This is a genomic window from Lysobacter sp. 05T417 (genome assembly GCF_056396405.1).
Window position 1 is genome coordinate 114627 of sequence record NZ_JBFTLK010000006.1, and the last position, 55931, is coordinate 170557.

At 67.6% G+C, this 55931-nt stretch carries 55 protein-coding genes, 1 tRNA gene and 1 riboswitch (2 of these 57 cut by a window edge); of the genes, 28 read left to right on the forward strand and 28 right to left on the reverse strand.

Annotated features, from left to right (window positions below):
* The 3 genes from trmB to thiS form a co-directional block, all read right to left on the reverse strand.
* A protein-coding gene (trmB, locus tag AC1DER_RS12505) for a tRNA (guanosine(46)-N7)-methyltransferase TrmB (protein WP_477245848.1) crosses the window boundary here: on the reverse strand, positions 1-520 show its 5' portion. Its footprint begins 209 nt before the window's first position; 520 of the gene's 729 nt are visible here — the first part of the coding sequence; its start codon is at positions 518-520; the stop codon falls past the left edge of the window.
* Between the two features lie 135 nt (positions 521-655).
* On the reverse strand, positions 656-1450 hold the full coding sequence (locus AC1DER_RS12510) for a thiazole synthase (RefSeq protein ID WP_477245846.1): 795 nt from the start codon (positions 1448-1450) through the stop codon (positions 656-658).
* A 92-nt stretch (positions 1451-1542) separates the two neighbouring features.
* Positions 1543-1743: a sulfur carrier protein ThiS gene (gene thiS / locus AC1DER_RS12515; protein WP_441817114.1), complete on the reverse strand. Its 201-nt coding sequence runs from the start codon at positions 1741-1743 to the stop codon at positions 1543-1545.
* Between the two features lie 198 nt (positions 1744-1941).
* On the opposite strand from thiS, the gene AC1DER_RS12520 reads away from it, so the two are divergent.
* From AC1DER_RS12520 to AC1DER_RS12545, 6 genes are all read left to right on the forward strand, one after another.
* Positions 1942-3753, forward strand: a complete 1812-nt coding sequence (locus AC1DER_RS12520; protein WP_441817324.1) for an autotransporter outer membrane beta-barrel domain-containing protein — start codon at positions 1942-1944, stop codon at positions 3751-3753.
* Between the two features lie 28 nt (positions 3754-3781).
* Positions 3782-3855 (forward strand) — tRNA-Gly (locus tag AC1DER_RS12525).
* Between the two features lie 100 nt (positions 3856-3955).
* On the forward strand, positions 3956-4672 hold the full coding sequence (locus AC1DER_RS12530; protein ID WP_477245843.1) for an ATP-dependent zinc protease family protein: 717 nt from the start codon (positions 3956-3958) through the stop codon (positions 4670-4672).
* Entirely contained in the window at positions 4669-5574 is a 906-nt protein-coding gene (gene rimK / locus AC1DER_RS12535) for a 30S ribosomal protein S6--L-glutamate ligase (RefSeq protein WP_477245841.1), read from the forward strand. Before AC1DER_RS12530 ends, rimK begins: the two co-directional genes overlap by 4 nt.
* 477 nt (positions 5575-6051) lie before the next feature.
* Complete coding sequence (locus tag AC1DER_RS12540; protein ID WP_158733826.1) at positions 6052-6732, forward strand: response regulator transcription factor; 681 nt, start codon at positions 6052-6054, stop codon at positions 6730-6732.
* A 4-nt stretch (positions 6733-6736) separates the two neighbouring features.
* Positions 6737-8080 carry a sensor histidine kinase gene (locus tag AC1DER_RS12545; protein WP_477245838.1) on the forward strand — a complete coding sequence of 448 codons (1344 nt, stop codon included), beginning with the start codon at positions 6737-6739 and terminating at the stop codon, positions 8078-8080.
* 55 nt (positions 8081-8135) lie between these two features.
* Here AC1DER_RS12545 and AC1DER_RS12550 read toward each other — a convergent pair whose 3' ends face one another.
* The 6 genes from AC1DER_RS12550 to metK all read right to left on the reverse strand — a co-directional run bounded on the left by AC1DER_RS12550 (position 8136) and on the right by metK (position 14970).
* Entirely contained in the window at positions 8136-9047 is a 912-nt protein-coding gene (locus AC1DER_RS12550; protein WP_441817118.1) for a branched-chain amino acid transaminase, read from the reverse strand.
* 85 nt (positions 9048-9132) lie between these two features.
* Complete coding sequence (locus tag AC1DER_RS12555) at positions 9133-9702, reverse strand: hypothetical protein (protein WP_477245836.1); 570 nt, start codon at positions 9700-9702, stop codon at positions 9133-9135.
* Between the two features lie 94 nt (positions 9703-9796).
* A complete protein-coding gene (locus tag AC1DER_RS12560) occupies positions 9797-10375 on the reverse strand; it encodes a hypothetical protein (protein ID WP_477245834.1) in 579 nt (192 codons plus the stop codon).
* Between the two features lie 82 nt (positions 10376-10457).
* Entirely contained in the window at positions 10458-11279 is an 822-nt protein-coding gene (gene metF / locus AC1DER_RS12565; RefSeq protein ID WP_477245832.1) for a methylenetetrahydrofolate reductase [NAD(P)H], read from the reverse strand.
* A 127-nt stretch (positions 11280-11406) separates the two neighbouring features.
* Entirely contained in the window at positions 11407-12867 is a 1461-nt protein-coding gene (gene ahcY, locus AC1DER_RS12570) for an adenosylhomocysteinase (RefSeq protein WP_477245830.1), read from the reverse strand.
* A 43-nt stretch (positions 12868-12910) separates the two neighbouring features.
* Positions 12911-12991, reverse strand: a riboswitch (S-adenosyl-L-homocysteine riboswitch).
* Between the two features lie 755 nt (positions 12992-13746).
* Positions 13747-14970, reverse strand: a complete 1224-nt coding sequence (gene metK / locus AC1DER_RS12575; RefSeq protein WP_441817123.1) for a methionine adenosyltransferase — start codon at positions 14968-14970, stop codon at positions 13747-13749.
* A gap of 215 nt (positions 14971-15185) precedes the next feature.
* On the opposite strand from metK, the gene olsF reads away from it, so the two are divergent.
* The 3 genes from olsF to AC1DER_RS12590 are packed head-to-tail and all read left to right on the forward strand — an operon-like array spanning position 15186 to position 18921.
* On the forward strand, positions 15186-16970 hold the full coding sequence (olsF, locus tag AC1DER_RS12580) for a bifunctional ornithine lipid synthase OlsF (protein WP_477245827.1): 1785 nt from the start codon (positions 15186-15188) through the stop codon (positions 16968-16970).
* Positions 16967-17791: a UDP-2,3-diacylglucosamine diphosphatase gene (locus AC1DER_RS12585; RefSeq protein WP_477245825.1), complete on the forward strand. Its 825-nt coding sequence runs from the start codon at positions 16967-16969 to the stop codon at positions 17789-17791. The genes olsF and AC1DER_RS12585 overlap by 4 nt, the downstream gene beginning before the upstream one ends.
* Before the next feature lie 47 nt (positions 17792-17838).
* Positions 17839-18921 carry a metal-dependent hydrolase gene (locus AC1DER_RS12590; RefSeq protein WP_477245823.1) on the forward strand — a complete coding sequence of 361 codons (1083 nt, stop codon included), beginning with the start codon at positions 17839-17841 and terminating at the stop codon, positions 18919-18921.
* A gap of 134 nt (positions 18922-19055) precedes the next feature.
* On the opposite strand, the gene AC1DER_RS12595 is transcribed toward AC1DER_RS12590, so the two are convergent.
* The 9 genes from AC1DER_RS12595 to AC1DER_RS12635 form a co-directional block, all read right to left on the reverse strand.
* Entirely contained in the window at positions 19056-19373 is a 318-nt protein-coding gene (locus AC1DER_RS12595) for a hypothetical protein (protein ID WP_441817127.1), read from the reverse strand.
* Positions 19374-19627: 254 nt separating this feature from the next.
* On the reverse strand, positions 19628-20461 hold the full coding sequence (locus AC1DER_RS12600; RefSeq protein ID WP_477245821.1) for a class I SAM-dependent methyltransferase: 834 nt from the start codon (positions 20459-20461) through the stop codon (positions 19628-19630).
* Positions 20462-20488: 27 nt separating this feature from the next.
* Positions 20489-21502 carry a tRNA dihydrouridine synthase DusB gene (gene dusB / locus AC1DER_RS12605; RefSeq protein WP_477245819.1) on the reverse strand — a complete coding sequence of 338 codons (1014 nt, stop codon included), beginning with the start codon at positions 21500-21502 and terminating at the stop codon, positions 20489-20491.
* 25 nt (positions 21503-21527) lie between these two features.
* Positions 21528-22613 carry a PepSY-associated TM helix domain-containing protein gene (locus AC1DER_RS12610; RefSeq protein ID WP_477245817.1) on the reverse strand — a complete coding sequence of 362 codons (1086 nt, stop codon included), beginning with the start codon at positions 22611-22613 and terminating at the stop codon, positions 21528-21530.
* Positions 22613-24745, reverse strand: coding sequence for a TonB-dependent receptor (locus AC1DER_RS12615; protein WP_477245815.1), 2133 nt, complete (start codon positions 24743-24745; stop codon positions 22613-22615). Before AC1DER_RS12615 ends, AC1DER_RS12610 begins: the two co-directional genes overlap by 1 nt.
* Before the next feature lie 98 nt (positions 24746-24843).
* Positions 24844-25818, reverse strand: a complete 975-nt coding sequence (locus AC1DER_RS12620) for a ribokinase (RefSeq protein WP_477245813.1) — start codon at positions 25816-25818, stop codon at positions 24844-24846.
* Between the two features lie 4 nt (positions 25819-25822).
* A complete protein-coding gene (locus AC1DER_RS12625) occupies positions 25823-27118 on the reverse strand; it encodes a NupC/NupG family nucleoside CNT transporter (protein WP_441817133.1) in 1296 nt (431 codons plus the stop codon).
* A 180-nt stretch (positions 27119-27298) separates the two neighbouring features.
* On the reverse strand, positions 27299-28435 hold the full coding sequence (locus AC1DER_RS12630) for a GGDEF domain-containing protein (RefSeq protein WP_477245810.1): 1137 nt from the start codon (positions 28433-28435) through the stop codon (positions 27299-27301).
* Between the two features lie 78 nt (positions 28436-28513).
* On the reverse strand, positions 28514-29137 hold the full coding sequence (locus tag AC1DER_RS12635; RefSeq protein WP_477245808.1) for a TMEM165/GDT1 family protein: 624 nt from the start codon (positions 29135-29137) through the stop codon (positions 28514-28516).
* A gap of 310 nt (positions 29138-29447) precedes the next feature.
* On the opposite strand from AC1DER_RS12635, the gene AC1DER_RS12640 reads away from it, so the two are divergent.
* From AC1DER_RS12640 to AC1DER_RS12655, 4 genes are all read left to right on the forward strand, one after another.
* A complete protein-coding gene (locus tag AC1DER_RS12640; RefSeq protein WP_477245806.1) occupies positions 29448-30419 on the forward strand; it encodes a potassium channel beta subunit family protein in 972 nt (323 codons plus the stop codon).
* A 121-nt stretch (positions 30420-30540) separates the two neighbouring features.
* The gene (locus AC1DER_RS12645; RefSeq protein WP_477245804.1) at positions 30541-30768 is read left to right on the forward strand and encodes a hemin uptake protein HemP; all 228 of its coding nucleotides are present in this window, start codon (positions 30541-30543) and stop codon (positions 30766-30768) included.
* A gap of 270 nt (positions 30769-31038) precedes the next feature.
* The gene (locus AC1DER_RS12650) at positions 31039-33348 is read left to right on the forward strand and encodes a TonB-dependent hemoglobin/transferrin/lactoferrin family receptor (RefSeq protein WP_477245802.1); all 2310 of its coding nucleotides are present in this window, start codon (positions 31039-31041) and stop codon (positions 33346-33348) included.
* A gap of 100 nt (positions 33349-33448) precedes the next feature.
* Positions 33449-34351, forward strand: a complete 903-nt coding sequence (locus AC1DER_RS12655; protein WP_477245900.1) for a DUF6607 family protein — start codon at positions 33449-33451, stop codon at positions 34349-34351.
* Positions 34352-34395: 44 nt separating this feature from the next.
* On the opposite strand, the gene AC1DER_RS12660 is transcribed toward AC1DER_RS12655, so the two are convergent.
* The 3 genes from AC1DER_RS12660 to AC1DER_RS12670 are packed head-to-tail and all read right to left on the reverse strand — an operon-like array spanning position 34396 to position 37318.
* On the reverse strand, positions 34396-35679 hold the full coding sequence (locus AC1DER_RS12660) for a PDZ domain-containing protein (protein ID WP_477245800.1): 1284 nt from the start codon (positions 35677-35679) through the stop codon (positions 34396-34398).
* A 30-nt stretch (positions 35680-35709) separates the two neighbouring features.
* Positions 35710-36663, reverse strand: coding sequence for a hypothetical protein (locus tag AC1DER_RS12665; RefSeq protein ID WP_477358018.1), 954 nt, complete (start codon positions 36661-36663; stop codon positions 35710-35712).
* A complete protein-coding gene (locus tag AC1DER_RS12670) occupies positions 36656-37318 on the reverse strand; it encodes an RNA polymerase sigma factor (RefSeq protein ID WP_441817141.1) in 663 nt (220 codons plus the stop codon). The genes AC1DER_RS12665 and AC1DER_RS12670 overlap by 8 nt, the downstream gene beginning before the upstream one ends.
* A gap of 111 nt (positions 37319-37429) precedes the next feature.
* Between AC1DER_RS12670 and AC1DER_RS12675 the strand changes: the two genes are divergently transcribed.
* The 7 genes from AC1DER_RS12675 (at position 37430) to AC1DER_RS12705 (ending at position 43396) form a co-directional block, all read left to right on the forward strand.
* Entirely contained in the window at positions 37430-38407 is a 978-nt protein-coding gene (locus AC1DER_RS12675) for an SPFH domain-containing protein (protein ID WP_477243541.1), read from the forward strand.
* Between the two features lie 22 nt (positions 38408-38429).
* A complete protein-coding gene (locus tag AC1DER_RS12680; protein ID WP_441817143.1) occupies positions 38430-38864 on the forward strand; it encodes an NfeD family protein in 435 nt (144 codons plus the stop codon).
* An 8-nt stretch (positions 38865-38872) separates the two neighbouring features.
* Entirely contained in the window at positions 38873-39403 is a 531-nt protein-coding gene (locus tag AC1DER_RS12685) for a hypothetical protein (protein WP_477243538.1), read from the forward strand.
* Positions 39404-39527: 124 nt separating this feature from the next.
* Complete coding sequence (gcvT, locus tag AC1DER_RS12690) at positions 39528-40649, forward strand: glycine cleavage system aminomethyltransferase GcvT (protein ID WP_477243536.1); 1122 nt, start codon at positions 39528-39530, stop codon at positions 40647-40649.
* Positions 40650-40669: 20 nt separating this feature from the next.
* Positions 40670-41296, forward strand: a complete 627-nt coding sequence (locus tag AC1DER_RS12695) for a DsbA family protein (RefSeq protein WP_477243534.1) — start codon at positions 40670-40672, stop codon at positions 41294-41296.
* 105 nt (positions 41297-41401) lie between these two features.
* Positions 41402-41797 carry a glycine cleavage system protein GcvH gene (gene gcvH, locus AC1DER_RS12700; protein WP_441817147.1) on the forward strand — a complete coding sequence of 132 codons (396 nt, stop codon included), beginning with the start codon at positions 41402-41404 and terminating at the stop codon, positions 41795-41797.
* 1149 nt (positions 41798-42946) lie between these two features.
* Positions 42947-43396, forward strand: a complete 450-nt coding sequence (locus tag AC1DER_RS12705) for a hypothetical protein (protein ID WP_441817148.1) — start codon at positions 42947-42949, stop codon at positions 43394-43396.
* Positions 43397-43546: 150 nt separating this feature from the next.
* On the opposite strand, the gene AC1DER_RS12710 is transcribed toward AC1DER_RS12705, so the two are convergent.
* Both AC1DER_RS12710 and AC1DER_RS12715 read right to left on the reverse strand, forming a co-directional pair.
* Positions 43547-44920 (reverse strand): serine hydrolase domain-containing protein, encoded by a 1374-nt coding sequence (locus AC1DER_RS12710; RefSeq protein ID WP_441817149.1) that lies wholly within the window; start codon positions 44918-44920, stop codon positions 43547-43549.
* Positions 44921-45105: 185 nt separating this feature from the next.
* Complete coding sequence (locus AC1DER_RS12715) at positions 45106-46695, reverse strand: GMC family oxidoreductase (RefSeq protein WP_477243531.1); 1590 nt, start codon at positions 46693-46695, stop codon at positions 45106-45108.
* A gap of 189 nt (positions 46696-46884) precedes the next feature.
* On the opposite strand from AC1DER_RS12715, the gene AC1DER_RS12720 reads away from it, so the two are divergent.
* The 6 genes from AC1DER_RS12720 (at position 46885) to AC1DER_RS12745 (ending at position 51272) form a co-directional block, all read left to right on the forward strand.
* Positions 46885-48282, forward strand: a complete 1398-nt coding sequence (locus tag AC1DER_RS12720) for an NTP/NDP exchange transporter (RefSeq protein ID WP_477243529.1) — start codon at positions 46885-46887, stop codon at positions 48280-48282.
* Between the two features lie 49 nt (positions 48283-48331).
* Positions 48332-48682 (forward strand): DUF1304 domain-containing protein, encoded by a 351-nt coding sequence (locus AC1DER_RS12725; RefSeq protein WP_441817152.1) that lies wholly within the window; start codon positions 48332-48334, stop codon positions 48680-48682.
* Between the two features lie 233 nt (positions 48683-48915).
* The gene (locus AC1DER_RS12730; RefSeq protein ID WP_441817153.1) at positions 48916-49269 is read left to right on the forward strand and encodes a YciI family protein; all 354 of its coding nucleotides are present in this window, start codon (positions 48916-48918) and stop codon (positions 49267-49269) included.
* Positions 49270-49275: 6 nt separating this feature from the next.
* Complete coding sequence (locus AC1DER_RS12735; protein WP_477243526.1) at positions 49276-50526, forward strand: RNA polymerase sigma factor; 1251 nt, start codon at positions 49276-49278, stop codon at positions 50524-50526.
* Positions 50527-50606: 80 nt separating this feature from the next.
* Positions 50607-51035: a hypothetical protein gene (locus AC1DER_RS12740; protein ID WP_441817155.1), complete on the forward strand. Its 429-nt coding sequence runs from the start codon at positions 50607-50609 to the stop codon at positions 51033-51035.
* A 21-nt stretch (positions 51036-51056) separates the two neighbouring features.
* The gene (locus tag AC1DER_RS12745; protein WP_477243523.1) at positions 51057-51272 is read left to right on the forward strand and encodes a DUF4287 domain-containing protein; all 216 of its coding nucleotides are present in this window, start codon (positions 51057-51059) and stop codon (positions 51270-51272) included.
* A gap of 12 nt (positions 51273-51284) precedes the next feature.
* Here the strand turns inward: AC1DER_RS12745 and AC1DER_RS12750 are convergent, their stop codons facing one another.
* From AC1DER_RS12750 to AC1DER_RS12770, 5 genes are read right to left on the reverse strand one after another with little or no spacing between them, the layout of a single operon-like run.
* Positions 51285-51953, reverse strand: coding sequence for an aquaporin (locus AC1DER_RS12750; RefSeq protein ID WP_477243521.1), 669 nt, complete (start codon positions 51951-51953; stop codon positions 51285-51287).
* Positions 51954-51958: 5 nt separating this feature from the next.
* Positions 51959-52342 carry an arsenate reductase ArsC gene (locus AC1DER_RS12755; RefSeq protein WP_477358021.1) on the reverse strand — a complete coding sequence of 128 codons (384 nt, stop codon included), beginning with the start codon at positions 52340-52342 and terminating at the stop codon, positions 51959-51961.
* A gap of 8 nt (positions 52343-52350) precedes the next feature.
* Positions 52351-52782: an arsenic resistance N-acetyltransferase ArsN2 gene (gene arsN2, locus AC1DER_RS12760; protein WP_477243517.1), complete on the reverse strand. Its 432-nt coding sequence runs from the start codon at positions 52780-52782 to the stop codon at positions 52351-52353.
* A 7-nt stretch (positions 52783-52789) separates the two neighbouring features.
* The gene (locus AC1DER_RS12765; protein ID WP_477243515.1) at positions 52790-53272 is read right to left on the reverse strand and encodes an ArsI/CadI family heavy metal resistance metalloenzyme; all 483 of its coding nucleotides are present in this window, start codon (positions 53270-53272) and stop codon (positions 52790-52792) included.
* On the reverse strand, positions 53269-53610 hold the full coding sequence (locus AC1DER_RS12770) for an ArsR/SmtB family transcription factor (protein WP_477243513.1): 342 nt from the start codon (positions 53608-53610) through the stop codon (positions 53269-53271). The genes AC1DER_RS12765 and AC1DER_RS12770 overlap by 4 nt, the downstream gene beginning before the upstream one ends.
* Before the next feature lie 238 nt (positions 53611-53848).
* Here AC1DER_RS12770 and AC1DER_RS12775 point away from each other — a divergent pair, with 238 nt between their 5' ends.
* Positions 53849-55126, forward strand: coding sequence for an amidohydrolase family protein (locus tag AC1DER_RS12775; protein ID WP_477243511.1), 1278 nt, complete (start codon positions 53849-53851; stop codon positions 55124-55126).
* Between the two features lie 139 nt (positions 55127-55265).
* A protein-coding gene (locus AC1DER_RS12780; protein ID WP_477243509.1) for an NADPH:quinone reductase crosses the window boundary here: on the forward strand, positions 55266-55931 show its 5' portion. Its footprint extends 330 nt past the window's final position; only the first 666 of its 996 coding nucleotides appear in the window; it begins with the start codon at positions 55266-55268; its stop codon lies off the right edge, out of view.

Consider the following 55931-nt stretch of genomic DNA (forward strand, 5'->3'; position numbering starts at 1 on the left):
CGGCGAGCTTGGCGACCAGCAGCCGGGCGAACTCGGGCTGGACCAGGCGGCGCTTGTTGTGGCGCTTCTTGTGCCAGGGGTCGGGGAAGTAGATGCGGATCTCGTCGAGCGATCCGTCGACGATCTCGTTGTGCAGCACTTCGACGGCATCGTGGTGGTAGACGCGGACGTGGTCGCTGCCGTCCTCGGCCAGGGCATTGAGCAGGCGGCCGACGCCGGGCGCGTGCACTTCGATGCCGATCAGGTCGCGCTCGTGGTCGTTCTGCGCGGCGAAGCGCAGGGCCTCGCCGTTGCCGAATCCGATCTCGAGCACGCGCCTGGCCTGGCGGCCGAAGGCGGCATCGAAATCGCGCGGCACGCCTGCGTAATCCAGGCCAAAGCGGGGCCATAGCTGGTCGAACGCGCGCTGCTGGGCCTCGGTGAACCGCCCCTGCCGCAGCACGAAGCTGCGCACCTTGCGGTGGCCTTCTTCGATGGTGAACGGCTTGGGTGGGGCCTTGCGGGAGCCTTGATCAGTCATGCCACGCAGCTCCGTTCGTCCTGAGCGTAGCGCCACAGGCGCGAAGTCGAAGGACAGCCCACAGCGCCTGCATGTCCTTCGACTTCGGCCCTCCGGGCCTACGCTCAGGGCGAACGGTGACTGAACTATCCGACATCAGCCAATCAATCCATCGACCGGGCTGGAGGCACTGGCGAAGCGCTTGCGCGGGATGCGGCCGGCCTTGAACGCGGCGCGGCCGGCCTCGACGGCGAGCTTCATCGCATGGGCCATCAGCACCGGGTCCCTGGCACCGGCGATGGCGGTGTTCATCAGCACGCCGTCGCAGCCCAGCTCCATCGCGATGGCCGCGTCCGAAGCGGTGCCGACGCCGGCGTCGACGATGATCGGCACCTTGGCGTTCTCGACGATCTCGATCAGGTTGTACTTGTTCTGCACGCCCAGGCCGGAACCAATGGGCGCGGCCAGCGGCATCACCGCGACGCAACCGATCTCTTCCAGGCGCTTGGCCAGGATCGGGTCGTCGGAGGTGTAGACCATGACGTCGAAACCGTCCTTGACCAGGATCTCGGCCGCGGCAAGCGTCTGCACGACATCCGGGTAGAGGGTCTTCTGGTCGCCCAGCACTTCCAGCTTCACCAGGTTGTGGCCATCGAGCAGCTCGCGGGCGAGGCGACAGGTGCGCACGGCGTCGTCGACGGTGTAGCAGCCGGCGGTGTTGGGCAGGATCGTGTAGCGGTCCGGCGGCAGCACGTCGAGCAGGTTCGGCTCGCCCGGGTTCTGGCCAATGTTGCTGCGGCGGATCGCGACGGTGACGATCTGGGCACCGGCGGCCCGGGTCGCCAGGCGGGTCTGTTCCAGGTCGGTGAACTTGCCGGTACCGGTGAGCAGGCGCGAGGCGTACGGCTTGCCGGCGATGACGAGGGGGTCGTTTATGAGCGGGGCGGTCATCGCATTAGTTTAGCAGCCGAGCCTGCGTCGCCCCGCATGCATGGCTGCAGGCGACCGGCCCTGCAAAGGGCCCGCGCAGGCGCGAAGCGGGGTCAGCCGCCGCCCAGGGCGTGGACAATCTCGACCCGGTCGCCATTGGCCAGGGCGCGCTCGCCGTGGCGGCTGCGCGGCACGATTTCGCTGTTGATTTCGACCGCGACCCGGCGCTCGCCCAGGCCTTCAAGCTGCAGCAGCTGCAGCACCGTCGTGTCGGCCGCGATCGCGCGCGGCTCGCCGTTCAAGAGAATGTCCATGGTGCTATTGTCGCCGCGGCCACGGGCCCAGGCCAGTCCGGCACGCTTTTTGACGCACTGCGGCGTGAGTGTGACTACGGCGCATGTTTCGATGCTCCATCCGCGGGCGTATGTCGGCCTCACGGACCCGATTCCAAAAACGACACCAACCACACAGCCACCCCAGGGGATTCAATGATGACACCCGTTCGCACCGTGCTGGCCGCCGCTCTGGCGCTGGCGGCCGCTCCGGCTTTCGCCCAGGCCAATCCGTACTCGCAGACCGTCTTCTTTGGCGACAGCCTGACCGACTCTGGCCATTTCCGGCCGGCGCTGGTGCAAGTGGTGGGTCCTTCGGGCGCGCTGCTGGGTCGCTTCACCACCAACCCGGGCCTGGTCTGGTCCGAGTACGTGGCGGATTTCTACGGTTCCAACGCCGTGAGTGACAACCAGGGTGGCAGCAACTACGCCGTCGGCGGCGCCCGCAACGGCACCAACATCGTCAGCGGGCTCGGCGCGGTGCCGTCGCTGACCACGCAGATCGGCAGCTACCTCAGCCGCAACGGCGGCCATGCCGACGCCAATGCGCTCTACACCGTCTGGGGCGGCGCCAACGACCTGTTCGCAGCAGCGACGGCACCGGCACAGGCGCAGGCAATCATCGGTGGCGCCGTCGCCGCGCAGGTCGGCAACGTCGCCGCGCTGGAAAGCGCCGGCGCCCGCTACGTGCTGGTGCCGACCGTGCCCGACCTCGGCCTGACGCCGCAGTCGCGCGCCGGCGGCGCCGTCGCGCAGGCGCAGGGCACAGCGCTGTCGACCGCATACAACAACGCCTTGTTCGCCGGCCTGGCCTCGGCCAACCTGCGGGTGATTCCGCTCGATACCTTCCACCTGCTGCAGGAAATCGTCGCCAACCCGACGCCCTACGGCATCCGCAACGTCACCAATCCGGCGTGCCGCACGCAGCCGGTGCCGGCCGGCGATTCGTCGCTGTTCTGCAACCCGTCCTCCTACGCCGCACCCGATGCCCCGGACGCCTATGCCTTCGCCGACGGCGTGCACCCGTCGTCCAAGGCGCACGCCATCCTCGGCGACTACGCGATCTCGATCCTCGAAGGCCCGCGCCAGCTGGCGGTGCTGCCGCATTCCGAAGCGGTCGTCGGCCGTGCCCGCGCCGATCGCGTCGCCGCACAGATCGGCTCGCGTCCGCAAGGCGAGGGCATGCGCTGGTGGGGCGACGTGCGTGGCGACTTCCAGCGCTACGGTGACGGCGACAACTACGACGGCATGGGCCCGACCCTGAGCTTCGGCCTCGACTGGGCCAGCGGCGAGCTGGTGTACGGCGGTTTCGCCGGCTACGGCCAGCAGAAGATGGACTGGGGCAACAACCGTGGCCAGTTCGACCAGGACGACGCCACCCTCGGCGGCTACCTGGGCTGGACGAGCGGCTCGGCCTGGATCAACGGCCAGCTGAGCTACAGCTGGGTCGCCTATGACGTCGAGCGCCGCGTCAAGCTTGGCCCGACCTCGCGCACCCACACCGGTTCGCCAGACGGCACCAACCTCAGCGCCGGTTTTGCTGCTGGCTGGAACTTCGGCGAAGGCTCGCTCAAGCACGGCCCGGTAATCCAGGTGCTGTCGCAGACGATCGAAGTCGACGGCTATGACGAGAACAGCACGGAAGCCACCGCGCTGACCTTCATGGACCGCGACTACGACTCGCTGATCGGCAGCGTCGGCTGGCAGGTCGATTACACGGTCAACGAGCACCTGAGCCCGTACGCCAAGCTGACCTACGACCACGAGTTCGAGGAGAACGACGACGAAGTCTTCGCCAGCCTGCGTTCGATGCCGGGCGCCGGCACGTTCGCCGTCCCGGGTTCGCAGTTCGACCAGAACTACGGCACGCTGGTTCTGGGTGCGCGCACGCAGCTGTTCGGCATGGCGACCAACATCGGCACCAGCTTGACGGTCGGCGAGAAGGGCGGCAACGACGCGACCGTGTTCGTCAGCCTCGGCGGTGGTTTCTGATCGCCTGAACGCATAGACTTCCCGGCACGCGGGTGTAGTTCAATGGTAGAACTGCAGCTTCCCAAGCTGCTAGCGTGGGTTCGATTCCCATCACCCGCTCCAGTTCCGAGAGTCAGGAAAAGGCCCGCCAATGTGCGGGCCTTTTTCGTGGCGTTGGACCCGGGCCGCGGGGCGGCCCGGTGGGGAGGGCGGAGTGGCAACCATGCCCGAATGGATGGCCTGCCACGGCCGCAACCTTGCCCGCCGTGCGTATACCCGTTTGCATGGCATGCGGAGCCGACGGCGGGCGTACCAAGTCCGATTGCGATGGAGTAAATTGGCGGCCTCGGTGGTGCCCGCGGTCGTGACTGCTGTTTGCACCATCCCGTCACCCGCTCCAAACATCTGCAGCGGCGGCCTGCCTTACAGTGGCCGCCGTTTTTGCCTTTCAGCGGTCCGCCCTGGAGGCTCGATGGCAACGAAGATCATCCTGGGTTGGCGTGAGTGGGCTTCCTTGCCGGAGCTTGGCATCGCGCGCCTGCGCGCCAAGGTCGACAGCGGTGCGCGCAGTTCGGCCCTGCACGTGGATTCGCAATGGCGTTTTTCCGATGGCGGTGCGCCGTGGGTCGGCTTCAGGATCAGTCCCGGCCAGCGCGGCGGGATCATCGAGGCGACGGCGCCGGTGTACGACGAGCGCGAGGTGACCGATTCCGGCGGCCATTGCACGCGCCGGGTGTTCGTCCGCAGCGTGCTGTCGCTGGCCGGGGTGGAGCGGGTGGTTGAAATCAATCTGTCGGATCGGCGCGGCATGCTGTTTCCGATGCTGCTGGGCCGCACCGCGCTGGCGAGGGTGTTCACCGTCGATCCCGCGCGCTCCTTCCTGCACGGCCGGCTGCCCATCTCGGGCGCGATCGTGCCAATCGTGAAATCAATGCAATGAAACTGGCGATCCTGTCGCGCAACAGCAAGCTCTACTCGACTCGTCGCCTGGTCGAGGCCGCACGCGAGCAGCACCACAGCGTGCGGGTGCTCGACCCGCTGCGCTGCTACATGCGCATCGCCAGCGATGGCTTCAGCATGCACTACAAGGGCCGGCCGATCTCCGGCTACCAGGCGGTGATCCCCCGGATCGGCCTGTCGGTGACCCGTTACGGCTCGGCCGTGCTGCGCCAGTTCGAGCTGATGAACTCGGTCACCCCCAACTCCTCCGACGCCATCCTGCGCGCCCGCGACAAGCTGCGCTGCCACCAGTTGCTGGCCGCCGAGCACATTGGCCTGCCGACCACGGTGTTCGGCGACAACCCCGACGACACCGGCGACCTGCTGTCGATGCTCGGCGCTCCGCCGCACGTGATCAAGCTCAACGAGGGCACCCAGGGCGCCGGCGTGATGCTGACCGAGAAGCTGTCGGCCTCGCGCGGTGTCATCGAGGCCCTGCGTGGCCTCTACGCCAACTTCCTGGTGCAGGAGTTCATCGAGGAGGCGCGCGGCGCCGATGTGCGCTGCTTCGTGGTCGGCGGTCGCGTCGTGGCGGCGATGAAGCGGCAGGCGCCCAAGGGCGACTTCCGCTCCAACCTGCATCGCGGCGGTTCGGCCAAGGGCGTTCGCGCCAGCGCGGCCGAACAGGACGTCGCCATTCGTGCCGCGCGCGTGCTCGGACTTGGTGTAGCCGGTGTCGACCTGATTCGCAGCGCGCGCGGCCCGCTCGTGCTCGAAGTGAACTCGTCGCCAGGCCTGGAAGGCATCGAGGATGCGTCCGGGGTCGACGTCGCCGCCGAGATCATCAGTTACGTCGCCGATCGGCTGAAGCGGCGGATCGCAAAAAAGACCGCCGCGCGCTGAATTTCGACGTTGGACGAAAATGGGCGCACGATGCCGGCTATAGACCGACGTAAGCGACGCCAATCAGAACCGGCGTGATTTCGTAACGAAAAATTAACGAGCCTTTTTAACAGCCGTTTAATCGATTTCGGCGTAGCCTGTCCTTACCGCAGCACTGCCGCTCTACCAAGTCAGTCCCTGGTCGATGCAGGTTACGGTAATCGGGGCAATACCCTTTTGGCCCAGGCGCGGTGGCCCCGCGCTTGGGCCTTTGTTTGTCTGCGCGATGGCCCAGCGCGCCGACGACGGCGCGTGTGCAACAGGTGACTGGCGCACACGACGGCTCTGGCAGAATCGTTAAGATCGTTAAGAACGTTAAGATCGTTAAGCGGCTGCACCGCGACAGCGCGACCGTCTTCAGCGCGATGTCCGCCGGGCCACTGCAACTTGGACGACGTTCGACGGTCGAATGCCCCACTACCCAGGAAGGTTCCAGTCATGCGCATCCTCGTCATCGAAGACAACCAGGACATCGCCGCCAATCTCGGCGACTTTCTCGAGGACCGCGGTCATACCGTGGATTTCGCCGCCGATGGCGTCACCGGCCTGCACCTGGCGGTGGTCCACGATTTCGACGCGATCGTGCTCGACCTGAACCTGCCCGGCCTCGACGGCCTGGAGGTCTGCCGCAAGCTGCGCAACGAAGCGCGCAAGCAGACCCCGGTGCTGATGCTGACCGCGCGCGACAGCCTCGAGAACAAGCTCGCCGGCTTCGACTCGGGCGCCGACGATTACCTCATCAAGCCGTTCGCCCTGCAGGAAGTCGAGGTGCGCCTGAACGCGCTGTCGCGCCGCGGCCGCGGCGTGCAGACGCGCGTGCTCAACACCGCCGACCTCGAATACAACCTCGACACGCTCGAAGTCCGCCGCCAGGGCAAGCTGCTGCAGCTCAACCCCACCGCCCTGAAGATCCTGCAGGCGCTGATGGAGGCCTCGCCGGCCGTGGTCACGCGGCAGGAGCTGGAGACGCGCGTGTGGGGCGAGGAGCTGCCCGACTCCGACAGCCTGCGCGTGCACATCCACGGCCTGCGCGCGGTGGTCGACAAGCCCTTCGAGGTACCGCTGATCCAGACCCGCCACGGCATCGGTTACCGAATCGCCGCACCTGACAACGGCTGAGCCCATGGCGGTCGCCGAAGAACCCCAGCGTCCGCCACGCAGGACTCGCTTCCGGCGGCAGCTGCGCAGCCGCATCATCCTGGCTTTCGTACTGCTCGGCTTCGGCCTGACGGCGCTGTTCGCTTGGGCCACGAACTGGACCCGCAACCGCGTCGAGAACCAGATCATCGAAGACGTGATGAACCGCAACATCGACGTTGCGGCGCGCCAGTTCGAGCAGAACCCGGACAACCCGCAGTTCGCCGTCGACCAGATCCGCGCCTACGTCTATACCTCCGACAAGTTCGACTCGGTGCGGGTCAACTGGCCGGAGTGGTACGAGCTGAGCGACGGCATCTACGGCATGACCGGCGTCGACCCGGACGGCAACTCGTTCTCGTACAAGCTGGCGGTGCGCAAGACACCCAAGGCGTGGTTCTTCCTGGCCTACGACATGTCGCAGGCGACGCGCGGCGAGACGCAGTTCCAGCGGGCGATCTGGGCGTCGGTGTTCCTGTTCACCGTGTTGTCGCTGCTGGTGGGCTGGTGGTCGGCATCGCGCGTGATGAGCCCGGTGTCGGAGCTGGCCAATCGCCTCAAGCTGTCGGGGCGCAGCTCGGAGCCGGAAAACCTGGCATCGCATTTCCCCGACGACGAAGTCGGCCAGCTCGCCGAGGCGCTCGACGACTATGCCGAGCGCCTGACCGAAGTGGTCCAGCGCGACCGCGAGTTCAACGCCGACGTCAGCCACGAGCTGCGCACGCCGCTGGCCGTGGTGAAGGGCGCGGTCGAGCTGCTGCTGTCGCGTCCGGACGTGGACGACAAGACGCGCAACCGCCTGCTGCGCATCCAGCGCGCCGAGCAGCAATGCACCGACCTGATCAGCGCCCTGCTCTTGCTTTCACGCAACGAGCGCGGGCACGGCGCCACCGATGTCGCCAAGGTCGCCGAACAATTGCTCGATGCGCACCGCGCCCAGCTCGGCGGCAAACCGCTGGAGCTTCGCGTCGAGGGCGAGCAGGGGCTGGTCGTGGATGCGCCCGAGGCGGCGGTGTCGGTGGCGCTGGGCAACCTGATCGGCAATGCCGTCAAGTACAGCAATGAAGGCGACGTCGTGGTGCGCCTGGGTACGAAGGCGGTCGCGGTGATCGATTCCGGCCCCGGCCTGAGCGCCGAGGACGCCGCCAAGCTGTTCGAGCGCGGTTATCGCGGCACCCACGCCGCGCATTCGCAGGGCGGCGGTATCGGCCTGTCGATCGTGCGCCGGCTGTGCGCCCTGTACGGCTGGGAAGTGCAGGTGCGTCCGGGTGAGCAGCGTGGCGTGGTCGCGACGCTGGCATTCGCCGACGGCGTCTTCCCGCGGGCCTGATTGCCGGTTTGCCCCGCGGGAGCCAGCATGCCGGCTCCCGCCAGGATGGCTTCGCTCAGACCGGCTCGAGCCAGCCGTACTTGTCCGGGGTCTTGCCGTCGAACAGGCCGAAAAACAGCTCCTGGATGCGGCGGGTCACCGCGCCCGGCTTGCCACTGCCGACCTGGCGGCCGTCGACCGAACGGATCGGCGTGATCTCGGCGGCGGTGCCGCACATGAACAGCTCATCGCACAGGTACAGATACTCGCGCGGCAGGTCGCGTTCGACCACTTCGATGCCGGCGTCGCGGGCGAGGGTGATGATGGTGTTGCGAGTGATGCCGTTGAGCAGCGCGGCACTGATCGGCGTGGTGTGCAGGGCGCCGTCGAAGACCAGGAACAGGTTCTCGCCCGCGCCTTCCGACAGCAGGCCGGTGGACGCAAGCGCGATGCCTTCGCCGAAGCCCAGGCGGCGAGCCTCGCGCGCGACCAGCTGGCCGGACAGGTAATTGCCGCCCGCCTTGGCGCCTGCCGGAAGCGTGTTCGGCGCGAAGCGCTGCCAGCTCGACACGCAGGCGTCGATGCCCTGGTCGACCACGCTGGCGCCCAGGTACTGGCCCATTTTCCAGGTCGCCACGGCGACATCGGTCGGCGTGTCAGCCGAGAGGCCGAAACCGCCCAGACCGCGGTACGCAACCGGGCGCAGGTAGTCGGTGGTGTTGTCGTTGGCCTTGAGCACATCACGGCAGGCCGCGTTGATCTGCTCCAGCGAATACGGCATCGCCATGTCGTAGATCTTGGCCGAGGCGAACAGGCGCGTGTTGTGGTCGGTGAGGCGGAAGATCACCGGGCCGGAAGGCGTCTGGTAGCAACGGATGCCCTCGAAGACCGACGAACCGTAATGCACCACGTGCGCCATGACATGGGTGGTGGCTTCGGCCCAGCGCTTGATCGCGCCGTTTTGCCAGATCCATTCGGGGTATTGCATTGCCGGGCATCCGTCAGGGGGAAGCGCCTATTGTGCCCTGCGACGAGGCCCCGGCCCAAGTCGCGGCCTTGCCCTGCGAGGGGTCTCAGCCCTTGATCCACCAGCAACCGAAGTACTTCTGCAGGCCGAATACCGTCCGCGACGGCGTGCTGCCATTGGCGAGCGTCTGCTCCACGCGCAGTGCCACGGGCGCCTGCCGCGGGCGCGGTGGCGGTTCGCTACCGCCGGCAACGGCCAGTGACTCCGGCGGCGCCTCCTCGCTGCGCTCGACCGGCATCACCGGATAGATGCCGATCAACGGCTGCTGCACCAGGGCATCAAGTCGCTCGAGCGCGGCGTAGGCGGCGCTGCCCGACATGCCGGCCCAGTTGTAGACACCGGCCAGGCGGTTGGCGTCGCGGGCGTCGAAGGCGCCATTGATCTCCTGGACCAGGTCGCGCAGGTTGCGCGCGCAGCCACCGCCGCGCTCTTTCGCGCCGGCCCTTGGCGCGACGGGCTCGGGCGGGCGCTCGACCGCGCCGACATCCGGGCAGGCGCGGTCGGTGTAGATGTCCATGCCTTCGGATGTCGTGCAGCGCCGCACCTGCGCGGCGACCGGCTGCCACGCCGCCGCGGCGAGCAGCACGGTCACGAGCAGGCATTTCGACATCGACATCGGCGCAGACTAGCTTCGGCAAGGGGTCCGCGACGATACGCCCATCGCAGTCCGATCAACACCGGCCGCGGACGTGCGCCTGGCGGGCCGTCGTTCAGAAGCGGACGAAATAGCAGCCCGAATACCGCTGCACGCCAAGTTCCAGCACCTGCTGCGGCTCGGAGAAGATCAACTGCATGGCGCCGCCGCTATCGCCCGCACTGGCCAGCGAAGGCCAGTAGCTGGCGTCGACCAGCGGTTGCCGCGCCAGGCGCTGCAGGCGGTTCATGACCAACTGCGCCTGCTGGTGCTGCAGGCCCGGCCAGTGAAAGCTTTCGGCGATGCGGTTGACATCGCCCATGGCGAACGCGCCCATCAGGTCCAGCGAGAGTTGTCCGACGTTGCGTGCGCAGCCGCTCGCCGGCGGACGGCGCAGGGGAACTGCGCCGTGCCTCGTCGTCCCGAGCAGGCCGAGGCTGGCCGACGAGGAAGAATCGAAGGTCAGGCGGTTCACCAGTTCGGCCGACATGGGCGCAGGCGCAGCGCCGAGCGCCGCGCAGGCAGTGTCGGTATAGACGGCCTGGCCGTCGTGGGCCTGGCAGCGGTTGAGGCTGCCGACGGCGTGGGTCGGGGCGGCCAGCAGCAGCACCCAGAGGCATACCCAGGCCGCCACCCGTCGTGGCTGCGTGTTCATGTTCGGCCCGCGGGGGAACGGGAGGTTTCATCCTCTACCCGCGGGCGTCAATGGCGTGTGCTTGCCTGGTTTGCGGGCCGCCTTACAGGCGCGAGATCACCGACAGCGTCGGCTTGGACAGATTGAGCGTGTAGAAGTGCAGGCCCGGCGCGCCGCCTTCGACCAGGCGTTTGCACATGGCCGCGACCAGGTCGGCAGCGAATTCGCGGATCGAGTCGGCGTCGTCGCCGAAGGCATGCATGCGCTTGCCGATCCAGCGTGGGATCTCGGCGCCGCAGGTGTCGGAGAAGCGGCGCAGCTGGCTGAAATTGGAGATCGGCATGATGCCCGGCACGATCGGCACGGTGACGCCGAGCCGGCGGGCATCGTCGACAAACCGGAAGTAGGCATCGGCGTTGTAGAAGTACTGGGTGATCGCACCATCGGCGCCGGCATCGATCTTGGCCTTGAAGTGGCGCAGGTCGGCGAGCGCGTCCTCGGCTTGCGGGTGGCACTCGGGGTAGCAGCCGACTTCGATGTGGAAATAGCCATCATGCTCGCGGCGGATGAACTCGACCAGCTCGGTGGCGTAGCGGAAGTCGCCGGTGTGGCCCATGCCCGAAGGCAGGTCGCCGCGCAGGGCGACGATGCGATGGCAGCCCATCGCCTTGTAGCGCTCCAGCAGTTCGCCCAGTTCGGCGCGGGTGCCGCCGACGCAGGACAGATGCGGGGCGGCGTCGAGGCCATGCGCCTGGTGCAGCCGCTCGACGGTTTCCGGCGTGTAGCTCAGCGTCGAGCCGCCAGCGCCGAACGTGCACGAGACGTACTCGGGGTTCTGCGATTTCAACCGCGCCGCGGTCTTGTCGAGCTGCGCGCGCTGCTCGTCGGTCTTGGGCGGATAGAACTCGAAGCTGATCGGGGTCATGCGAGGCCGCCGGTGCAGGGGGTGGGGCGTAGTCTATCTCTCTATCGCGATGGAGTGGAACCGTGATGTCGCAAAAAAAACGGGCGCCGAAGCGCCCGTCTTTCACACCATCGCAATGTCGCCGCGATCAGTAGCGGTAGTGCTCCGGCTTGTACGGACCGTCGGCCGACACGCCCAGGTAGGCGGCCTGGTCGTCGGTGAGTCGGGTCAGCTTCACGCCGATCTTCTCCAGGTGCAGGCGCGCGACTTCCTCGTCGAGCTTCTTGGGCAGGATGTAGACCTTCGGCTCGTAGCTGTCCTTGTTGGCCCACAGGTCGATCTGCGCGAGCGTCTGGTTCGAGAACGAATTGGACATCACGAAGCTCGGGTGGCCGGTGGCGCAGCCCAGGTTGACCAGGCGGCCTTCGGCCAGCAGGAAGATCGAGTTGCCCGGCTTTCCATCAGCGTGCTTGAAGGTGTACTTGTCGACCTGGGGCTTGATGTTCAGGCGGACCGCACCGGAGGTGTTGAGCTTGTCGACCTGGATTTCGTTGTCGAAGTGGCCGATGTTGCAGACGATGGCCTGGTCCTTCATCTGCGACATGTGCTCGAGCGTCAGCACGTCCTTGTTGCCGGTGGTGGTGACGTAGATGTCGCCACGGCCCAGCGTGCTCTCGACGGTGTTGACCTCGAAGCCTTCCATCGCCGCCTGCAGGGCATTGATCGGATCGATCTCGGTGACGACCACGCGCGCGCCGTAGGCACGCAGCGAGTGCGCCGAACCCTTGCCGACGTCGCCGTAACCGCAGACCACGGCAACCTTGCCGGCCAGCATCACGTCCATCGCGCGCTTGAGGCCGTCGGCCAGCGACTCGCGGCAGCCGTAGAGGTTGTCGAACTTGGACTTGGTGACCGAGTCGTTGACGTTGATCGCCGGCACCAGCAGCGAGCCGGCTTCGGCCAGCTGGTAGAGGCGGTGCACGCCGGTGGTGGTCTCTTCCGAGACGCCCTTCCAGTCGCGCACGACGGTGTGCCAGAAGCCCGGGCGCTCGGCGTGGACGCGCTTGAGCAGATCCTTGATCACCTGTTCCTCGTGGTTGCCCGAGGCGGTGTTGACCCAGTCGCTGCCGTTCTCGAGCTCGTAGCCCTTGTGGATCAGCAGGGTGACGTCGCCGCCGTCGTCGACGACGAGCTGCGGGCCGAGGTACTTGTCGGTTCCGTTGCCCGGGAAGCTGAGCGCTTCGAGGGTGCAGTCCCAATACTCTTCCAGCGACTCGCCCTTCCAGGCGAACACCGGCGTACCGCTGGCGGCGATCGCGGCGGCGGCATGGTCCTGGGTCGAGAAGATGTTGCACGAGGCCCAGCGCACGTCGGCGCCGAGGTCGCGCAGGGTCTCGATCAGCACGGCAGTCTGGATGGTCATGTGCAGCGAGCCGGTCACGCGCACGCCCTTGAGCGTCGCGGTGGCGGCGTACTTCTTGCGGATGGACATCAGGCCCGGCATTTCGTGCTCGGCGATGTCGATCTCCTTGCGGCCCCAGTCGGCCAGGGAGATGTCGGCAACTTTGTAATCGCCTTCGGTGGAGAAGGTCTTGGCTACGGCATTCATTTTGAAGCTCCGGTTTTTGGGTGAGGGCAGGGCATGAGTCCTGCCAAACCGGGCGCCGTTGTACGTGTTGCGTCCCGCCGAGCCTGATTCCGGATTGCCCGGACTTGCAGCGCCCCTCGGCGAGGCGGGCCATTTTAGCCGGTTGGGGTTGCGAATGGATGAACCCGTCGCTGTCCACGTCCGGGGCGTGAAGCGCGGGCGTGATGCCTTCGAAGAGGCGCGGTCCGGCGGGCAGGGGATTGCTCCGCCCCTTAGTCAGACATCCTGTCTGATGCGGGGCGCGGGACATCCATGTCCCGCTGCGGAGCAATCCCCTGCCCGCCGGACCACGCTCCAGCCCTTCATTGCCCGGTCTTCGTCCGAAAGCCGTCATGCGTTTACCCGTCATTCCCGCGAAGGCGGGAACCCATGGACGTTGCCTCTTCCCGTCATTCCCGCGAAGGCGGGAACCCAGTGTCTTTGTCTTTGCCCGTCATTCCCGCGAAGGCGGGAATCCATGGACGCAGCTAGGCCCGGCGCTCCGCCGGTGTTGAAACCACCTGGCCCTCGAGCGGGCGTCCGGGCCCGAGCTCACCGAGCAGCCGTGCGAATGAGTCGAGGGCACGGACACCGCCCTGTACCGCGCCAGCCCGAGTCCTAACGTTGCCGCCATGTCACGCGCACGTCGCAAGATCGCCGACACGCGAAGGCAATGAAGCGACAGAGGTATTGGGAAGGAGGGGGTGGGGTGTATTTCGCGAACAGTAAACGGAGCGAAGCGGAGGTTCGCGGAATGCACCCCACCTCCTCCCCCACTGACCACGCACGCAAAAAAAACGGGCCCAAAAGGCCCGTTCTCCTTCGAACCGCCCCCCTCCCGAAAGAGAGGGGCCAATCGACTTACTTCTTCAGGCCGGCATCCTTGCGCAGGTCGTCGGCCCGGTCCGTCTTCTCCCAGGAGAAAGCGGTCGCGGTGTGCTTCTTGCCGGCGCCGTCGACGTAGGTCACCTCGTGCGGCTTGCGGCCGAAGTGGCCGTAGGCAGCGGTTTCCTGGTAGACAGGGTGGATCAGGTCGAGCATCTTCACGATGCCGTACGGGCGCAGATCGAAGTGCTTGCGGATCAGCTTCTCGATCTTCTCGTCCGGAATCTTGCCGGTGCCGAAGGTGGTGACCGAGATCGAAGTCGGCTCGGCCACGCCGATGGCGTAGGAAACCTGCACTTCGCAACGATCGGCCAGGCCGGCGGCAACGATGTTCTTGGCGACGTAGCGAGCCGCGTAGGCAGCCGAACGATCGACCTTCGACGGATCCTTGCCCGAGAAGGCACCACCACCGTGACGGGCCATGCCGCCGTAGCTGTCGACGATGATCTTGCGACCGGTCAGGCCGCAATCGCCGACCGGGCCGCCGATCACGAAGATGCCGGTCGGATTGATGTGGATCTTGTTCTTCGGCAGCGACTCGAGCCACTTCTTCGGCAGCACCGGCTTGAGCACGTGCTCGTACACGCCCTCGACCAGGTCCTTCTGCTTGATGCCCGGGTCATGCTGCGTCGACAGGACGACCGCGTCGAGGCCAGCCACGTTGTGGTTGGCGTCGTAACGCAGGGTCACCTGCGACTTCGCATCCGGACGCAGCCACGGCAGCGGCGAATTCTTCTTCTTGCGGATCTTGGCCTGCTGCTCGACCAGGCGGTGCGAGTAGTAGATCGGCGCCGGCATGAACTCCGGGGCTTCATTGCAGGCGTAGCCGAACATCAGGCCCTGGTCGCCAGCGCCCTGTTCTTCCGGCTTCTTGCGGTCAACGCCGGCAGCGATGTCGGGCGACTGCTTGCCGAGCATGTTGATGATCGCGCAGGTGTGGCCGTCGAAGCCGACATCGGAATTGTTGTAGCCGATGTCGTTGATGACCTTGCGCGCGAGGGACTCGATGTCGACCCACGCGTTGGTGGTGACCTCGCCGGCGACGATCGCCGCGCCGGTCTTCACCATCGTCTCGCAGGCAACGCGGGCGCGCTTGTCCTGGGCCAGGATGGCGTCGAGGACGGCATCGGAGATCTGGTCGGCAATCTTGTCCGGGTGGCCTTCGGAGACGGATTCGGAGGTAAACAGGTAGCTGGACATCGAGGCTTTATCCCCGTATTCGGATGAAAGGATGGCCGCGCATGATACAGGCTTGGCCGGGTCGGCGCATTGTGCGTCATTCAGGTGTTGACTGAGGGTTAATTTCGCGGCCGCGGGCGCTGTCACCGGATTGACCCGAATCCGCCACGTTGTTGTCGCCGCGTCGCCGCAGGCTGCGCGGCGAGACGCCCCGTTGGGGTGGGACGTGACGCCCGATGCCGCTTGAGCGCCGCCTGCAAGAACGTTTCCCGCACTGGTTCGATGGCCGCCGGGCGTCGATCGCCCGCCCGCTGTTGCGCACGCTCGGGCGCTGGTCGCGGTTCGACCAGATCGAGGCTTTCCTCCAGGCCAACGGCCACCTGCGCGACTTCGATTTCGTCAGCGCCGGCCTCGATCACCTCCAGGTCCGCTACATGGCCGATCCGACCGAAGTGGCGCGCATTCCCGCCAGCGGCCGCCTGCTGGTGGTCGCCAACCATCCTTCCGGCGCGATCGATGCGCTGGCGCTGCTCGACCTGGTCGGGCGCGCGCGCCGTGATGTGAAGATCGTCGCCAATGACCTGCTGTCGGCGCTGGAGCCGCTGTCGGGCCTGCTGCTGCCGGTGCGCATCCTCGGCGGCCGGCCGAGCCCGCAGAGCCTGCAGGCGATCGACGACGCACTGCGGGCCGGGCAGTGCGTGATCGTGTTCCCCGCCGGCGAGGTCGCACGGCTGGGCCTGAAGGGTGTCACCGACGGACGCTGGCGGCGCGGCTTCCTGCGCTTCGCCCGCGCCAGCGGCGCGCCGGTGCTGCCGGTGCGGATCGAGGCCCGCAACTCGGCGCTGTTCTATGGTGCCTCGGCCCTGTTCAAGCCGGTCGGCACGGCATTGCTGGCGCGGGAAATGTTCGCCCGTCGCGCCCACCGCATCTCGATGCGGATCGGTACCTTGCTGAACCTGCCGGCCGACGGCGATCCGGAACGGCTGCTGCGCCAGGTCCGCCGCGAACTGTTCTCGCTCGGGGCCGGTCGCCGCCGCAGCGACATCGAGATGGCCACCGACATGGCCGTTTCCGGCCGCCCGGAACCGGTCATCGATGCCATCGCGCCGGACCTTGTGCAAGCCGGCGTCGAGACGCTCGCGCTGCTGGGCCGCACCCTCGACGGCAAGCAGATCCGCGCCGGGCGCCTGGCCGCGGGCTCGGCGCTGCTGCAGGAAATCGGGCGCCTGCGCGAGGTCACCTTCCGCGCGGTCGGCGAGGGCACCGGCCAGCGCCTCGATGTCGACCTCTACGACAGCTGGTACGAACACATCGTGCTGTGGGACGACCGGGCCACGCGCATCGCCGGCGCCTACCGCGTCGCCCGCGGCGCCAGCGTGCTTGCCGAGCGCGGGCTGGCCGGCCTCTACACCGCGTCGCTGTTCCGCTACGGCGACGATGCCATCCCGCGGATCGCCCAGGGCATGGAGCTGGGCCGCAGCTTCGTTGCCCCCCATTACTGGGGCGGCCGCAGCATCGACTACCTGTGGCAGGGTATAGGCGCGTACCTGGCCCGCCATCGCAACGTGCGCTATCTGTTCGGGCCGGTGTCGATCAGCGCCGCGCTGCCGGAACAGGCGCGCGAGCAGATCGTCGCCTACTACGCGCGCTATTTCGGCGCCGGCCAGGTCGATGCCGTGTCGAAGCAGCCGTTCGCCTACCGCGCCGCGCCGCCGCAGTTCGACGCGGTCGATGCCGCCACCGCTTTCCGCGTGCTCAAGGCCAACCTCGATGCACTCGGGGCCAGCCTGCCGATGCTCTACAAGCAGTACACCGACCTGTGCGAGCCGGGCGGTGCGCGATTCCTCGCGTTCGGCGTGGATCCGGCTTTCAGCGACGCGGTCGACGGCCTGATTGAGGTCGACCTGCAGCTGATGCGGCCGAAGAAGCGCGAGCGCTACCTCGACGGCCATGACCTGACACACCCCGCCCTCACGGGACGCGCCCTCACGGAACGCGCCCTCACGGAGCAGGGTGGATGACACAGCAACCGGCCGTGTTGCCTTTGCGCCGCCGCGCGGTCTTCGTGTCCGATGTCCATCTGGGTTCCAAACACTGCCATGCCGCCGAGTTCGCCGACTTCCTCGGCGGGTTGCGATGCGACAGGCTCTATCTGGTCGGCGACATTGTCGACCTGTGGTGGATGGCCCAGCGCCGGCCGAGCTGGGGCAGCGCCCACAACCGCGTCATCGAGGCCCTGCACGCGCTGCGCCGCGCGGGCACCGAGATCGTCTACGTGCCCGGCAACCACGATCGCCCGATCCGTCGCTTCTGCGGCCTGACCCTGCCGCGCATGACCGTGCGCCGGCGCGCGATCCATGTCACCGCCGATGGCCGCCGGCTGCTGGTCACGCACGGCGACGACTACGACGGCGTCACCCACTTCGGCGGACTGCAGGAGCAGTTCGGCGACTGGCTGTACTACCGCATCCTCACCGGCAACCAGTGGCTCAACCGGGTGCGCCGCCACTTCGGTCGGCGCTACTGGTCGCTGTCGGAGTTCCTCAAGCGCCAGAGCGGCGCGGCCGAGCGCTACATCGAGCGTTTCGTCCAGGCCGGGCTCGACGATGCGCGGCGCCGCGGCCTCGACGGGGTGATCTGCGGCCACATCCATCGCGCATCGCTGCTGGAACGCGATGGCCTGCTCTATGCCAACGACGGCGACTGGGTCGAGAGCCTGACCGCGCTGGCAGAGGATCCGGACGGCAGCTTCCGGCTGCTGTCGCACACCGGCGAGGCGCTGGCGCTGTGCGCACCCGTGCAGCCGATGCTGGCCGCGCCGGAGCAATCGCACGCCGCGTAGCGCAGGCGGACGCGCCAGGGTGAACGGCCCGCTGCTAGCATCGCGGCATGGACTCACTGACCCATGTCTTTCTCGGCGCCGCGATCGCGGCCGCCATCGTGCCGCCGCAACATCGTCGCGCCGCCATGCTGGCGGGCGCGGCGATGGGCTCATTGCCCGACCTGGATGTACTGCCGGTCAACCTGCTGACCAGCGACCCGATCGCGCGGATGACCTGGCATCGCAGTCTCAGCCACTCGCTGCTGGTGCTGCCCTTTGTCGCCTGGGCGATCTGGGCCGGGTTCCGCAGCCGCGGCGGTCGCGTCGCGCAGTCGCCGCGGCGCTGGTTCTGGGCGATCTTGCTGGCGGTGATCACACATCCACTGCTGGACGCATTCACCATCTACGGCACGCAGCTGCTGTGGCCGTTGCCGTTCAGGCCGGTGATGTGGTCGAGCGTGTTCATCATCGACCCGATGTACACGGTCTGGTTGCTGATCGCCTGCGTGATCGCATGGTGCTGGCGCGAAAGACGCTTCGTGCAGCCGGCGCTGCTCGCCGGTTTGACGCTCAGCACCCTGTATCTGGGGGCATCGCTGTGGGCCAAGCAGCAGGTCGAGCGCGAAGCCGAAAGCGCGCTGGCCGCCCACCACCTCGAAGACGCGCCGCGCTTCTCGGTGCCGATGCCGTTCAACGTCCTGCTCTGGCGCGTGGTGGCCATGACGCCGGAGGGGTTCGTCGAAGGCGAGCGTTCGCTGGTCGCCGATCGTGGGCCCATGCGCCTGCGCGAGTATCCATCCGACGTGCAGTCGCTCACCCAGGTCTTCGACTATCCCGGCGTGCAGCGCCTGAACTGGTTCAATCGCGGATTCATGAAGGCAGAGGAACGCGATGGCCGCCTGGTGCTGTCGGACCTGCGCATGGGCGCCGAGCCCGATTACAGCTTCCGTTTTGCGGTGGCGCGGCGCGAGGGCGATGCCTGGCGGGAAATGCCGCCCGAACAGCTGAAGTGGCCATGGCAGGCCAGCCGCAGGCTCGGCGCGATGTGGAAGCGGATCTGGAACACGCCCGCCGGCGAGACCGACGTTGTCGGCGCGGCGATGGCGCGGCCCTCAGTGAGGGCGCAGGCGGGCGCTACCGCAGGACACTGAACAAACCACCAGGGCCGCATGTTGCACACACGGCCCTTGAGTGGAAGTTGATGTCATGGGAGTCCACCTCGGGACTTGCCAGCCTCGACTTCCCGTTCGACCAGGGGATCGACCACGGGCTGCCTTGATTGGGACTAGAGAGCGTCCTTGTTCTCGCGCTTGACCTGAACAAGGTATTGGTGGCCCTGCTTGTCGGTGATGGCAACCGATTCGCCATTCATCAGCTGCTGGTACTTCACTTCACCAACGGCGTCGACGAACTTGTCGAGCGCGCGATCGTAGGTGTAGGGGTACTCGGCGAAAGCGGTACGGTTGCCGAGGACCATCTGGACCTTGCGTTCGCTCAGCCCGGTGATCTGCGACAGGTCACCGATGGGATCCTTGCTCTGCTCGGCCCAAGCAGGCATCGATGCCGCGAGTGCCAACGCGATGAACGCAATCTTGGCTTTCATGTGGTGCCTCCTGATCGGATCGATCCACCGGGGCGTTGCGGCGGGGTCCGCAGAAGGGGACACCCCGGCATGGCATAGAGTCGAGCAATGCGCTCGAGTTCGCATCGGCCATAGGGGCCTGTGACTTTCGACCTGCACCACTTGTCGCAATCACAACAGCAGCACAATCGTCACGCAACGTGTGTATGCATGCACAAATGCAGGCGGCAATGGTTTCATCCGTAATCGATGAATGCCGCATCAATGGACTCGCACTAGTAGACGATCGCGCGCGCCTGCACGAAGGCATAGAAGAACACCGCGTTGGGATCGTTCTGCACCTGGTGCAGCTCGCGACGCATGCCTTCGACCACGTCAGGCGTGACGCATCCGGCGGCGAGCAGCTGGTCGGCCGCCGACAGCAGCAGTTCCTCCCAGAACCCGATCATCGTCTTGCGCCGTGCCGGCTCGCGATTGTCGAAGTAGAACGTCTTGACCTCGGTGGCGACGTCGCGGAAGCCGCCGGCAAGCAGCAGGTTGCCGAGCTTGGCGCCGACGAAGGGATCGCCGCCGCTTTCGTACTGGAAATCGTTGAACGCCATCCAGTACCGCCAGACATTGGGCGAGTACGGATCAAGCAGGAAGGACGAGTTCATCACCTCGGTGATGTAGACCGGCGATCCGGGCGCGAGCACGCGTCGAACTTCATTGAGCACGCGCGCCGGCGAGGGCACGTGTTCGAGCACCCAGCACAGGAAGGCGGCATCGAAACTGCGCGGCTCGAACGGCAGGTTGGTGGCATCGGCCAGATTGAGGTCGTAGCGACCCTGCAGCCATGACATCGCACCAAGGTTGGTGCGGGCGGCGCCGAGCTGGGCGTCGTTGAGATCGACGCAGGTGACGTGCAGGTCGGGGAAGCGCCGCAACAGGATCTCGGTCTGCGCACCCACGCCACTGCCGACCTCGAGCAGCCGGCGCGCGCTGCTGTAGCCGATGTCGTGGAAGATCGTCGATTCGGCCAGCCGCGCCTGTTTCATCAGGCGCGCCTGCTCGGTCAGGGAAAACCCGTGCAGGTAAGGGAACTCGGTGGCGCTGGAAGACTCGCTCATGTGGCCTCCTTGGCGGGGCCCTCGCCGTCACGCGGCGGCCGGGAGCTCCGGGGCGACGCCCGCGATCAGGGCGTCGAAATAGTCGGCAGTCAGTTGCAACTGTGCCTGCGCCGATTCCGCGCGGTTGACCACCGCCCGGAACGCCACGTTCTCTGGCCGGTCCTTGGCATACCAGCCCAGGTGCTTGCGGGCGATGCGCACGCCTGAAACCTCACCGTAGAACGCGTGCAGGTGGTGCAGGTGGCCGACCAGCACGTCGCGCACTTCCTGCAGGTCCGGCTCGGGCAGCTGCTCGCCCGTGGCCAGATAGTGCGCGATCTCGCGGAATATCCACGGCCGGCCTTGCGCCGCGCGGCCCACGAGCACGGCATCGCAGCCGGTACGGGCGAGTACTTCGGCGGCCTTGTGCGGCGAATCGACGTCGCCGTTGGCGAACACCGGGATCGACAATGCCGCCTTCACTTCCGCGATCGTGTCGTACTCGGCGGTGCCGGTGTACTGCTGGTCGCGCGTGCGGCCGTGCACGGCCAGTGCGGCGATGCCGGCGCTCTGCGCGACCTTTGCGATCGCCAGCGCGTTGCGCTGGTCGGCGGCCCAGCCGGTGCGGATCTTCAGCGTCACCGGCACATCGACCGCCCTGACCACGGCGTCGAGGATGCGTGCGACCAGCGCCTCGTCGCGCATCAGTGCCGAGCCGGCCCAGGCATTGCAGACCTTCTTCGCCGGGCAGCCCATGTTGATGTCGATGATCTGCGCGCCATGGTCGACGTTGTAGCGCGCCGCATCGGCCATCACCTCCGGCACGGTGCCGGCGATCTGCACGCTGATCGGCGCCGGCTCGCCGTCGTGGTCCATGCGATGGCGCGACTTGGCGGTGTTCCAGAAGCGGGGATCGGAAGTGGTCATCTCCGACACGCACAGACCTGCGCCCAGGCGCTTGCTCAGCACCCGGAACGGTTTGTCGGTGACGCCGGCCATGGGCGCCAGGATGACCCTGGGCGCAATCTGGTAGGGGCCGATATGGAAGGACGTGTCCGCCATGGCGGGCATTGTACCGGTGGGGGTCTCAGCGATGCCCGCGCCGGCGCCGCCAGAAGAGAAAGCCGGTGACCAGCAGGAACATCGGCAACACGCCTGTCGCGGCCATTGCCCACTTCAGCACCGGTCCGCCGACCGCGCCCACATGCACGGGAAAGATCGCCTGGCTCATGCGCATGCCCAGCTGGTTGGCCGTGGCGTCCTGGACCTGCAGCACCCGCGTGCCGTCTGCGGCGACGGCAATGGTGCTGCGACCGACCGGATGCCATTCGCCATCGGCGCGCGCGCGGAACGACACCACTGCGTCGCCGTGCCTGGGCACCGAGACCCGGCTGAGGCGCGCACCCGGCAAGGCGGCGCGGGCCTCGCCGATGACCCGCGGCCAGTCGACAGGGCCGTCGCCCTTGAGCTTTGGCGGCTTGATCGACTGGCCGCCGAACACGCCCACCAGCACCGACTGGAATCCCTTGGAGTACACCATGCCGACGCCCGTGAGCGTCGCCAGAAGCAACAGCGGAAACAGCATCGCACCACCGCTGCGGTGCCAGCTCAGCCAGCGCCGCACCGGTGGGCCGGAACGCATCTTCAGGTGCGCCAGCCACTGCCCACGTCGCGGCCACCACAGATACAGCCCGGTCAGCACCAGGGCCAACGCGATCGATCCGACCACGCCCAGCACTTCCTCGCCGGTCTCGCCGCCGAGCAGCTTGGTGTGCCACGCGTGCAGCCACATCAGTACGTCGTCGTCTTCGCTGCGATAGAGCAGCAGGGCGCCATCTTCGGGAGCGAAATAGGCGCGATGACCGTCCTCGAAGAATCCCTGCCAGACCGGCAGGTCGTCCTGGGGAAGGTCGAGCGAGCGCAGGCCCTCGGGTTGCCAGCGTTCGATCAGGGCGGCCAGCACGCGCCCATCGGCGACCGCGGAATGCTGCGCCAGCTGCGGGTGCTGCAGGCGCAACAGATCGGTGTGGAAGACCAGCACGGTGCCGGTCAGCGCCACCAGCGCGAACACGGCACCGACGCTGAGGCCGACCCACAGGTGCAGCCACGACAGCACTGCCCGCAGGCGGCGCGAAGCCGGCCGGGGAGCGTGTCGTGGCGCGACGGCATTCATCAGAAGCGATTGGCCCAGCTCAGCGTGAGCACGCGGCCACGACCGGCGACGTAGGTGTCGTTGCGTGGCGTGCTCTGCGAATAGTAGGTGACGTACTGTTCGCCGAGGAGGTTCTCGATGCCGACGTTGATCTGGCCCAGCGGCAGCTGGAAGCGTGTCTGCAGGTCGACGGTGGTGTAGCCGTCGAACTGCGCCACCTGCACACCGCGCAGGTCGAATTGGCGATCGAGCGACTGGCTGGCCTGCAGGCGCGTGGCGATGCCCGGCGTCCAGTCCTGGTCCCAGAACGCGGTGACGCGGTCGGGGCTGACGTTGATGCCCGGCAGGTCGCTGTCGACGCGGTCGTCGCCATTGCTGTCGTAGCGGCCGTCGGCCTGCGCATAGCCCAGGCCGATGCGGGTCGACTCGCTGAACTGCCAGGCCACGTTGGCTTCGATGCCTTCAATCTCCGTCCGCTCGCGCACGACGTTGTAGCTCTGGCTGCCGGGATCAAAGGCAAGGCGCGAACCCAGGTCGGAATCGGACTGATAGATGGCCAGGTGGGCAAGCCAGCGACCGTCGTCGTAATCGACGCCGATCTCCTGGTTGTCGGCGATCACCGGCGACAGATCGACCAGGGTGTCGACGCGCTGGCCCGGTGCGCTGATGCCGCGCAGGACACGGCCGATGTCGGCGACGCTGTATCCCTCCGAATACGAGGCGTAGAGCTTCAGCGCGTCGGTCACTTCCCACACCGCGCCGAAGTTGGGCAGCACTTCGCTCGTCGTCGGCGAACCGCCTTCGACGAACTGGCCACCGTTGTTGGACGGAATGGTGGTGAAGTCGTCGACCTTGAGCTTGCCGCGCTCGTAGCGCAGGCCACCGCTGAGCATGACCCGGTCGGCCACCCACCACTCGGCCTGGACGAACGGCGACACCGATTCGTAGCTGGTCTTGGGCACCCAGTCGAGGCCGCTGACGACCAGTTCCTGGTGGGTGGTGTCACGCGCCAGGTCGAGGCCGGTGGTCACGCGCAGGCGCAGGCCGAACAGGTCGCCGCGCGACCAGCTGAACTTGCCGCCGAGCTTCTCCGAGACGTTCTGCGACTGGTCGAACCAGTGCAGGTCGCGGCCGTCGCCCCAGAAGTCGCCCCAGTCGGTGCCCCCGTAGAGCGCTTCGAAGTCGACCCAGTACAGCTGCGCCTGGAAGTAGCCGCCGGCCATCGCCTTGTCGGTGTAGTCGAGGTTGAGCGAGGTCGAGCGGTTGCGCGTGCCTTCGCCTTCCTTCTCGCCGCGGATCGAAGTCGCCAGCTGGCCGGTGGCGATATTGCCGTTGACCGTGGCGTAGTCGTTGTTGCCTTGCAGCTCGTAGTGATTGACGGTCAGCTGCAGGCGCTGTTCGTCGTTGAGGTTCCAGCCACCCTTGGCGAACAGGTTCCAGGACTGCGAGTCCATCAGGTCGCCCTGGACGTCGTTGACCGCGATGGCATCGCCGTCGCCGTCGTAGTACAGGCCTTCGCTCGCGTACGACGCGCCAGCAACGAGATCAAACGCACCGCTACGCGTGCCGAACACGTAGGAGGCGCGGTATCCGCTGCTGTCGCTCTCGTGCGGCAGCGCGCTGCTGGCGGCGACGTCGACGTCCTGGAAGCTTTCGCCGTCCTGGCGCGGCGCGCGTTTGGTGATGATGTTGATGATGCCGCCGGAAGCGCCAAGCCCCTGCAGCGCGTTGGCGCCGTGGATGACCTCGATGCGCTCGATCATCGCCGGGTCGATGGTGTGGCCGTCACGGCCGCCTTCGCGCAGCGGCGTCGATTGCGGCACGCCATCGACCAGGTACAGCGGCTTGCGCCCGCGCAACGTCTCGCCGCCGTTGGTGAGCTTCTGCCGCGAGGGCGAGAACGACGGAATCAGGTTGGCCAGCACCTGCGAGATGTCCTGGGTCAGCGCCAGCTGCTGTTGCAGCTGCTTCTGGTCGATCACGGTGATGGTGTTGGGCAGCGCGGCATCGGAATCGGGGATGCGGCTGGTGCTGGCAGAAACGGTGACGCGGTCGATGTCGACGGCGCTGTCGGCAGGGGCGTCGGCGGCGTGGGCGACAGGCGCAACAAGCGCAGCCAGCACGGCGCTGGCAAGGAGGTGGCGACGGAGCATGGGGGGAGGGGGGTCCGGACGGCGAATCAGCCCCGTATGGTAATGCGAACCATTCGCGTTTTACAGGGCTCCGGCGAATCGTGCCCGCAGCCGCCCCTTCAGGCGCCGAATCGTGCCTGCAGTTCTGCCTCGTGCGGCATCGCCGCCGCAGCCCCTTCGCGTTCGGTCGACAGACCGGCATAGCGATTGGCGAAGTGGACATGGTCGGCGAACGCGGCCTCGCCGCGGCGGGCCAGCGAGGCGGCGAGGGCGCCGTTCAAGGCGTCGCCCGCGCCGGTGGTGTCGACCGGCCGCACGCTGGCGGCGGCAACCCGGTAATGCATGCGTGCGTCGTTGCGCAGGTTCCGGCTTGCGTGCGAGACGAAGCAGCCGGCAGCACCGAGCGTGATCACCACGGTTCCATGCGGCAGCAGGCGCCGGCACAGTGCGTGCAGCGACTCGTCTTCCATTGCGGCGAGCTTGCCGGGATCGACCTGTTCGCCGAGGTGGCGACCGAGCTGCGCGCAGAATTCGGTTTCGTTCGGGGTGACCACGTCCGCCAGCGCCCACAACGACGCCGGTGCCTGCGCATCGGCCGGTGCGGGATTGAGCAGCGTCGGCACGCCCGCCGCGCGCGCCGCGACGAATGCCGCCTCGATCGCCGTCAGCGGCGATTCCAGCTGCGCCAGCACCACCTGCGCAGCGCCGATCGCGGCCGCCTGCTGCTCTACGAACTGCGCCGAAAGCTCGGCATTCGCGCCGGGCCCGATCACGATCGAATTGCGCCCCGAGGCATCGACGTAGATGCCGGCGGTGCCGGTCGGGGCATGGCTGGGCAGGTCGTGCAGGTCGATGTCGTCGGCCACGGCCAGCGCATGCGCCAGCTGGCCGCCGAGATCGTCGCCGAGCGCGCAGATGAAACTGGTCGCCGCGCCGGCGCGCGCGGCGGCAGTGGCCTGGTTGAAGCCCTTGCCGCCGGGACCGGTGCGGTAGTGCCCGCTGAGGGTCTCGCCCGGCCGCGGCAGCGTCGCCACCGTCCACACGTGATCGACGTTGAACGAGCCGACCACCACCACGCGCGCGCTGCCAGCCATGGGATCAGCTGAAATAGGTGAGCACGCCGGCGATGGTCGCGGTCATGAACGTCGCGATCGAGCCGCCGAGCACCGCGCGCAGGCCGAAGCGGGCCAGGTCCTGGCGCCGTTCCGGAGCGAGACCGCCGATGCCGCCGATCTGGATCGCGATCGAGCTGAAGTTGGCGAAGCCGCACAGCGCGTAGGTCGCGACCAGGCGGCCCTGTTCGCTGAGGGCAACGCCGGCGACCTTGCCGTTGACGATGTCGGCCAGCTGCAGGTAGGCGACGAATTCGTTGATCACCACTTTCTGCCCGATCAGGCTGCCGACGATCGGCGCATCCGACCACGGCACGCCGATGACCCAGGCCAGCGGTGCCAGCAGGTAGCCGAAGATCGCTGCCAGGTCGGTCGGCTTGCCGATCGCCGCGGCAATGCCGGTGACGTCGCCAAACCAGGTCAGCGGCCAGTTGATCAGCGCGATCAGGGCGATGAAGGCGAGCAGCATCGCGCCGATGTTCAGCGCCAGGCGCAGGCCGTCGCCGGCACCGGCGGCGGCCGCGTCGATGATGTTGGCGGTGGTCTTCTCGACTTCCATCTTGACCGTGCCGCGGGTCAGCGGCTCACCGGTCTCGGGCACCAGGATCTTGGCGATCACCAGCGTCGCCGGCGCGGCCATGATCGAAGCGGCGAGCAGGTGCTTGGCGTAGAACGCCTGCTGTTCCGGATCGCCACCGCCGAGCATGCCGACGTAGGCGGCGAGCACGCCGCCGGCGATGTGGGCCATGCCGCCGATCATCATCGTGATCAGCTCCGACTCGGTCATCTTCGGAATGTACGGGCGCACGGTCAGCGGCGCCTCGGTCTGGCCGATGAAGACGCTGGCGCAGACGCTGGTGGTCTCCGCGCCCGACACGCGCATCACCTTGGTGATCGCCCAGGCCATCGCCCGCACCACCGCCTGCATCACGCCCAGGTGGTAGAGCACGCCCATGAGGGCGGCGAAGAAGATGATCGTCGGCAGCACCTGGAAGGCGAAGATGAAGCCATACGTAGAAACGTCCATCAGGCTGCCGAAAATGAACTTCGAGCCTTCGCCGACGAAACTGAGCACTTTGACGAAGCCGTGGCCGATGGCGTCGAACGCCTCGCGCCCGCCCGGCATCAACAGCACCACCGCGGCAAAGGCGATCTGCAGCGACACGCCAGTGGCGACCAGCTTCCAGTCGACCCGGCGTCGGTTGGTGGAGAACAGCCAGGCGATGCCTACCAGTACCGACAGGCCAAACAGGCCAAATGCCACCCGCGCAATTGCTTCCACTCAGTTCTCCCCAGGCGACCGGCAGTCGGCAGCGCGTCGTTGTTGTTGTTGTAGGTCGGCCGCGACGGCGGCGGCGCGTAGTTTACCCCGCCGGCCGTCACACTCCGCTCTCTCCCCTTGTGAGAGGGGGACGGCCGCCGCGGGCGGCCAGGGAGAGGCGGCCAGGGAGCGGAGGGGCGGTCAGCCGTCCCTCGCCACCACCTTGTTCCGCCCCTGCAGCTTGGCCTGCTGCAGCCGGCTGTCGGCCCGGCGCAGCAGGCGCGACAGGTCCGAGCCCTCGTGCGGGAAGCCCGCCAGGCCGGCACTGAAGCTCAGCGGCATCGCGTCGGCGCCGCGCTCGGGCTCGAACGGGCGCTCGCCCAGGGCCCGGCGGATCGCATCCACCCGCTCCCAGGCCGTGCCGATCGGTTTGCGCAGCAGCAGCACGAATTCCTCGCCGCCGATCCGCACCAGCCATTCGCCCGGCTCGGCCAGCTCGCGCAGGACGGCGACGACGTGGCGCAGGGCGCGATCGCCGGCGTGGTGGCCGTGGGCGTCGTTGATGCGCTTGAAGTGGTCCAGGTCGATCAACGCCAGGGTCAGGCTGTCGCCGTCGTGGCGGACGCTGTCGAACAGGCGCGGCACCCGGTGCAGCAGCCAGGTGCGGTTGGGCAGCCGGGTCAGGCCGTCGGTGCCCGACAGCTCGACCAGGCGCTGCATGCGGTAGACCACCATCGCGGTGATCAGGGTGAACATCATCAGCAGCACCACGCGCTGGGCCTGGCTGCCCAGGGTCACCGAGCCGTAGTCGCTCGACAGCAGGTCCTCGGGCGAGGTCGCCATGGCGAACACCACCAGCACCAGCAGGCTGTACTCGGCAATGGCCAGCGCACCGGCAAACAGGGCGATGCGGCCATCGCTGCGCAGGGCGGTCAGCAGGATCGACAGGACATAGCCGCACCACACGATCAGGCTGTTCAGGCCGGCCGGCAGGTGGTTGGCCGCCAGGGCGGCCAGCACGAGCGTGGTGGCGGTGACATCGAACGCCGACGAGGCGAACGGCAGCCAGCGGAACAGGCGGCGGCGTCGCGCCAGCGTCAGCCACAGCTGGGCGAAGATGTTGACGACCAGCGCGCCGCCCAGGCCGATCATCGTTTCCTTGATGCCACCACCGCCCAGCGCATTGGCCAGCGGCAGCAACAGCAGCATGGCGGCGAGTGCGGCGCGCAGTCGCGCCACCAGCAGTTCGCCGCCGGCGCCGATCTCGAGCATGATTTCGTCGGGCCGCGCCAACAGCTTGGCGACGACCTCGCGGATCCTCCCGCCCGTCACGTGCACCGCCGCCCCCCTTGATGCCCGCGCCGAGCATAGCGCGGCGCGGGCGGGTTTACAGGGGGACGGACAAGGAGCCGGAAATTACCCCAGCCCGCGCACCGCGACCCACGCTGCCAGTGCCAGGAACACCACCGCCGCGACGATCCGCGCCGTCTTCAGCGGCAAGCGGTCGGCCAGTCGGCTGCCGAGCAGCACCACGGGCATGTTCGCCAGCAGCATGCCGGCCGTGGTGCCGGCGACGACTTCCCAGAACGGGTGGTACTTCGCCGCCAGCAGCACGGTCGCGACCTGGGTCTTGTCGCCGATCTCGGCCAGGAAGAAGGCGATGGTGGTGGCGACGAAGGCGCTGCGTGCCGGAAGCGCGCTGTCTTCCTCGTCGAGCTTGTCGGGCTTGAGCGTCCAGATCGCGACCGCGAGGAAGCTGATGGCCACCACCCAGCGCAGGACTTCAGGGCTCAGCCACTGCGCGACCAGGGTGCCGAACCAGGCCGCCAGCGCATGGTTGAGCAGCGTGGCGACCAGGATGCCGGCGACGATTGGCCAGGGCTTGCGGAAGCGCGCTGCCAGCAGCAGCGCCAGCAGTTGCGTCTTGTCGCCGATTTCGGCGAGCGCGACGGTGCCGGTCGAGACGGCAGCGGTCATCAGCGGGAAGTGATCCGGCGTGAGGTTATCCAGCGTGAGGTTATCCAGCGCGAAGAAGTTCATGGAGACTCCGGGGGTCGGGCTTCCGCGTGGACGCGAAAGGCAAACGCCACACGGCCCGACCCGGCATATGCCAGTTGCTCGCGCGACGCCTGCCTTCGGTCTTGCCCGTGGTCGCTCGCCGGCATGTCTGCCGGCTGGCTGCCGCTCCTGCGCCATGGCCGGTGGGCCAAGTGTGTTGACGCAGGTCCCCGCGGTTCGTGGTTGCACGACGCAGCGGGTGGGCTACTCCCCGGAGGAGGGAATGGCGCGCATTGTACAGGCCCGTGACGGCAGCTGGCTAAACTGAACGCCGAACTCCAGGAGTCTTCCCATGCAATACCGCCGCCTTGGTTCCTCCGGCCTGCAACTGTCGGCCCTGTCCTTCGGTGCCTGGCTCACCTTCGGCTCGCAGATCGGCCGCTCGACCGCGCGCGACCTGATCGCCGCCGCCTGGGACAACGGCATCAATTTCTTCGACAACGCCGAGACCTATGCCAACGGCGAGGCCGAGAAGGTCATGGGCGACGTGATTGCCGACCTGCGCCTGCCGCGCGACGGTTTCTGCGTGTCGAGCAAGGTCTTCTTCGGGTCCGCCGCCGAGCCGCGGCCGACCCAGAAGGGCCTGTCGCGCAAGCACGTGACCGACGCCTGCCACGCCGCGCTCAAGCGCCTTCGCGTGGACTACCTGGATCTTTTCTACTGCCACCGTCCCGATCCCGAGACGCCGATCGAGGAGACCGTGCGCGCGATGGACGCGCTGGTCGGGCAGGGCAAGGTCCTGTACTGGGGCACTTCGGAATGGACCGCGGCGCAGATCCGCGAGGCGCACAAGATCGCGCGCGCCCAGCACCTGACCGCGCCGACGATGGAGCAGCCGCAATACAACCTGCTGCACCGCGAGCGCGTCGAACTCGAATACGCGCCGCTGTTCGCGGAGTTCGGCCTGGGCACCACGATCTGGTCGCCGTTGGCCTCGGGCCTGCTCACCGGCAAGTACAACGCCGGCGTGCCGAACGAAGCCCGTCTCGGCCGGGAGGGTCTTGGCTGGCTGCAGCGCAGCGTGCTGGGCAACGAGGGCGATGGCCGGGTCGACCGTGCCCGCCGCTTCGTGGAGTTGGCCAGGGACCTGGGCGTCGCCCCGGCGCCGCTGGCGATTGCCTGGTGCCTGCGCAACCCGCACGTGTCGAGCGTGATCCTCGGCGCCAGCCGACCGGAGCAGCTGCTGCAGAACCTCGAGGCGCTGGAGCTGGTGGAGCGCCTGCAGGAAGGCGACTGGCAGCGGGTCGAGGCGGCCGTGGGTTGAGGCGGCAGTGGGTTGAGGCGGCAGTGGGTTGAGCAGGCGGGCCGAAGGGTGGCGACGGGGGTGTTGACGAAGTAATGAGAATCATTATCATTCAAGTCGCCAACCCGAACGAGCCACGAACATGTCTCTGCGCCAACCGCTGCTGCAGCTCAAGCCACGTTCCGACCGTCCCGCTCCGCCCATCGCCGCGGCGTTCGATGCGCTCAGCGCTTCGGGGCTGACCCTTGCCGCTTCGCTGGTCGAGAGCGACGACCTCCTTCGCGGCGGACGCGAAGTGCTGATCCGCCACGGCGACGAGGTCTATCGCCTGCGCCATACGCGCAACGACAAGCTGATCCTGACGAAGTGATCCTGACCAAGTGATCCTGACCAAGTGATCCTGACCAAGTGATCCTGACCAAGTGATCCTGACCAAGTAATTCCAGAAACCCACCGATCGGCGCGCCCGGGAACCCGGACGCGCCGATCGGCCGCGTTGCCGCCCTGGGGAGGGTGGCTGCGCGAAGGCGGACTGCCAGGGAGGCGGCCGCTCTCCATTCAACGTCTCTCTCCAAGGCCCGCAAGCTCGCCGGTTCGAACGGCTGCCAGCAACGCCTCGACATTCACTTCGAGCCTGCTCATGCATCCCGTTCCCAGCACCCTCGCCGTTGCCCTGATGCTGGCGCTGCCAGCCCATGCCCGTGCCGCCGACAGCGCCGCCGCCGATTCGGAAGCCCTGACGGGCGCCGCTGCCGCCGCAGGCGCCACCAACGAGTTCGACCGCATCGTCGTCACCGCGACCCGAACCGAGCGCGCGCTCGACGACGTTCCGTCGGTGGTCACCGCCATCGACCGCGAGCAGATGGACCGCGAACTGGTCCGCAACATCAAGGACCTGTTCCGCTACGAGCCGGGCATCACCGTCACCACCGGCACCGGCCGCTTCGGCCTGGGCGACATCCGCATCCGCGGACTGGGCGGCAATCGCGTGCGCATCGAGACCGACGGCATCGCCGTGCCGGATGCGTTCTCGATCGGCTCGTTCTCCACCGCCAACCGCAACTTCGTCGACCTCGACACGCTCAAGCGCGTCGAAGTCGTACGCGGCCCGGGGAGCGCCCTGTATGGCTCCGATGCACTGGGCGGCGTGGTCGCCTTCCAGACCAAGGATCCCTCCGACTATCTGGAGGCGGGCGGGCTGGAGGATGGCACGGACGCCTACTTCGGTTTCAAGCTTGGCTACGAGGGCGCGGACAACGGCCTGTTCGGCGCCGCCACCGCCGCCTTCGGTGGCGATCGCTGGTCCGGCCTGGTCTCGCTCAACCACCACCAGGGCCAGGAAACGGAAAACATGGGCGAGGACCGCAGCAGCGGTCCCAACCGCACCGCCGCCAATCCGCAGGACTACGACGGCCGCAGCCTGCTGACCAAACTGGTCTACGCGCCCAGCGAAAACCAGCGCTTCAAGCTCACCGTCGAAGGCAACGAGGACCAGGTCGACACCGACGTGCTGACCGCGCGCGTGCTGGCCGCCCTGCCGCCCGGCGCGCCGCCGACCACGCCGCGCACGCGCACCACTGCGCTGCTTGGCGACGACCGGCAGACCCGCGCCCGCGTCTCGTTCGCGCACGAGGTCGACCAGATCGATTCGGTCCTCGTCGATTCGCTGCAGTGGCAGGTCTACCGCCAGGACAGCGAGACCACGCAGTACACCAACGAACTGCGCGAGACCCTCAGCGACGGCCGCGTGATCAACCCGACCCGGCGCGAGCGCGAGTTCAACTTCGACCAGCGCCTGCTCGGCGCCGAGGCCGTGCTGCACAAGGACGTCGTCACCGGCAGCGTCGACCACGCCCTGACCTACGGATTCGAATACGCCTACACCGACTTCAAGCAGAAGCGCGATGGCCGCTCGACCAACCTGACCACCGGTGCGGTGACGAGCACGATCCTCCCCGACGTGTTCCCGGTCCGCGACTTCCCGACCAGCGCCACGACCTCGGCCGCGCTCTACGTGCAGGACGAGATCTCGTTTGCCGATGGCGCCTTCCGCCTGATCCCGGCCGTGCGCGTTGACCACTACAAGCTCGACTCCAGGAGCGACGCGATCTACGAAGGCGACAACCCGGGCCTGCCGATCGTCGACATGACCGAAACCAGTGTCTCGCCCAAGCTCGGCGCGGTCTGGCACTTCACCCGGGACTGGTCGCTGTTTGGTGGTTACCAGCACGGCTTCCGCGCGCCGCCGTACAACGACGTCAACCTGGGCTTCACCAACTTCCAGTTCGGCTACACCGCGATTCCCAACCCTGACCTCAAGCCGGAAACCAGCGATGGCGTCGAGCTCGGCGTGCGCTTCTCCAATCAAGCCGTGTATGCCGAGTTCACCACCTACCACAACCGCTACGACGACTTCATCGAGTCGCTGCGCGACATCGGTTTCAACGAACAGGGACTGACGGTCTTCCAGTCGCAGAACATCGCCAACGCCGAGATCTACGGCGCCGAGGCCCGGGCCGGCATCGACCTGGGGGCACTGTCGGAAGCCATGGCAGGCTGGTCGCTGCGCGGATCGGCGGCATGGTCGAAGGGCGAGGACCGCGACACCGGCACGCCATTGGAGTCGATCGATCCGCTGCGCGCGTCGCTGGGCGTGGCCTACGACCGCGAAACCTGGGGCGTGGAACTCGCCGGCCGCTTCGCCGGCCGCGACGACGAGTTGCCGGTGGCCGGCCGCTTCGAGACGCCGGGCTACGGCGTGTTCGACCTGCTCGGCCACTGGACCTTTGCACCCGGTGCGGAGTTCAACGCCGGCGTGTTCAACCTGGCCGACCGCAAGTACTGGGAGGCCGGCACGATCGCCAGCCAGCAGCCGGCGACCAGCACCGTGCTCGACCGCTACACCAGCCCCGGTCGCAACGTCGGCGTCAGCCTGAGCGTGAGCTGGTGATGCAGCTCGCCCACGAAGCACCTCCTTTCAACGTCACCAAGAGCCAGCCATGAACATGCGCCCGCATCTGCTCCTGCTTTCCCTGCTTGCCGCCGTGCCGATGCACGCCATCGCCGCGCCGTCCGCTGCGTCGTCCACCCCCGACCCGGCGCGCGACCACGACTCGATCCTGGCGATGAAGGGCGAATACATCGTCGACTTCGCCTTCGACGAGACCGTGCTGCTGCAGCCGGGCTACGAACGCCATCCGGCGATGCGCAGCGGCGGCAACGAGGTGGTGATCGTTGTCGAGGACACGCCGACCCGGATAGTCCTGCAGCACATCCTGGTCGACGAGAAGAGCGGCCACGTCACCAAGCACTGGCGCCAGGACTGGACCTACGAAGCGGCCACGCGCTTCGAGTTCAGCGCCGACCAGACCTGGCAGGTGCGGCCGATCGCGGCCGGACTGACCCGCAGCGCCTGGACCCAGTGCGTGTACGAAGTCAGTGACGCACCGCGTTACTGCGGCACCGGTGCGTGGACCTACGACAACAACGTCGCCACCTGGACGAGCGACCTGAGCTGGCGTCCGCTGCCGCGTCGCGAGTACACCAAGCGCAGCGACTACAACGCCATCAGCGCGATCAACCGCCACACCTTGACGCCGAGCGGCTGGACCCACGAGCAGTTCAATACCAAGGTGCTGCGCAAGCCCGATGGCAGCCAGGTCGAGCTGGCCCGCGAATTCGGCTTCAACGATTACCAGAAGACCACCGAGGTCGACTTCAAGCCGGCCTACAAGTACTGGGACGCGACCAACGGCTACTGGGCGCGGGTGCGCGCGCGCTGGGACGGCTTCCTCGGCAAGGCGCCGGGCCTGCACCTGAAGACGAAGATCGACGGCATGGCGATGATCATGCCGCTGTTCGAGCAGGCCTCGCAGCTGGAGGAGGGTAGGAAGGTCAGCGACGCGAAGATCGACGCGGTCTTCAAGAAGTGGGTCGAGCCGGCTCCACGTTGATGCGGTAAAGAGACGGCGCCCCGGGGCGCCGTCTCTTTATATGGTCAAAGCAGAACCGAGAACGTTGGCGGTTCCGGCGGCGCTGGCGCAGCCGGAGGTGCGGGCGGCGCCGGCATCTCCAGGGCCTGCGGCGGCGCCGGCGGTGCCGGAGGCGCGGGAAGGTTCGATGGCGCCTTCTGCGGTGCCGGCGCTGCAGGCGGTGCGAGCAGTGCGGGTGGTGCCGGTGGTGCGGGCGGTGCGGGGGGTGCAGGCGGCACTGGCGGCAGGCGCAGCATTGCGGTCTTTGGCACGGTGATCTGGGCGGTCGCGCTCTTGCGGTCGCGCAGGTAGGTCACGCCGACCTTGCTGTCGGCCGGCTTGTCGCGCAATGCCATCATCGCTTCACGCGGCGATTTCACTTCCTTGCCATCGATGCGCTGGATGACGTCGCCCGCCTGCAGGCCGGCCAACTCCGCGCCGGTGCTGAGCACAAGCACGCCGCGGTCGGTGCCGAAGTAACGGCCGAGCTGGCCGTCGATGGTGGCCAGGTTCAGGCCGCTCCAGCGGAAGGTCTCGGAGAGCAGCGGCAGGCGGCAGTCGCCGTCCTTGCAGTCGCCCATCGGGCCCATCCGCACAATCTCGGTACGCACTTCCGGCGAGACCAGCGGCAACGGCATCGGCCGCGGATGCCCGCCTTTGCCATCGGGCGTCCACATCAGCTGGCCATTCATTGCTTCGCCGCGGCCGGCGAACACGGCGCCGTTGTCGTCGCTCATCATCCAGAAGCGATCACCGATCTGCGGCGTGACCTTTGCCGATGCCGCCTTGCCCTCGCGCAGGTAGCCCAGCGTGACCGCCGACTCCGTATCCAGATCGCCCAGCTGGGCGCGAGCGGACGTCAATCGCTGCTCGCTGTCCTTGCCCGCCAGCGGCTTGCCGTTGATGGTGGTGAGCAGGTCGCCGCTGCGCAGGCCGGCCTTGGCCGCTGCGCTGTCGGGTGTCACCGCCGCGATGCGCACGCCGGCCTTCTCCTCTGGCGCCAGTACCACGCCAATCACCGGGCGCTGCTCGAAGCGACGTTCGAAAAGCATCTGCCGGGTGATGTCGCTCTCGCCGGAGAGTTCGGCCACGCGCTTGGCGGCGGCACTGAGCTGTTCGCGCGCGGCGGCCAGTTCACGGGCCTTCTGCGCGTCGGTGGCGGTGCTGGTGGTTGCCGTCTGCGCGGTGGCGACGAAGGTGAGCAGCAGGCCGACAGAGGCTGCCAGCAAGGCGGGTTTCAACAATGCCTTCCCGCGCGCGGCGGGCGTGCGCTTGCCGGACCTGGGTGTTGCGGAGTGGATCGACGTCATGGCGGAGGGTCCTGCAGTGGAAGGGAAAGATCAGTCGACGTTGACCAGGGCGCCGTCGTAGCGCTCGCCGTGGGTAACGAGCCAGCGTTGGGTGGTTTCTATGCCGGCCAGCTCGCGCATGGCAGCGACGCGTTGACGCCACAGTTCAGCGCGGTCGCCGTCGGCAAGGCCGGGTTGCGACAGCGACGCATCGATGCGGCCGATGCGTGCGTCCAGTTCGACACCAACGGCGGCGCCGCTGGCCGAGGAAACACGCTCGTCGCGGGCGAGTGCGACGATGGCTTCCAGCTGCGCCGATTCGGCCTGCAGCGACTGGATCGCCAGGGCGCGGTCGGCGAGCGCGGCTGCCGACGAATCCGTCGTCGTCGCGGCCGACGCAGAGGCCTGCTTCGGCAAGCCAGTTGCCGGCGCGGCGTCGGCGACGCGGGTGCCGTTGTCGCCGCGCGCACGCAGCGGCGACGCCACCGGTGCCGGCGCCGGCTTGCGCGTCGGCGTGCCGACCGGCTTGCGCCGCGCCACGACGCGATCGGCTGGTGCGGTCGATGCGACGACCGCAGCGGGCGCGGAACCAGAAGTACTCGCAGGCGGCGTGTGCTCGTTCGGCGCCGGTGTTGCAGCAGCAGCGGGCGGTGACGGCGATGGCGAAACCACCTGTGCAGCGGTGTTGGCGACGCGCGCCGGGTCGTCCTGCACCGGCGCCTGGCCTCGATGCAGCAGCGGCAGCAGGGCCAGTGCCGAGACCGCGGCGGCGCTGGCCAGCAGCAGCGGCCAGCGAGCGCGCCGATGCGATGCCGCTCCCGCCTTCGGGTGCTGCGTCGAGCGCTGCGTCGAGCCGGCCAAGGTTGCGTCGAGCGCGCGCGTCAAACGCTGCCAGCCGTCGTTGCCCGGCGATTCCATCGGCAGGGCGGCAAATGCTTCGTTCCAGTCGCCGGGTGCCTGGCGCGCGCTGGTCTGGAGCTCGCGGTTGTTGTTGGTATCAGGCACGTGCCTTCTCCTGATTCATGCCAGTCTGATTGGGATCGAGCAGCTCGCGCAGGCGGCGGCCGCCGCGCGCCAGCTGCGATTTGGAGAAGCTCGGCGTGCGCTGCATCAGCGCGGCGATCTCCTCGTGGGTGTAGCCCTCGGCGTGGTAGAGCCAGAGCACGCTGCGGGTGGTGGTGGGCAACTGGGCCAGGGCGCGACCCAGGGCGGCGGCGTCGGCGGCCGCGGTTGGCAGCGGACCCGGATCCATCACCAGATCGTCACCGTCGAGCGGCACGTCGTGCGCGTGCCGGCGCTGGCTGCGCAGGCGCATCAGCGCCTCGTTCACCGCGATCTGGCGCAGCCAGCCCCAGAACGGACTGCCGTTGCCGCGGAACTCGCCGAGCTTGCCGTAGACCTTGAGCATGGTTTCCTGCAGCACTTCGGCTGCCTCGTCGCGGTCGCCCGCATACGCGCCGCCGAGGATGCGCAGCGCCAGGTTGAACACCGGGCGCTCGAACCAGCGGTAGATCTGCTCGAACGCCGACCGGTCGCCAGCCCGCGCCCGCGCCAGCACCGCGTCGGGCACGTCGATGGCGAAACTGCTGCGCGGGGCGCTCGTCGCCGAGGACGCAGGGGCGGTGGCGACCGCGCTGGCAGGGATGGGGTTCAGTGGCATGTCACTGGTCTGGATGCGGCGACCGGCCAAACCGTCGCAGGCGGCCGGGCGGTTGACCTCGGGGTTCGGGCACTGGGCCTATACTCGGCCCATAGACAGGGAGGGGAAAGCATGGGATCGATTCTGGCCTTGGTGCTGTTGCTGGCAGGCGTGGTGGTGCTGTTCAAGACCGTGCGGATGGTGCCGCAGGGATACGAATGGACGGTGGAGCGCTTCGGCAAGTACACCCACACCATGGACCCCGGCCTGCACTTCCTGATCCCGATCGTCTACGGCGTCGGCCGCAAGATAAACATGATGGAACAGGTGATGGACGTCCCCAGCCAGGACGTGATCACCAAGGACAACGCGGTCGTGAAGGTCGACGGCGTGGTCTATTTCCAGGTGCTCGACGCCGCCAAGGCCGCCTATGAAGTGGCGACCCTGGAGATCGCCATCCTCAACCTGGTGATGACCAACATCCGCACCGCGATCGGTTCGATGGACCTGGACGAGTCGCTGTCCAAGCGCGACGAGATCAACACCAAGGTGCTGGTCGCGGTGGATGCGGCAACCCATCCGTGGGGACTGAAGGTCAACCGCATCGAGCTCAAGGACATCCAGCCGCCGCGCGACCTGGTCGACTCGATGGCGCGGCAGATGAAGGCCGAGCGCGAGAAGCGCGCCAACATCCTCGAGGCAGAAGGCTTCCGCCAGGCGGCGATCCTCAAGGCCGAGGGCGAGAAGCAGTCGGTGATCCTCGAGGCCGAGGGCAACAAGGAAGCGGCATTCCGTGAAGCCGAGGCGCGCGAGCGCCTGGCCCAGGCCGAAGCCAAGGCGACCGAGATGGTGTCGACCGCGATCGCGCAGGGCAACGTGCAGGCGATCAACTACTTCGTCGCGCAGAAATACATCGAAGCGTTCAAGGCGCTGGCCGAAGCGCCGAACCAGAAGTTCGTGATGATGCCGATGGAGTCGGCCGGCGTGATCGGCTCGCTGGCCGGCATCGCCGAGCTGGCCAAGGAAGCCCTCGGCCGTCAGCAGGATCGTTCGCAAGATCGCCAACCGGTGCGCCCGCCGGTGGCGCCGCCGCCGCGCGCCGGAGGTTGATCGCATGGAGTGGGGGATTCCCATGAATTGGCACGTGGTGGCCTGGGCTGTGGTGGCGCTGCTGCTGTTTGCCGCCGAGGCGCTGGCGCCGGGCGCTTTCATGTTGTGGCTGGGCCTGGCCGCGACCGTCGTGTTCGCGATGGTGCTGCTGGTGCCGGACATGCCGGTGCTGGCCCAGGTGGCGGCGTTCGTCGTGCTCAGCTTCGCCTCGATCCAGGTCTACCGTGCCTGGTTCCGCGGCCGCGAGCCGGGCAGCGACCAGCCCAACCTCAACCGCCGCGCGGAAACGCTGGTGGGCCGCGTCGTGCCGCTCGAGCAGGGCATCGTCAACGGCCACGGCCGTGTGCAGATTGCCGACGCCTTCTGGGAAGTGACCGGCCCCGACCTGCCGGCCGGCGCCGCCGTCCGCATCGTCGCCAGCCGTGGCATGAGCCTGCAGGTCGAGCCTGCGGGCTGAGCGACGACATGCGCCGATCGCACCTGCTCGCGTTGTCGTCCATGACCGCAGCGGCGATTGCGGCGTCGGTCGCGATCGCGGCCTCCGCCGGCCAGCCCAGCCTCGTCGGCAAGGTCGTGCCGCCGTACCCGGAAGGGCTGAAGTCCAACACCGGCAGTTGCGTCGGCTCGGGCAGCGAGCCGGGCCAGGTGTGCGCCCGCAGCATCGCCACGCTGGACGACAGCGAGGACCGCACGCTGCAGTTGCTGGCCGCCGAGTTCGTCGACCGCGTCGGCGATGAGCCGCGCTGGCGGATCACCGACGCGGTGCCGTACCCGGTCCTGCACCGCGACGAACTGGTGGTGATCGCCACCTGCCAGCGCGACGGTGTCGACGACGCCGGCCTGATCGCGATCATCGACACCGGCACCGCCCACGCCGCCGAACTGGAGATGCTTCCGGCCACGCGCTGGGCGCTGCGGCTGGACCGGGCCACGGGCAAGTTCGTCCGCGTCCCTCCCAGCCGCGTGCGCTGCTACAACGAAGGCACGAGCGAATAGCCCGTCCGGGCGCGTCGGCAGGGCGTTGATCGCGGGCCGCGCACCATGCTCCACAGCATGGTCTGCAGGCACACAGCCGCAATGTGATAATTGCCGGCTCGCCCCCTGACAGATCCCCCGAGCCATGACCCAGAAGACGATCCTCAACGACACCCACCGCGCCCTCGGCGCCAAGATGGTCGACTTCGGCGGCTGGGACATGCCGATCCACTACGGCTCGCAGATCGAGGAACACCACCTGGTGCGCAGCGACGCCGGCATGTTCGACGTCAGCCACATGACCGTGGTCGACCTCAACGGTGCGCGCGTGCGCGAGTTCCTGCGCCGCCTGGTCGCCAACTCGGTCGACAAGCTCAAGGTGCCGGGCAAGGCGCTGTACACCTGCATGCTCAACCCGCGCGGCGGCGTCATCGACGACCTCATCATTTACTTTCGTGACGAGGACTTCTTCCGCCTGGTGGTCAACGCCGCCACGCGCGAGAAGGACCTGGCGTGGATCAGCGAGCAGGCCAGGGCGTTCGACGTGAAGGTCACCGAGCGTCCCGACTTCGGCATGATCGCCGTGCAGGGCCCGACCGCACGCGACAAGGTGCTTGGCCTGCTGCGCGAGGACGACCGCGCCGGCGTCGCCAAGCTCGGCAAGTTCGCCGCCGCGCAGGCGCGCACCCAGGGCGGCACCGACGTGTTCGTCGCCCGCACCGGCTACACCGGCGAGGACGGCTTCGAGGTCGTCGTACCGGAAGACCAGACCGTCGCCTTCTGGAATGAACTGCTTGCAGCGGGCGTGAAGCCCGCTGGCCTGGGCGCGCGCGACACGCTGCGCCTGGAAGCGGGCATGAACCTCTACGGCCAGGACATGGACGACGAGGTGACGCCGTACGAAGCGGCGCTGGCGTGGACCGTCGCGCTCGACGAAGGCCGCGACTTCATCGGCCGCGACGTGCTGCAGGCACAGAAGGCCGCCGGTGCACCGCGCCAGATGATCGGCCTGGTGATGGACGAGAAGGGCGTGCTGCGCCACGGCCAGAAGGTGCTCACCGATAACGGCGAGGGCGAGATCCTGTCGGGTACGTTCTCGCCGACGCTGGGCAAGGCGATCGCGTTCGCGCGCGTGCCGGCCGGCGACATCCCGCTGGGCACCGCCGGCAACGTCCGCGTCGACATCCGCGGCAAGGAAGTGCCGGTGCGCGTGGTCAAGTTCCCGTTCGTGCGCGACGGCAAGGCCCAGGACGGCGTGCTCGGCTGAGCCGCCGGACGGAGACTGCGATGAGCGCGACCGTCACCTATTACTACAGCCTGATCTCGCCGTATGCCTGGTTCGGGCATGCGGCGCTGCGGCAGACGGCGCGCGATACCGGCGCCACGCTGCTGCATCGGCCGGTCAGGATCTTCGAACTGTTCGACGCCAACGGTGGACTGCCCTTGGGCAAGCGCGCACCGGCGCGCCAGCGCTACCGCCTGGTCGAGCTGCAACGCTGGCGTGCGCGTCGCGGCCTGCCGCTCAACCTCAAGCCAAAGTTCTGGCCGGTCGACATCGCCCTGGCCGACCGTTGCCTGATCGCGATGGTCGAAGCCGGCCACGATCCTTTCGACTACGCCGATGCCGCCTTGCGCGCGTTGTGGGCGCAGGACCAGGACCTGGCCGATCCGCAGGTGGTCGCCGGGCTGCTCGCCGCGCAGGGCGTCGATGCGCAGCGGGTCATGGCGCGGGCGGCGGAAGACGCCGTCGAGGCGATCTACGCGCGCAACACCGCCGAGGCGATCGCCGCCGACCTGCCGGGTCTGCCCGGCTACGTGCTCAACGGCGAACCGTTCTGGGGGCAGGACCGCATCGACGACCTGCGTGATGCGCTGCTGAGCGGCCGCGCGCCGTACCGGGTCGACCCGGCATGATTCTGGCCGAGCCGATCCGTTCGTCCCCCACCTCTCGCATGTTCCTTCCGCGTCGGTAAACTAGGCGCCGTCCCCAAGCAGCCCCCGCAAAGTTCGAGGCCAGTCATGAGTGAAATTCCCGGCGATCTGAAGTTCATGAAGTCCCACGAGTGGGCACGCGTCGAAGGCGACGGCAAAGTCACGATCGGCATTTCCGACCACGCGCAGGGCCTGCTCGGCGACCTGGTGTATGTCGAGCTGCCGAACGTCGGCGACCGCGTCGAGGCCGGCACCGCCTGCGCCGTGGTGGAGTCGGTCAAGGCCGCCTCCGACGTCTACTCGCCGGTGACCGGCAAGGTGACCTCCGTCAACGCGGCGCTGGCCGACAAGCCCGAGACGATCAACGAGGACGCCTACGGCGAAGGCTGGATCTTCACCGTCGCGATCGAGGAGCCCGAGCAGCTCAACGAACTGCTGGCGCCCGACGATTACGCCGAGCTGCTCGAAGAAGAAGACAACTGAGTCACCCGGCTCGCCACGCCGCACGGTGTGGCGGGCACAGGCGGTCGTGCCATGCACGACCGATCCCGCGACCGGCCGCCATGTGCGGCCGGTTTGCATTTGGGCGCCGCTGACGGCGTCAGCGCCTGGGCAATGCGGTCAGCGCGGTCAGCGCCGCGATCGAGTTCGGAAAGTGACGGCGAGGTGATTCGCCGCAGCGGCCGGATGCCGCTTCGCGGCGAACGGTCCGGCGCTCGGTGCGCACGTCGAAGCGCTCGCGAGCGGCGATCGCGGACCGTCGAGCGCACCCTCGACGCCGACGTCGGAAGGGTGCGTCGATGTCGCATGCGAACTACGACGACACCTGGTCGACGACGTCGAGCAGCACCGAGCGATGCCGAAGCGAGGTCCGCAGCTGCCGGAAAAGTTCGCGCACTTTCGCGCAAATCGGCTTGTGCGACGCGAAACCGGAGCGCCTCATTGCACCCGCCGACAGGGGGCGTTCGGGCGACCAGTCCGAGCATCTCGAACGCCATGCAGCACTCATGCGAACGCGTCGCGAATTGCACGCGCGCCAGTTTCTGTTTTCGCAAACCCCTTAAATAAAGCAGTTTCAGAAAAACATATTGGCGAGCGCGGCAATCGATGCGCCGCTCGCGTGCGCCGCGACGAGTCGCCGTCGGCGGCGGCGGGTCGGGCCGGACGACACGGCGGTCCAAAAAAAAATCGGCCAATGTGTTGACAGTATGAAAAAGCGTGATTAGGTTTCGCCCAGCAGACGTCTCCTGCGGAAGCGAGTGAGTACGAACAAAGAAACAACTCGCGGTACAAAACGAACCTCCGACCGGGCAGTCGACACGGTGGAAGCAGGGATCGTTTCCTTCGCGAAACGGGTTTTCGCAAAGGCGCAGGTATCGAGTCACATCCAACCCGGCTCGCTTTTGGCGGTCCGGGTTTTTGTTTGCCCGCCGTCTGGCGGGCGCCTCATCCGTACCGGCGCGCGTTGCGTGTCGGCGGCTGCATGCGGGTCCGACTCCCGCGGCCCGGGCTCTTCCAGGCAGGCTTCACGCACCTGGCCATACCCGGACAGTTCTACTAGTTCTACTGGGCTTTATAGACCTGCAAGACCACTGATCATCAACTGATCAACCACTGACGAGGAGCCATCCCATGGCCATGAAGAAAGCTGCGAAGAAGAAGCCCGCTGCCAAGAAAGCCGCCAAGAAGGTAGCCAAGAAGGCTGTCAAGAAGGTAGCCGCCCGCAAGAAGGCAGTGAAGAAGGCCGTCAAGAAGGCCGTCAAGAAGGTCGCTGCCCGCAAGAAGGCAGTGAAGAAGGCCGTCAAGAAGGTCGCCAAGAAGGCAGCAGCCAAGAAGACCGCTCGCAAGAAGGTCGCCAAGAAGGTTGCCAAGAAGGCCGTAGCCAAGAAGACCGCTCGCAAGAAGGTCGCCAAGAAGGCCGTCAAGAAGGTTGCCAAGAAGGCCGCCAAGAAGGCCGGCGCCCGCAAGTCGGCCGCCAAGAAGGCCGTGAAGAAGGTTGCCAAGAAGAAGGCGGCCCGTCGCAAGTCGGCCAAGAAGGCTGTTGCTTCCGCGATGCCGGCCACCCCGGCGCCGATGATCTAATAAGAAAGTCCCGATTGCCGTAATCCAGCTCTCTCCCCGCAGCCCAGGCGGGGGGAGAGTTTTTTTTTGGGGCGGCGTCAGGCAGTCAGCCTGGATCCCGGCGCGCGCCGGGATGATGATCGGTCCGGCAATGGCCGGACAGCGCGGGAATCAACGCGGAGCTGAGCTGGCCGTTTGTGCCTGGCTGCCCGGAGCGTTCGGCGTGCCTGGTTGTGCGGCGTCGGCATAGAGCGTCTCGTCGATCTCGTCGTCGAGCCACTGCTGCGCCGGCAGGCCGAGCGCGCGGTCGAGGATCGTCGGCAGCAGGCCCGACGGCAGCGAGCTCTCGCTGTTCCACAGCACGGCCACGCCGAAGTCGCGGTCGGGCACCATCGCGATCATGCCGCGGTAGCCTTGCACCGCGCCGCCGTGGAAGACGATGCGATGGCCGCCGTAGTCGTACACGCGCCAGCCCAGTGCATAGCCGGCGGATGTGACGCGCTGGCGGCGCCAGGACGAGCCGCGCATCTCGCTGGGAGTATCGACCAGCGGCTGGTGCAGGGTCGCCAGCAGCGGCGCAGGCAGCACGTCAGGGCGATGGCCGGTGTGGGCGAGCAGGTACTGCGCCATGTCGCTGGCGCTGGCGTTGACGCCGGCGGCCGGCAGCACCTGGTAGTAGGTCGACTTGGGCATCGTCGACACCCAGCCGCCACGACCGCGCACGTGCGGACGTGCCCAGCTCGGGCTGGCCTGGATGCCTTCCAGGCCGAGGCTGGCGTCGTTCATGCCCAGCGGCTTGAAGATGCGGCGCTGCACTTCCTGCGGATAGAAGTCGCCGCTGGCGGCGAACACCACGTCGCCGATCAGGCTGAAGGCGATGTTCTGGTAGCTGTAGCACGTGCCCGGCGCGCACTTGAGCGGCGCGTAGGCCAGGCGCTGGGTCAGCGTGCGGTAGTCGACGAAGTGCTCGAGGTCGCGGTCGAAGGCGTTGTGAGTCAGGCCGACGCGATGGCTGAGCAGATCGGCCACGGTAAGCTGCTGCGAGGCGACCGGATTGCTGAGCTGGAAGTTCGGCAGGTAGCGCACCAGCTTGCTGTCCCAGCGCAGCGAGCCGTCGTTGACGAGCAGGCCGGTCATGGTGCCGGCGAAGCTCTTGGACAACGATGCCAGGCGGAACACGGTATGGGAATCAACCGGGGTGGCGTGGCTGACGTCGGTGATGCCGTAGCCGCGCGCGCTGATGATCTGGCCGTTGTGGACCAGCGCCATCGCCAGGCCGGGAACACGCTGGCCGGCAACCAGCTGCTGCGCCATCGATTCGAACTGACGCACATCGAAGCCCGGCGCCAGCGGTGCGGCAGGCGGAAGCTGGGTGTCGCGCGTGGTGACGGTGACGTTGCCCTGGGCCGCGACGGTGGCAGTGGAAGGTTGCGGATTCCAGTGCAACGGCGTCTGCGCGGTCGAGCCGAGGGTCAGCGGCAGCAGGAGCGCGATGGCCCCGAGACGCGGGAGGGCGCGGGAGCGCTTCTTCTTGTTCTTGTTCATGGCTCTGAGCGCCTGCTCGTGCTGCGATCCGGCCCGATTCTAGCTCCGATCTCAGGGGTTGTGGCAGCTATCAGACTCACCGGACTGATTTGGCAGGGATAAGTGCCGGGCATCCCGATTTCGCGACGCGCGCACAGGCCTGTTCAGGATTTTTGACGCGCCGCGCGTGCGCAAACTGAATCACATCAGCGGCCCGAGCCGTCGCGGATGAGGTCGGCCGCGCGCTCGGCAATCATGATCGTCGGGGCGTTGGTATTGCCACCGATCAGCGTCGGCATCACCGAGGCATCGACCACGCGCAGGCCTTCGACACCGCGCACGCGCAACTGCGGATCCACCACCGACGCGTCGTCGTGACCCATGCGGCAGGTGCCGACCGGGTGATAGATGGTCTCGGCCTTGGCGCGGATGAACTCCCTCAGCTGGGCATCGTCGAGATCGTTGCGCGCGGGGAAGATCGGCGCGCCGCGATAGTCATCGAATGCCGGCTGCGCGAGCAGCTCGCGCGACAGCCTGGCGCACTCGACCATCATCTTCATGTCGAAGCCCTCGCCGTCGCTGAGGTAGTTCGCCTCGATCCGCGGCTTGTCGCCGGCGCGACCGCTGGCCAGGGCGATGCGGCCGCGACTGCGCGGGCGCAGGAAGCAAGCGTGGACGGTGTAGCCGATGCCCTTGAGGCGGTGGCGGCCGTGGTCGTCGAGCATCGCCGGGACGAAATGCAGCTGGATGTCGGGGCGCTCGTCGCTCGCCAGATGCGAACGCACGAAGCCACCGGCCTCGGCGATGTTGCTGCTGCCGATGCCGCGATGGCCGCGCAGGTAATAGTCGAAGGCGACCTTGGCGTCGTTGAGGCGGTCGTAGGTCACGTTCTGCGTGGCGTGCTGCAGCGTGCAGATATCGAGGTGGTCCTGCAGGTTCTCGCCGACCTGCGGGACGTCGGCGAGCACGTCGATGCCGTTGCGGCGCAGCTGCGCGGCCGGGCCGATGCCCGACAGCATCAGCAACTGCGGCGAGTTGATCGCACCCCCGCACAGGAGCACCTCGCGCGCTGCCGGCTGATGGAAGGCGCGGCCCCGGGATGTATAGGTGACGCCATTGGCGCGGCCACGCTCGAACGTGATGCGGTTGACCTGGGCGCCGGTGACGACGGTCAGGTTGCGACGCTCGCGCACCGGGTCGAGATAGGCCACGGCACTGGAGCAGCGCGCGCCATCCTTCTGGGTCACCTGGTACAGGCCAAAGCCCTGCTGCCTGGGACCGTTGAAGTCGCGGTTGAGCGCGTGACCGGCCTGGCGACCGGCTTCGATGAACGCCTGCGACAGCCGGTTGCTGTAGCGCAGGTCGGACACGTTCAGCGGACCTTCGTCGCCATGCAGCGCGTCGGCGCCGCGCTGGTTGCGTTCGCTGCGGCGGAAGTAGGGCAGCACCGACTTCCAGTCCCAGCCGTCGGCGCCGAGCGCGGCCCATTCCTCGTAGTCGCCGGGCACGCCGCGGGTGTAGCACATGGCGTTGATCGAACTGGAACCGCCCAGCACCTTGCCGCGCGGCCACCACAGCACGCGGCCGTCGAGCTGCGCTTCGGCCATGGTGTGGTAGTCCCAGTTGACGCGCTTGTTGCTGACCAGCTTGGCGAGGCCAGCGGGCATGTGGATGAAGGGATGGCTGTCGCGCGGGCCGGCCTCGACCAGCAGCACGCTGACGTCGGGATCGGCGGACAGGCGGTTGGCCAGCACGCAGCCAGCGGAGCCGGCACCGATGATGATGTAATCGAACACGTTGCCTGCGCCCTGCCAGTGGAGACTGCCCTACAGCCGACGGACCGTAAGGGGGGCCATTAGAGCAAATGCTCCCAAAGGCGGGGGCGGCCCGGTCGCGCTGGCTCCGCCGCCCCTGTCGCGGCTCCCGCACGCCCCCTATCATCCGCCCAACCCACAGCGCGCCGGCCGGCCGCGAGGAATCGGACCATGGCGACAGGGCACGGCGACGGCGCGGGCAGCAGCGGTGCGGGCAGCAGCGGCGAGGGCATCGGAGGCGAGGGCATCGGAGGCCACCTGCGTGGATTCCAGTCGGCGTTGCGCGAGTCGCCGCCACTGTGGTGGTCGCTGCTCTACTTCTTCTGCCTGCTGTGCGGGTACTACGTGCTTCGACCGGTGCGCGACGCCATGGGCGCTTCCGGCGACGTCGCCACGGTGTTCCCGCAGGCCAGCATCGACTGGGCCAAGGCGCACGGCTTCGAGCTGAAGGACTTCACGCTGCAGGTGCTGTTCACCGGCACCTTCCTGGCGATGCTGCTGCTGCAGCCGGTGTATGGGGCGCTGGTGTCGCGCTTCCCGCGCCGGGTGTTCCTGCCGGTGGTGTACCTGGTTTTCATCGCCTGCCTGCTCGGCTTCTACTGGGTGTTCGCGCACGACGTGCCCGGGCGCGGCGCGGTGTTCTTCATCTGGGTGGCGGTGTTCAACCTGTTCGCCGTGGCCGTGTTCTGGAGCTTCATGGCCGACGTCTTCGACAACGACCACGCCAAGCGCCTGTACGGCTACATCGGCGCCGGCGGCACGATCGGTGCACTGGTCGGTCCGCTGCTGACCAGCAGCCTGGTCGGGCCCCTGGGCGTGGCCAACCTGCTGCTGGTGTCGGCCGGCTTCCTGGCGGTGTGCCTGCTGTGCATCCTGCGCCTGCGCAAGTGGGCGATCCGGCGCGAGCGGCTCAGTGGCGCCATCGACGGCGAGGCGGCGATGGGCGGTTCGATCGTGGCCGGCCTGCGCCTGGTCTGGCAGCGGCCGCTGCTGCGCGCGCTGGCGATCACGATGTTCTTCGGCGTCGGCGTCGGCACGCTGCTCTACAACGAGCAGGCGGCGATCGTGAAGCACTTCTACCCGGACGGACGCGAGGCGACCCGTTACTACTCGCTTATCGACGGTGCGGTGAACACCGTGACGATCCTGGTGCAGTTGCTGCTGACCCGGTTCCTGCTGCGCCGCTACGGCGTCGGGCCGACCTTGCTGATCCCGGCATTCGCCATCCTCGGCGGCTACGCGCTGCTGGCGCTGTCGCCGGTGCCGCTGCTGGTGGCGATGGTGCAGGTGGCCACGCGCGCCGGCGAGTTCTCGCTGGCCAAGCCAGGCCGCGAGACGATCTATACCCGTGTCGACCGCGAGTCGCGCTACAAGGCCAAGGCGGTCATCGACACGGTGGTCTATCGCGGCGGCGACCTCACCTTCGTCTGGTTGCACAAGGCGTTGTCGGCATTCGGCTCACGGCTGGTGTTCGTGGCTGGCATGTTCGTCGCCCTGGGACTGACCGTGGGCGCGTGGAAGGTGATCCGGGCGCAGCGCCTGTTGCCGGACGACTCGACGGCGTCGTGAATGCCCGCGCCAGAGGTAAGCTCTCGGCAACCGTCATGGAGGAAGCGGCATGTCCGTGCTTGCAGTGGTGTTGATCGCGCTGGTGGCCCTGCTGCACCTGGGCTTCCTGGTGCTGGAGATGTTCCTGTGGACGAAACCCTACGGCCTGAAGGTCTTCCGCCAGTCGCGCGAGAAGGCCGAGCAGTCGAAAGTGCTTGCCGCCAATCAGGGCCTGTACAACGGCTTCCTGGCCGCCGGCCTGATGTGGGCGCTGACCGGTCAGCGCAGCGACGTGGCCCTGTTCTTCCTTGGCTGCGTGGTGGTGGCCGGCGCGTACGGCGCGGCCACGGTCAATCGCCGGATCTTCTTCGTGCAGGCGCTGCCGGCGCTGGCGTCGATCGCGGCGCTGTGGCTGGGCTGAGACGACGCGGCCCACCCCACCGTTCGTCCTGAGCGTAGTCGAAGGCACCACCGTTCGTCCTGAGCGTAGGCCGCAGGCCGAAGTCGAAGGCACCACCGTTCGTCCTGAGCGTGGCCGCAGGCCGAAGTCGAGAGGGACTGTCGAATCCCGCCACCCCCGGACGACCAGATTGTGAAGGCGAGCCACCGCTCGCCCATCCCGCGCCACCGCGCACCCCATTCCAGGAGCCCACCGTGAAATATGCCTGCCTGATCTACGACGACGAGAAGCTCTTCGACGCCATGCCCAAGACCGAGGTCGATGCCATCGTCGGCGAGTACTTTGCCCTCAGCAACGAGTTGGGCGAGAGCGGCCACCTGCTCGGAGGACAGGCCCTGCAGCCGGTCAGCACCGCCACGGTGGTGCGCGTCCGCAATGGCCGCATATCAACCACCGACGGCCCGTACGTGGAGACCAAGGAGCAGCTGGGCGGCTTCTTCCTGATCGAGGCACGCGACCTCGACGAAGCCATCCGCATCGCCGCCCGCATCCCGTCCGCGCGCCTGGGCAGCATCGAAGTGCGACCGGTGATGGAGTTCGATCGGTAGCGTCCGGTGAACCAGGGCACGGTCGATCCGATCCGCAGCCAGCTCGACGCCGTCTACCGGCGCGAATCGCGGCGCGTGCTGGCCACGCTGATCCGCCTCCTCGGCGACTTCGATCTCGCCGAGGAGGCATTGCACGAGGCCTTTCGTGCCGCCATCGAACAGTGGCCGGAGCAGGGTGTCCCGGAGCAGCCGCGCGCCTGGCTGGTATCGGCCGGACGCTTCAAGGCGATCGACAGCCTGCGCCGGCGCGCGCGCTTCGATGCCTCGCTGACGCAGATCGCCGACCGTCTCTATAGCGAGGCAAGCGACGACGCTGGCGACGATGAGCACGTCGTGGACGACCGCCTGCGCCTGGTGTTCACCTGCTGCCACCCGGCGCTGTCGGCCGATGCGCAGATCGCCCTGACGCTGCGCGAAGTCTGCGACCTGACCACCGAGGAGATCGCGCGCGCCTTCCTGATCACCGCGCCGACCGTGGCCCAGCGCATCGTTCGCGCCAAGTCGAAGATCCGCCAGGCGCGCATTCCCTACCAGGTGCCGGCACGCGACGAATTGCCGCAGCGTCTGGACGTCGTGCTGCAGGTCGTCTACCTGGTGTTCAACGAGGGCTACGCCGCCACTTCGGGCCAGTCGCTGACGCGCCATGATCTCTGCAGCGAGGCGGTCCGCCTTGCACGATTGCTGGTTGAGCTGCTGCCCGATCCGGAGACGCTGGGCCTGCTGGCGCTGATGCTGCTGCACGAATCGCGGCGACCGGCGCGCGCGACCGCGGACGGCGACGTGGTGCTGCTCGACGATCAGGACCGAAGCCTCTGGGACCGCCAGCTGATCGCCGAAGGCCTGGCGCTGGTGCAGCGGATCTGGGTGTCGCGCCGGTTTGGACCTTACGGCCTGCAGGCATCGATCGCGGCGGTGCACGCAGGCGCCGCCCGCGCCGAAGCGACCGACTGGGGACAGATCGTCGCCCTGTACGACCTGCTGCTGCGCGCCGACCCCTCGCCGGTGGTCGAGCTCAACCGCGCTGCAGCAGTGGCGATGCGCGATGGACCGGCCGCCGGACTGGCCCTCGTGGAGACGCTGCTGGAACGTGGTGAGCTGCAGCGGTATCCGCTGGCGCACTCGGCACACGCCGACCTGTGCCGCCGGCTCGGGCGAACCGATGAGGCGCGGGTCTCGTACAACCGCGCGCTGGAGCTGACGCAGCAGGCGCCGCAGCGGCGGTTTCTCGAGCGCCGGTTGCGGGAGCTGACGCAGTGAGGCGGCGGGGACTCCCCACGCATGTGCGGAGACTTCCATTACCCTTGGGAGCATCCAGACGATTGGCGGACTTCTGACCCATGCGGCAACTTGCCATGCTCATCCGGTACCTGGGCCTGCTCGCGGGCCTGTTTCTCGTCACAACTACCGTCGCTGACATTGCCGGGCTGATCCCGCACTCCGACGCGATGCCGTCCCTTGGTGCCCGGGTCGCTTCCAGCCTGCCGCCATTCCTGTTCGGCGCCGTGCTGCTGCTGCCGCATCGATGGTTCCCGGCAGGCCCGCGGCTCTACGTCCTCCTGTGCACATACCAGCTGCTTGCCGGTGTCGCTGGCTACAGGGCCGCGCAGACGTTCTTCCTGGTCCGCGGAGGCGAGTTGGAACCGGTGGCTTTGCTGGTTGGCCTGCTCGCGGTCGCCATTCCACTATCGAACGCAGCAGTCCTCTGGCGCCGGCGGTCGATTGCCCGGCAGTCGATCGGGCCGAAGCCGATTCCCGGCTCGGCTTAGCACCCACAAGGAGATAAATGCATGGCAGCAGATCAAAAGGCGAAGGGTCCGGCGTCGTACTTTCCGTCGATCGAGAAGACCTACGGCAAGCCCGTCAGCTACTGGCTGAAGCTGCTGGATCCGATGAAGGACAACAAGCACATGGAGGCCGTGGCGTTCCTCAAGGCCGAGCACAAGCTCGGGCATGGGCACGCGAATGCGCTGGTGGCCTACCATCGAGCCCAGGACGCGGCCTGACCACGCGCGCGTTTAACGAGCGCCGCTCTCGCGTGCCGGCATCAGCAGTGCCCGCGAGACGGCGAGCGCGACCCCCATCCCCGCCAGTTGCGCAAGAATGAATCCCGGGGTGTCCGCGGGTCGGATGCCCGCGAACGTATCGGTCAGTGCGCGCGCCACCGTGACAGCCGGGTTGGCGAATGACGTGCTGGCGGTGAACCAGTACGCGGCGAAAATGTAGCTGGCCACCAGTGCCGGCAGCGCAGCCGGGCGATGTCGCGCTCCGACCAGGATGGTCAGCAGCAGGCCGAACGTGGCAACCGCTTCGCTGCCCCATTGCGGCGGGCCACTGCGCACGTGCGTACCAGACTGCAGCAGCGGCAGGCCAAACATCGCATGCGCCAGCAACACGCCTGCTACCGCTGCCAGCACCTGCGCCATTACGTAACCGACAGCGTCCCGTGTGCCGAGCTCTCCGCGCAGGCGCATGGCCAGTGTGACGACCGGGTTGAAGTGGGCGCCGGAGATCGGCGCGAACAGGACGATCAGGACGTACAACGCGCCCGCCGTCGCAGCGGCGTTGGCCAGCAGCGCAACCGCGTCGTTTCCGCCGGCGAGCTTGTCGCCCATGATGCCGGAGCCGACCACGGCCGCCAGCAGCAGCGCGGTTCCGACGAACTCGGCCAGGAGCCTGCGCGACAACGGAATCACAACTGCGCCAGCAATGCTTTCACCCGCGCGGAGATCTCGTCGCGCACGCCGCGATAGCCCTCATCGTCCATGTGTTTCGGATCGGCCAGCCCCCAGTCTTCCCGACGCCGTGAGGGCACCCAGGGGCAGCTGTCGCCGCAGCCCATGGTGATGACGGCATCGAACTCGCCGCTGATGTCGTCGAGCGATTTCGAGGCATGCGTGGTCAGGTCGTAGCCCAGCTCCGACATGAAGCGGATCGCCTTCGGGTTGATTTGCCCGGACGGTTTCGAACCGGCGCTGAGCGCCTCGACCTGGGTGCCGCCGTGGATGTGGGCGAAGGCCTCGGCCATCTGGCTGCGGTTGGAGTTTTCGATACAGACGAACAGGACACGTTTCATGGGAGCAGTCAGGTCAGTGGTTTGGTCATGCAGGTTGCGGAGGCGGGGCACACGGAGCGGAACTCCGTACCGGCTTTCACGGCGTCTGGCGCTGCCTGGCGATCGATGACGCGAAATCCGCGATCCGCAAAGAACGCCTCGGCGGTTTGTGTGAGCAACACCAGTTGAGTGAGTCCGCGACCGCGAGCATGCGCCTCCAGTGCATCGACCAGCCCGCCTCCGATGCCGCCGCCGCGGGCATCCGCGCGGACAACCAGCGAGCGCAGCAGTCCGACGGTTGCGAACACCTCCAGACCGACCGCGCCGACCGTCTGGCCACGATCGGTGGCAACGAGGAAATGCACCTCGGCCTCGGGCAGGTCCTCCACCGGGAGGGCCGCCTCCAAAAGCAGTGCCCTGACGTGCGGCTCCTCGACCGGGATGAGATGGCGAATCTCCATCGCAGCCTCAGCAGCAACTGGCTTTGGGGCTGCAACAGGGCGATGCCATTGCTGGCTCGACCTGAAGCTTGTCCGTGCCGCAGGCGGCGCCATCGGTGGAGCACGCGCGATCGGCGGCGAAGTAGGTCACCGCATCGCCGAACGTGCGGAACGTCTCCCAGCGCGTGCCCTGCGGGTCTGCGGTCCACATCTTGTCCGACTGCGCGTAACAGCAGGTCGTGGCATCTTCCGGGACGGCGCTGCTGCCGGCTGCCACCAGTCGTTGGCCGAGTTGGGCCAGATGCTCGTTGCTGTCGACCTGGATGCCGAGATGGTCGATGCCGGCCGGTCGCCCTGTGTTGGAAATGGCGAAATTGACGCGAGGGTCTTCGAGCATCCACTTGGCGTAGTCAGGTTTGACGACGGTTGGCTCGATGGCGAACAGCGTGGAGTAGAAGCGGATGCTGCTGGCAAGATCGACTACGTTGAGGTGCACGTGGAACCGGTTCATTGCGAAGCTCCCTTCTTTCGTGGCGTGCATGCGGCGACAGGTTTGCAGGTGGCAGTTCCGCCGCAGCAGTTCTCGGTGAGATACGCGACAAGGGCATTCATCTGCAGGTAGTTCGCGCGGACGCGGATGACGCGGCCTTCGCGCTGGTCATGGACCAGTGCGGCATTCCTGAGGATGTTGAGCTGGGCCGTCAGCGTTGCGGCCGGAAGGCCGAGCCGGTCGCGCAACTCGCCAACGGGCAAGCCATCCGGCCCGGCCTGTACCAGTTCACGGAACGCGGCAAGTCGGGACTCATGGCTCAAGGCGCCAAGGGCGCTGAGTGCAGTGTCGGTCTTCATATTTCCATAATCATGGAAATATCGAAATGTGTCAATTCCGGTGAGCCCGGCGGCCACGCGAGGTGCCCCAGGTCAGCGCGACAGGCGAGCCATGGGTTGGGTCAGGGTTGGGCGAGAAGGGGACTCACTTTCCTCGCGTCGCCCGCAAACCAGCAACCATTGCGTGGCACCCTGACTTCCGGCGCTTACCCGCAACGTCCGCCGCACACACGATAGTCACTCCTCAGGGGATGCCACCATGCCGATTGTCTGCCAGACGCTGCGCGCCATCGCCGGCGTCGCACTCATGCTCGTAGGGACCACTGCTGCCGCGCAGGACCTGGCCGTGGTGGGTGCGCGGGTGTATCCCACGCCGGAGGCGGCGCCGATCGAGGATGGGACGGTATGGATCCGCGATGGCCGGGTCGCCGCGATAGGCCCGCGCAGCAGCGTGAAGCTCCCTGCCGGTGTGCGCGTCATCGATGCTCGCGGTCGCATCGTCACAGCCGGATTCTGGAACAGCCACATCCATCTGATACAGCCGCCTTTCCATGCACCCGACGAGCAGGCCGCAGCGGCCCTGACGGATGCATTGCGCGAACGCTTCAGCCGCTGGGGCTTCACCACGCTGTTCGATACCGGATCGCTGCCAGGCGACGTGCGCGCCCTTCGCGCGCGCATGGTCCGCGGCCAAGTCGTTGGCCCCCAGCTGCTGACGGTCGACATGCCCTTCTTCCCCGAGCACGGCACGCCGATCTATGTGCGCGAGCTGTGGCAGCAGACGAAGACTCCCAGTGGCGAGGTGGCCTCCGTCGCGCAAGCGCGCGCGCGTGCTGCCGCGCAGATCGAGGCAGGCGCCGATGGCGTGAAACTGTTCACCGGCGCCATCGTCGGCCCGCCGCAGGGCGTGGTGCCGATGTCGAAGGACATCGCCGCCGCCACGGTCGCCGAGGCGCATGCGCACGGCAAACCCGCCTTCGCCCATCCGACCGACAAGGCGGGCCTGGACGTGGCAATCGAAAGTGGCGTCGACGTGCTGGCGCACCCGGCGCCGGAGTCGGGCGAGTGGTCACCGGAATTCGTTGCGCGCCTGAAGGCCGACGACGTGGCCCTGGTGCCGACGCTGACGTTGTTCGATTCGGAGCTGCGCCACGAAGGCGTGCCCGAGACAGTCGTGCAACGCTTCGTCAGCAACGCGCAGCAGCAGGTCAGGGCGATGGTCCAGGGCGGTGGCCAGGTCCTGTTCGGAACCGACGCCGGCTTCACCGATGTCTACGACACGCATCTTGAGTACAAGTTGATGAGCGCGGCGGGAATGGACTGGCGGCAGATTCTCGCCAGCCTGACCACGGCGCCGGCACAGCGCTTCGGTCAATCCTCGCAGCGCGGTCGGCTGGCAGTAGGCTACGCCGGCGACCTGGTGGTGCTCGGTTCGGATCCGCAGCGAACGGCCGATGCCTACGGCGACGTGCGCATGACGGTTCGCGATGGACGGGTGATCTACGACGCCACGGCGGGATCATCAGCAGGCCACTGAGCCGCAGTCCGGCACGGCGCGCGCCTTTGCAATCGCGCCGATGCCGCCCCAGCGTTCCGGCCGTGAGGCTGGTGGCTGTGGCCGCGGCAGGCGTAACCTCCACGCTCGGCTTCGCCCCCGGAAGCCGCTGGAACCTGCCATGCGCGCTGCCGCTTATTCCCGCACCGGTCCCGCAAGGGACGTGCTCGCCATCATCGAAAAAGACCGGCCCGAACCCGGCGCGGGCGAAGTCCGCGTCCGCATCGCCTGGTCCGGCGTCAACCCGTCGGATGTGAAGGCGCGAGCCGGTGCGCGTTCGAGCGCGCTCGCTTATCCGCAGGTCATTCCGCACAGCGATGGCGCCGGGATCGTCGACGCCATCGGCGATGGCGTGCCCGCCCATCGACTGGGCGAGCGCGTATGGATCTGGAACGGAGCATGGGGCCGTGCCGACGGCACCGCTGCCGAATGGATCGTGGTGCCGGCAGCGCAAGCGGTGAAATTGCCCGACGGCATCGCGCTCGATGTCGGCGCCTGCTTCGGGATTCCCGCACTCACTGCCTGCCACGCCATCGGCGTCGATGGCGGTGTTGCCGGCAAGCGCGTGCTGGTTGCAGGCGGTGCCGGCGCGGTTGGCCACTACGCCGTGCAGATGGCGCGCCTGGCAGGCGCCAGCCACGTCATCGCCACGGTCAGCTCCGCCGCGAAGGCCGAACATGCGCGCGCGGCAGGCGCCCACGCGGTGATCGACTATCGCAACGAGGACCTGGTGGCGCGCGTTGCCGAGGAGACCCGCGGACACGGCGTCGATTGCATCATCGAGGTC

What these genes read in the sequence shown, in the direction of transcription:
- AC1DER_RS12510 (WP_477245846.1), bottom strand. Translation starts at nt 1,450, where the DNA reads ATGACCGCCCCGCTCATAAACGACCCCCTCGTCATCGCCGGCAAGCCG.
- thiS (WP_441817114.1), bottom strand. Translation starts at nt 1,743, where the DNA reads ATGGACATTCTCTTGAACGGCGAGCCGCGCGCGATCGCGGCCGACACG.
- AC1DER_RS12530 (WP_477245843.1), top strand. Translation starts at nt 3,956, where the DNA reads ATGCCCGAATGGATGGCCTGCCACGGCCGCAACCTTGCCCGCCGTGCG.
- rimK (WP_477245841.1), top strand. Translation starts at nt 4,669, where the DNA reads ATGAAACTGGCGATCCTGTCGCGCAACAGCAAGCTCTACTCGACTCGT.
- AC1DER_RS12540 (WP_158733826.1), top strand. Translation starts at nt 6,052, where the DNA reads ATGCGCATCCTCGTCATCGAAGACAACCAGGACATCGCCGCCAATCTC.
- AC1DER_RS12545 (WP_477245838.1), top strand. Translation starts at nt 6,737, where the DNA reads ATGGCGGTCGCCGAAGAACCCCAGCGTCCGCCACGCAGGACTCGCTTC.
- AC1DER_RS12550 (WP_441817118.1), bottom strand. Translation starts at nt 9,047, where the DNA reads ATGCAATACCCCGAATGGATCTGGCAAAACGGCGCGATCAAGCGCTGG.
- AC1DER_RS12555 (WP_477245836.1), bottom strand. Translation starts at nt 9,702, where the DNA reads ATGTCGATGTCGAAATGCCTGCTCGTGACCGTGCTGCTCGCCGCGGCG.
- AC1DER_RS12560 (WP_477245834.1), bottom strand. Translation starts at nt 10,375, where the DNA reads ATGAACACGCAGCCACGACGGGTGGCGGCCTGGGTATGCCTCTGGGTG.
- metF (WP_477245832.1), bottom strand. Translation starts at nt 11,279, where the DNA reads ATGACCCCGATCAGCTTCGAGTTCTATCCGCCCAAGACCGACGAGCAG.
- ahcY (WP_477245830.1), bottom strand. Translation starts at nt 12,867, where the DNA reads ATGAATGCCGTAGCCAAGACCTTCTCCACCGAAGGCGATTACAAAGTT.
- metK (WP_441817123.1), bottom strand. Translation starts at nt 14,970, where the DNA reads ATGTCCAGCTACCTGTTTACCTCCGAATCCGTCTCCGAAGGCCACCCG.
- olsF (WP_477245827.1), top strand. Translation starts at nt 15,186, where the DNA reads ATGCCGCTTGAGCGCCGCCTGCAAGAACGTTTCCCGCACTGGTTCGAT.
- AC1DER_RS12585 (WP_477245825.1), top strand. Translation starts at nt 16,967, where the DNA reads ATGACACAGCAACCGGCCGTGTTGCCTTTGCGCCGCCGCGCGGTCTTC.
- AC1DER_RS12590 (WP_477245823.1), top strand. Translation starts at nt 17,839, where the DNA reads ATGGACTCACTGACCCATGTCTTTCTCGGCGCCGCGATCGCGGCCGCC.
- AC1DER_RS12595 (WP_441817127.1), bottom strand. Translation starts at nt 19,373, where the DNA reads ATGAAAGCCAAGATTGCGTTCATCGCGTTGGCACTCGCGGCATCGATG.
- AC1DER_RS12600 (WP_477245821.1), bottom strand. Translation starts at nt 20,461, where the DNA reads ATGAGCGAGTCTTCCAGCGCCACCGAGTTCCCTTACCTGCACGGGTTT.
- dusB (WP_477245819.1), bottom strand. Translation starts at nt 21,502, where the DNA reads ATGGCGGACACGTCCTTCCATATCGGCCCCTACCAGATTGCGCCCAGG.
- AC1DER_RS12610 (WP_477245817.1), bottom strand. Translation starts at nt 22,613, where the DNA reads ATGAATGCCGTCGCGCCACGACACGCTCCCCGGCCGGCTTCGCGCCGC.
- AC1DER_RS12615 (WP_477245815.1), bottom strand. Translation starts at nt 24,745, where the DNA reads ATGCTCCGTCGCCACCTCCTTGCCAGCGCCGTGCTGGCTGCGCTTGTT.
- AC1DER_RS12620 (WP_477245813.1), bottom strand. Translation starts at nt 25,818, where the DNA reads ATGGCTGGCAGCGCGCGCGTGGTGGTGGTCGGCTCGTTCAACGTCGAT.
- AC1DER_RS12635 (WP_477245808.1), bottom strand. Translation starts at nt 29,137, where the DNA reads ATGAACTTCTTCGCGCTGGATAACCTCACGCTGGATAACCTCACGCCG.
- AC1DER_RS12640 (WP_477245806.1), top strand. Translation starts at nt 29,448, where the DNA reads ATGCAATACCGCCGCCTTGGTTCCTCCGGCCTGCAACTGTCGGCCCTG.
- AC1DER_RS12645 (WP_477245804.1), top strand. Translation starts at nt 30,541, where the DNA reads ATGTCTCTGCGCCAACCGCTGCTGCAGCTCAAGCCACGTTCCGACCGT.
- AC1DER_RS12650 (WP_477245802.1), top strand. Translation starts at nt 31,039, where the DNA reads ATGCATCCCGTTCCCAGCACCCTCGCCGTTGCCCTGATGCTGGCGCTG.
- AC1DER_RS12655 (WP_477245900.1), top strand. Translation starts at nt 33,449, where the DNA reads ATGCACGCCATCGCCGCGCCGTCCGCTGCGTCGTCCACCCCCGACCCG.
- AC1DER_RS12660 (WP_477245800.1), bottom strand. Translation starts at nt 35,679, where the DNA reads ATGACGTCGATCCACTCCGCAACACCCAGGTCCGGCAAGCGCACGCCC.
- AC1DER_RS12670 (WP_441817141.1), bottom strand. Translation starts at nt 37,318, where the DNA reads ATGCCACTGAACCCCATCCCTGCCAGCGCGGTCGCCACCGCCCCTGCG.
- AC1DER_RS12675 (WP_477243541.1), top strand. Translation starts at nt 37,430, where the DNA reads ATGGGATCGATTCTGGCCTTGGTGCTGTTGCTGGCAGGCGTGGTGGTG.
- AC1DER_RS12680 (WP_441817143.1), top strand. Translation starts at nt 38,430, where the DNA reads ATGAATTGGCACGTGGTGGCCTGGGCTGTGGTGGCGCTGCTGCTGTTT.
- AC1DER_RS12685 (WP_477243538.1), top strand. Translation starts at nt 38,873, where the DNA reads ATGCGCCGATCGCACCTGCTCGCGTTGTCGTCCATGACCGCAGCGGCG.
- gcvT (WP_477243536.1), top strand. Translation starts at nt 39,528, where the DNA reads ATGACCCAGAAGACGATCCTCAACGACACCCACCGCGCCCTCGGCGCC.
- AC1DER_RS12695 (WP_477243534.1), top strand. Translation starts at nt 40,670, where the DNA reads ATGAGCGCGACCGTCACCTATTACTACAGCCTGATCTCGCCGTATGCC.
- gcvH (WP_441817147.1), top strand. Translation starts at nt 41,402, where the DNA reads ATGAGTGAAATTCCCGGCGATCTGAAGTTCATGAAGTCCCACGAGTGG.
- AC1DER_RS12705 (WP_441817148.1), top strand. Translation starts at nt 42,947, where the DNA reads ATGGCCATGAAGAAAGCTGCGAAGAAGAAGCCCGCTGCCAAGAAAGCC.
- AC1DER_RS12710 (WP_441817149.1), bottom strand. Translation starts at nt 44,920, where the DNA reads ATGAACAAGAACAAGAAGAAGCGCTCCCGCGCCCTCCCGCGTCTCGGG.
- AC1DER_RS12720 (WP_477243529.1), top strand. Translation starts at nt 46,885, where the DNA reads ATGGCGACAGGGCACGGCGACGGCGCGGGCAGCAGCGGTGCGGGCAGC.
- AC1DER_RS12725 (WP_441817152.1), top strand. Translation starts at nt 48,332, where the DNA reads ATGTCCGTGCTTGCAGTGGTGTTGATCGCGCTGGTGGCCCTGCTGCAC.
- AC1DER_RS12740 (WP_441817155.1), top strand. Translation starts at nt 50,607, where the DNA reads ATGCGGCAACTTGCCATGCTCATCCGGTACCTGGGCCTGCTCGCGGGC.
- AC1DER_RS12745 (WP_477243523.1), top strand. Translation starts at nt 51,057, where the DNA reads ATGGCAGCAGATCAAAAGGCGAAGGGTCCGGCGTCGTACTTTCCGTCG.
- AC1DER_RS12755 (WP_477358021.1), bottom strand. Translation starts at nt 52,342, where the DNA reads ATGAAACGTGTCCTGTTCGTCTGTATCGAAAACTCCAACCGCAGCCAG.
- arsN2 (WP_477243517.1), bottom strand. Translation starts at nt 52,782, where the DNA reads ATGGAGATTCGCCATCTCATCCCGGTCGAGGAGCCGCACGTCAGGGCA.
- AC1DER_RS12765 (WP_477243515.1), bottom strand. Translation starts at nt 53,272, where the DNA reads ATGAACCGGTTCCACGTGCACCTCAACGTAGTCGATCTTGCCAGCAGC.
- AC1DER_RS12770 (WP_477243513.1), bottom strand. Translation starts at nt 53,610, where the DNA reads ATGAAGACCGACACTGCACTCAGCGCCCTTGGCGCCTTGAGCCATGAG.
- AC1DER_RS12775 (WP_477243511.1), top strand. Translation starts at nt 53,849, where the DNA reads ATGCCGATTGTCTGCCAGACGCTGCGCGCCATCGCCGGCGTCGCACTC.